Below are 46725 nucleotides of genomic sequence, written 5' to 3'. Positions count from 1 at the left end.
ACCACCCCTTCCCATCCCGAACAGGACCGTGAAACGACTTTGCGCCGATGATAGTGCGGACTACCCGTGTGAAAGTAGGTCATCGCCAGGCTCTTATACCCAGAACCCCCAGCCCCATAAAGGCTGGGGGTTTTGCTTTTGCGGCGACGATTTCGTTCGCGCCGCGAAGCCCTCGTCATTTCAGCGTCGTATCGCTGTTGTATTCAGGGTACCGGAGTATTCCGGCGCGGATTTCGTTCTGTTATGTTTCCTACAAGCGCCGGGTCTAGGCGCGAAGCAGCGACGAGAAATTGGGTTTAGGGGGTTACATGGCGGCCACGAAGTTATGGCCCGCGCTTGCCAGCATGGCAGGCGTGTTGTTGTTGGCGGGATGTGCATCGAGCGGGGGAAATCCTCCCTTCGATCCGACGAAAATGGTCCCAGTGGCCGAAGTGGATTGCAAGACATTCGCGGCTAAAGCCGGCATGAAGTCGGCTGTTCACGTCGATGCGCTGGAGGCGGCGAATATCGCGACCGTGCTGGCCACGCAGCGGAATGCCGATGCTGAGGCTGGCGGCGACCCCGATGGCGAGGGCGAAGGCAGTGCTGCCGCGCCCGTGGCATTGCCCGAACTTCCTCCATTTTCAGCGTCCGCGTCGCTCGCCAATCTTCCTGCGGGCTGGCAGCCGTGGACGATCAACCGCAACAAGACCCCCACACGCTACACGCTGACCGAAGTGGATCAGCGCCTGGTGCTGCATGCCCAGGCCGACAGTTCCGCATCGGGGCTCTATGTGCCACTGACGCAGCGCGACCCCGGCATGCTTCGCTGGATGTGGAAGACGCGCGACGTGATCCGTAGCGCCGACAACGCGATGGGCCAGCGGGAAGACGCGCCTTTGCGCATCTTCGTCGCCTTTGATGGCGATACGGCCAAGCTGCCGCTGCGCGACCAGCTCATGTACGAAATGGCCCGCATCACCACGGGCCGTGAGATGCCTTACGCCACGCTGATGTACATCTGGGGCGGTCGCCGTCCCGCMGGCGCGGTGTTGAACAACCCCCATACGGATCGCGTCCGCATGATCGTGGTCGATTCGGGCACGCGCCACGCCAATAGCTGGCGCTGCCATGAGCGCGATCTGCGCGCGGACTACCGCAAGGCGTTCGGGACCGATCCCGGCAAGGTCATCGCCGTGGGGCTGATGACCGATACCGACAATACCAAGAGCCGCGCGGAGTCCTGGTACGGGGACATCGTCCTCGATTGACCGGGGGCTAGTCCTGGTCGATTGAGCAAGCGGAGGCCTGGCTTGGCGCCGTGTCCTCGAGCGCGAGCAGGGCGAACGTCGCCAGCCAATGGGTGGCGACGTAGTGGCCGCCCACCGCCTGCGGCAGTGACGCCTCGAGGTGATCGGACCACGCCCGCACAGCCAGCGGCTGGAGCGTCGGGGGCAGGGCGGGCCCCAGCAGCCGCCAGCACCATGCACGGGACAGGTTCAGGCCGTCCAGGTGCGACATCTTCGGGTCCGTGCGATCCGCCACCGTCACCGGCGTCAGCCAGGTCGCCAACTCGGCCTGCCCTGGCGAGAACATCTCCCACCAGTCCCCGAACGAGCAGTCGTCGTCGGTCACCTGCTGCATCAGGACCGCTTCGATCAATCCACCTGACAGGAACTCGTCGCCGCCCGGCTCGTAGCGGGCGGGATACCGTTGATCATGTCCGAACCAGCGGTGCGCGCGCCGGACAATGGCCTTGCGCAGCGCAAGGTGCTGCGTGCTCCGCGCGAAATGCAGCGCCATCACCAGCGCAAACGCGCTGTTGAAATGGGTGCCGGTCCGCACCGGGAAATCGGCGATTTCGATGGATTCGATCAGACGCAGCGCGAGGTGGTCGGCCAGGGGCGCACAAGCTGCTGCCCATTGCGCTGCCTGTGGGTCGTCTGCGCCCAGCAGCGTCAATTCCGACTGAAGCCGCAGCACCCACGCCCAGCCGTACGGGCGCTCGAACGTGCGCGAGCCCGGACGCTCGAAGTACGCCAACTCCGTCGCCAATGCCTCAGGSCGWAGTTGCGCGTCGAGCGTCTGCCGGATCTGCGGYGCGATCGGCAGGTCCGGGCGCGTCGCCAGCAGTCGCACCAGCAGCCAATGCATATGGACCGACGAATGCCAGTCGTAGCTGCCATAGAAGACCGGATGCGCCACCGCCGGCTCGGTGAGATCGCCGGCACGCGCCATCAGGTGGTCGAGCTTGTACGGATAGGGACGGACGATGTTGTCCAGCGCCACCCGGGCGAAGCCTTCCGCCGTGTTGTCGTCCAACAGCGTATGCGTCATCKCCGGCCTTTCCTATGAGCGGATTCTGAAAAGCTGCCCGCAATCAACGCCAAACTTAGGCGGCAGCGAGCCACTTCTCCACGAGTTTCACGAAGAACGTCGAGCCCACCGGCAGCAGYTCGTCRTTGAAGTCGTAGCTGGGGTTGTGCAGCATGCACGGTCCCATGCCGTGGCCGGCCTCGCGGTGCGTGCCCTCGCCATTGCCGATGAACAGGTAGCAGCCCGGCTTTTCCTGGAGCATGAACGAGAAGTCCTCGGCGCCCATGGTCGGCTCGACGTTGCCGTCCACATGGTCCGCGCCCACCACCTCGCTGGCCACGCCCACCGCGAACTCCGCCTCGGCGGCGCTGTTGATCGTCGGCGGGTAGTTGCGGCGGAATTCGAATTCGATGGTGCAGTCGAACGCCGACGCCACCGCGCGCGACACCTCTTCCATGCGCCGCTCGATCAGGTCGAGCACCGGCACCGTGAACGTCCGCACCGTGCCGCCGATCCATGCCTGATCCGGCACGATGTTGGTGGCATCGCCGGCGTGGAACTGGGTCACGGAGATCACGGCCGTGTCGATCGGCCGCTTGTTGCGCGTGATGATGCCCTGCAGCGCCGAGACGATCTGCGTGCCGGTGAAGACTGGGTCGAAGCCGTTGTGCGGCATGGCCGCGTGGGCGCCCTTGCCCTTCACGACGATGCGGAATTCATTGCTCGATGCCATCAGCGGCCCGGCCGTGGTGCCGAACGAGCCCACCGGCATGCCCGGCCAGTTGTGCATGCCGAAGACGGCATCGCACGGAAAACGCTTGAACAGCCCGTCCTTGATCATCTCGCGCGCGCCGCCGCCGCCCTCTTCGGCCGGCTGGAAGATCAGGTTGACGGTACCGTCGAAATTACGGTGCTCGGCGAGGTAGCGCGCCGCGCCAAGCAGCATCGCCGTATGGCCGTCATGGCCGCAGGCGTGCATCTTGCCGTCGTGCTGCGAGCGATGGCCGAAGGTATTGGCTTCCTGCAGTGGCAGTGCGTCCATGTCGGCACGCAGGCCAATCGAACGGCCGCTGTTGCCGTTGCGGATCACGCCGACGAGCCCCGTCGTGCCAAGCCCGCGATGGACCTCGATGCCCCACGATTCCAAGCTTTTTGCGACCAGATCAGCGGTGCGCTGTTCTTCGAAGCAGAGTTCGGGATGGGCGTGGATGTCGCGGCGGAGGGTGCGGATTTCGGCTTGCGCCTGGAGGATTTCTGGGATGAGCTTCATGGTGCCGTACCGGGCAGTGGGATACCCCGATCATACCTGTCTGCCTGCAAAGCGCCAAAGACGGACCTTGGCGCCCCGACTTGGCGCACTGCAGCACAGCACCTCGCGCGCCCGCGCACCCCTCGCCGGGTGGGTTTCCCCGCATGGCGCTGCCRTTCCACTGCTGGAACAGTTCATGCTTGAAGTGCCTGGCCGGTCGCGCCCGGATCCGCGATGCAGAATGGACCGCACCAAAATGCGGCGATTTCTTATTGCGCAGGCGACGACTGCTCCTTATTGTCATTTCAGACTTCCCACAGGGAGAAACGCGCGATGTCCCTTCGCACTGTCAACAAGGTCAAGATCGCCATGAGCAAGAGGGTCGGCAATACCGCCGCCGCCGTGCTGCTGGCGAGCGCCCTCGGCCTCGGCCTGGCCGCGCCCGCCCAGGCGGTCGACCTGAAGATCGCCATGAGTTCGCCGCCGACCTCGATGGATCCGCATTTCTATAACCTGTTCTCGAACATCAACGTGTCCGAACACGTGTTCGACTCCCTGGTGAAGCTCGACCCGGACAGCCGCATCATTCCGGGCCTGGCCGAGTCCTGGAAGCTCGTGAACAACCTCACGTGGGAATTCAAGATCCGCAAGGGCGTGAAGTGGCATGACGGCACCGAGCTGACGACCGAGGACGTGGTCTGGTCGCTCGACCGCCCCGCCACGATCCTGAACAGCCCGGGCAAGTTCGACGTCTATACCAAGGCGATCATCAACAAGAAGGTGATCGACAAGTACACGCTCCAGCTGACCACCAACCAGCCGTATCCGTTGATGYTGAACGACCTGACGTCGATCTTCATGGTGCAGAAGAAGGCCACGCAGGGCCTGACGTCCGACGACTTCGCGCAGGGCAAGGGCATGGTCGGCACCGGGCCGTTCAAGTTCGTGAGCTACGCCCGCGACGACCGGGTCGAACTGGTCAAGAACCCCGACTACTGGGGCCCGAAGCCGGCCTGGGACAAGGTCACGCTGCGCTTCATCCCGAACCCGGCCACGCGCCTCGCCGCGCTGCTGTCCGGTGACGTGCAGGCCATCGAGAACGTGCCGACGCCGGACCTGCCCAAGGTGCGCCAGGACCCGAAGCTGTCGTTCTTCAGCAAGATCTCGCACCGCGTGATCTACCTGTTTTTCGATGCCAAGCGCGACAAGTCGCCGTACGTCACCACCAAGGACGGCCAGCCGATGGATAAGAATCCGCTCAAGGATGCGCGCGTGCGGAACGCCATCAGCATGGCCATCAACCGGCAGGGCATCAAGGACCGGCTGATGGAAGGGCTTTCCGAGCCGACCAACAACCTCGTGCCGCCCACGCTGTTCGGCTACAACCCGGCCCTGAAGACGGTGAAATACGATCCCGAAGGCGCCAAGAAGCTGCTCGCGGAGGCGGGCTACCCCAACGGCTTCGGCGTCACGCTGCACACGCCGAACAACCGTTACGTGAACGATGAGAAGATTGCCCAGACCATCGCCCAGAACCTGACGCGGATTGGCATCGCCACCAAGGTGGAAGGCATGCCGATGGCCACCTATTCGTCGAAGGGTATCAAGCACGAGTGGTCGTTCGGCCTGCTCGGATGGGGCGCCCAGACCGGCGAGGTCAGCTCGCCGCTGCGTGCGCTGCTCGCCTGCGAGGACTCGAAGAAGGGCTTCGGCACGACCAACTGGGGCGAGTACTGCAATCCAAAAATGGACGTCGTACTAGAGAAGGCGCTGGCCACGGTGGAAGACGCTGAACGGTCGAAGCTGCTGCAGGAAGCCACGGCCATCGCCATCAACGACGGCGGCATCATCCCGATCCACCAGCAAGTCACCACGTGGGCCACGCAGAAGGGCATCACCTACGTGCCGCGTACCGACGAGCGCACTTATGCGCATAACTTCAAGCCGCAATAAGTCGGCTGGGGTCAATCGGCTGCACTAAGCTAGCAGCGGATGCCGTCGTGCAACGGTCCCTGACCTGGGGACCGTTGCCGGCGAAAGGATAGTGTCTCCACCATGCTGGTTTTCATCATCCGGCGCCTGATGCAGAGCGTGGTCGTGCTCCTCGTCATGTCGCTGCTCGTCTTTCTTGGCGTTTTTGCGATCGGCAACCCGGTCGACATCCTCATCAGTCCGCAGGCGGACCAGGAGGACATCAAGCGCACCATCGCCGCGCTCGGGCTGGACAAGCCGCTCTGGGAACAGTACTGGATCTTTCTGCAGAACGCSCTGCACGGCAACCTCGGCATGTCGTTCGCGCATGGCACGCCCGCACTGAAGCTGATCTTCGAGCGCATGCCGGCGACCATGGAACTGGCCGTCACGGCCATCCTGCTGGCCATCGTTCTCGGCATTCCGCTAGGTCTCTGGGCTGGGCTCCGGCCCACCGGCGTGGCCGGCAAGTCGATCATGACGATATCGATCCTGGGCTTCTCGCTGCCCACGTTCTGGGTCGGCCTGATGCTGATCATGGTGTTCGCGGTGCAGCTTGGCTGGCTGCCGTCGAATGGCCGGGGCGAGACCGTGCGGGTGCTGGGCATCCCGCTCAGCTTCCTGACCGTGGACGGCATCCGCCACCTGATCCTGCCGGCGGTCACGCTGTCGCTGCTGAACATCGCCATGGTGATCCGGCTCACGCGCGCCGGCACGCAGGAGGCCATGCTGCAGGACTACGTGAAGTTCGCCCGGGCCAAGGGCTTGTCGAACTCCCGCATCGTCGGGGTGCACGTTCTTAAGAATATTCTGATCCCGATCGTGACCGTGATCGCGCTCCAGTTCGGCTCGATCATCGCGTTCGCCATCGTGACCGAGTCGATCTTCGCCTGGCCCGGCATGGGCAAGCTCATCATCGACTCGATCCAGTTGCTGGACCGCCCGGTGATCGTGGCCTACCTGATGGTGATCGTGACGCTGTTCATCCTGATCAACCTCGTGGTGGACATCGTCTACAGCATGCTCGATCCGCGCGTGCGCATTGCCGACAACAAGGGCTGAGCCATGAGCGCGAGCACCGTACCGAACCCAACCAAGGAAGTCGCGATCCCGGCCGTGCCGGCGAAGGAGCAGACGCCGTTCCGCCGCTTCGCCCGGCAGTTCCTGGAGAGCAAGCTGGCCGTGCTGGGGCTGGTGACGCTCGGCCTCATCATCCTGATTGCGATCTTCGCGCCATGGCTGGCGCCGCAGAATCCGTACGACCTGGCCACGCTGGACGTGCTCGACGCACGGATGGCCCCGGGCGAACAGGCCGGCAGCGGCCTGACCTTCCTGCTGGGCTCGGACGAGCAGGGGCGCGACATCCTCTCCGCCGTAATGTACGGCCTGCGCATCAGCATCGGCGTGGGGGTGCTCAGCACGGTGATCGCGCTGCTGCTGGGGGCGACGCTCGGCCTGCTGGCCGGCTTCCTCGGTGGCCGCATCGAGGCGCTGATCATGCGCGTGGCCGATCTCCAGCTCTCGTTTCCGCCGATTCTGCTGGCGCTGATCCTGCTGGCCTTCCTGCGGCCGGGCCTCGGCAACATCGTTATCGCCCTGGTGGCGGTGCAATGGGCCTACTACGCGCGCACCACCCGCAGCGCGGCGCTGGTGGAGCGGCGCAAGGAGTACATCGAGGCCGCCACCTGCCTGGGCCTGCCGCCGGGGCGCATCATGTTCCGCCACCTGCTGCCGAACTGCCTGCCGCCGCTGATCGTGATCGCCGCGCTGCAGGTGGCATCGGCCATCACGCTGGAGGCCACGCTGTCGTTCCTCGGGCTCGGCGTGCCGGTCACGGAGCCGTCGCTCGGCTCGCTGATTTCGAACGGCCAGCAGTACATGCTGTCCGGCAAGTAYTGGATCAGCTTCTTCCCGGGGATCGCGCTGGTGGTGACCATCGTGTCGATGAACCTCGTGGCCGACCAGTTGCGCGACGTGCTGAACCCGCGCCTGCAAACGCAATGACCGCCCAGGAGCGCGCATGAGCCAACCTACCCTGGTGGTCGAACACCTGAAAACGCAGTTTTTCACGCGCGCCGGCGTGGCCAAGGCCGTGGACGACGTGTCGTTCTCGGTCAACCGCGGCGAGATCATGGGCCTGGTCGGGGAGTCCGGCTCGGGCAAGTCGATGACCGGCTATTCGATCATGGGCCTGATCGATGCGCCCGGCAAAGTCGTCGACGGCCGGATCGCGCTGACCAGCCGCGACGGCGTGACGCGCGACCTCCGCGCGCTCACCCCCGCCCAGCAGCGCGACGTGCGCGGTAACCGCATCGCAATGATTTTCCAGGACCCGATGATGACGCTGAACCCGGTCCTGCGCATCGACACCCAGATGATCGAGGCCGTGCGCGCGCACGACAACGTCAGCAAGCCGGCCGCCCGCGAGCGGGCGCGCAACGCGCTGGCCCGGGTCGGCATTCCCTCGCCGGACGAGCGCCTGACCGCCTACCCGCACCAGTTCTCGGGCGGCATGCGCCAGCGCGTGGCGATTGCCATCGCGCTGCTCAACAAGCCGGACCTGATCATTGCCGATGAGCCGACCACGGCGCTGGACGTGACCATCCAGGGCCAGATCCTCTATGAGATGCAGACGCTGTGCCGGGAATCGGGCACCGCGCTGATCTGGATCACGCACGACCTGTCCGTGGTGGCCGGGCTCGCGGACAAGGTCTGCGTGATGTACGCCGGCAAGATCGTGGAATCGGGCGATGTGCGCCAGGTGCTGGAGCATCCCGAGCACCCGTACACGCACGGGCTGATCGGCTCGGCGCCGTCGCGCAACCCGCGCGGCACGCCGCTGCGGCAGATTCCGGGGATGACGCCATCGCTGCTGAATCTGCCCGGCGGCTGCTCGTTCCGCGAGCGCTGCCCCTACGCGACCGACATCTGCAAGACCGAACCGCCGCTCGGCACCTCGCCAGACGGCCGGGAGCTGCGCTGCTTCCACCCGGTACTTGCCCAGCAGGAGGCCGCATGAGCCAGTCCGTGATCGATACTCCGGCGAGTGCCGCCAACATCACRCAGACCGAGCCCGCGACGCCTCCCGCGCCGCTGCTGGAGTTGCGCGCGGTGTCCAAGCGCTTCGTCAAGACGCTCGACGTGGCGGCCAAAATCGCCAATGTCTTCGGCGCGAAGCAGCGCGTGGAGGTGGTGCATGCCGTAGATCGCGTGGACCTGGCGATCCGCGCGGGCGAGGTGGTCGGGCTGGTGGGCGAGTCGGGCTGCGGCAAGTCCACGCTGGGCCGGATGGCCGTGGGGCTCCATACGCTGACCGAGGGCGAACGGTTCTGGCGCGGCGTGGATCTGGACCGCCTGCCGCCGGACAAGCGCCGCGAGAAGCAGCTCGCCATCCAGATGATCTTCCAGGACCCGTACGCGTCCCTGAACCCCCGGCTGCGCGTGCTCGATATCGTCGGCGAGGCACCCGTGGTGCACGGCATGGTCGAGAAGGGCGCCCAGAAGACCTATGTGGAAGACATGCTCGTACGCGTGGGCATGGATCCCACCGTGCTGCGCCGCTTCCCGCACCAGTTCTCGGGCGGACAGCGGGCGCGCATCGGCATCGCCCGGGCCTTGGCCGTGAAGCCGGAATTCCTGGTCTGCGACGAATCGGTGGCGGCGCTCGATGTCTCGATCCAGGCCCAGGTCCTGAACCTGTTCATGCGCCTGCGGGAAGACCTGAACCTGACCTACCTGTTCATCAGCCATGACCTGGGCGTGGTCAAGCACATCAGCGACCGCGTGGTGATCATGTATCTGGGGAGGGTGGTGGAGTCGGCGCCCACCGAGGACGTGTTCGCGGCGCCGAACCACCCGTACACGCAGGCGCTGCTGGCCGAGGCGCCCAAGCTGGAAGTGGGCAAGAAGACCTATGTGGCGATCCGGGGCGAGATCCCGTCGCCGCTGAACCCGCCGCTGGGCTGCCACTTCCACCCGCGCTGCCCGCACGCGATGCCGCGCTGCCGGGAGGAACAGCCGATGCTGAAGGAGATCGCGCCGCTACGCTTCTCGGCGTGCCATCTGAACGATATGGCTTGAAAGGGGCCCCTCCGCCCCAGGAGGGGCGCCCCAGGTGCGGTCAGCGAATCACCACGCCGCGCGAGTTGATGATCGTCATTTCGACGAATTTCGATCCCACGTGGTTCTCTGGCCCGTACTGGACGATGAAGCCGCCCAGATCCACGTTGCGCATGCTTTCCACGGCGGTGATGAACTTCTCGCGCGTGACCTCGCGCCCGGTGCGGCGCAGCCCTTCCACGAACGCCTTGGCGGCGATGAAGCCCTCGATACTGGCGTAGTCGAAGTCGTTCTGCTTGCCGGACGCCTGCAGCAGGCGCAGGTACTCGCGCACCACCGGCAGCGTGGCGTTGCCCGGGTGCGGCATCACCTGCGAGATGATCACGCCGCTGCCCAGCGGGCCCACTTCCTTGGCCAGCGCCTGGGTGCCGACGAAGGACACGTTGTAGAACTGGCCGCTGTAGCCGCGCCGCAGGGCTTCCTTCACGAACGCGCCCACGGTGCGGTAGGCGCTGATCAGCACGATGGCGTCCGGGCTGGCCTTCATGGCGCCCTGCATCGCGTCGCCGATCTCCACCGTGTTGCGGATCACCGACTCCTGGGCGACCAGCTTCACGCCGCTGTCGGCCGGGAGCGACTTGATCGCCTGCTCCACCCCGGCGATGCCGGCCTTGCCGTAGGCGTCGTCGTTATAGACCACGGCCACGCGCTTCAGGCCCGTGGTGCGGATCTGGCGCACGATGGCGGAAGTTTCCTCGTCGTAGCCGGCGCGCACGTGGAAGACGTAGCGGCTGCGCGGGTCGCGCAGCGACTGGGCGCCCGTGAACGGGGCGAAGAACGGCACGCGCGCCTGGTTGGCCAGTGGCACGGCGGCCTGGCTGGTCGGCGTGCCCACGTAGCCGAACAGCGCGAAGACGCGGTCTTCCTCGATCAGCTTTTTGGTGTTCTTGATGGCATCGTCCGGCTCGTAGGCATCGTCCAGCGCCTTGAGTTCGATCTTGCGGCCGAACACGCCGCCTTGCTGGTTGATGTAGTCGAAATACAGCCGCGCGCCCGAGTTCATCTGCTTGCCGAGCACCGCGGTGGAGCCGGTCAGCGCGGCGGACTGGCCGAGCAGGATGGTGTCGGCCGTAACGCCGGTCTCGGCGGCCGTAGTGTTGGCCGCGCTTGCCGCGCCGGATGCGACGACGGCGCACGCCGCCAGCAGGCCGGCAAAGCGCCGGCGCGTGACCCCAGAATGCAAAACCATGTGAATCCCCGTCAAAAAATCCAAAGTGTTCTTGTGCTTCTGTACCCCGCGGCCCCCGCCCGGTCTGTTGCCTGTGAGGGGGTTCCGGCACGGTGGCCGGACTGTCGGGCGGTTTGCCCGGCAGCGCCGGAACATCATAATCGAATACAATCGGAGCCAAACAATTTCTCCCGGTTCGGGACCCTCCGGCGAGGCGCTTGCGCCACAGTCATGCCCCCAGACATGACGGCCGCCTGGCCCGCTCCGTCGCCAGAAATCCATCGCCCCAGGCCCCAAGGCCCCCCAGCCGCCCCACGTCCGACATCACCATGGCCACCCGTATCGTCCGCGCCGCCTGCCCCCACGATTGCCCCGACACCTGTGCGCTGCTCGTCACCGTCGAGGACGGCCGGGCCATCAAGGTGGCCGGCGACCCCGACCACCCGGCCACCCAGGGCGTGCTGTGCACCAAGGTTTCCCGCTATACGGAACGCACCTACCACCCTGACCGGCTGCTGACGCCGCTGCGCCGCGTCGGCAAGAAGGGGGAGGGCAAGTTCGAGCCGATTTCCTGGGACGAGGCGCTCGACGAGGTGGCCCGCCGCCTCGGCGCCATTGCCGCGCGCGACCCGCAGGCCATCATCCCTTACAGCTACGCCGGCACCATGGGACTGGTGCAGGGCGAAAGCATGGCCGCGCGTTTCTTCCACAAGCTCGGGGCTTCGCTGCTGGACCGGACGATCTGCGCCAGCGCGGGCGCCACGGCGCTGCGCTATACCTATGGCGCCAGCGTGGGCATGGACATGGAATACGTGGCCGATGCCAAGCTGGTGATCATCTGGGGCGGCAACCCGATCGCCTCGAACCTCCATTTCTGGACCCGCGCGCAGGAAGCCAAGCGCCGTGGCGCCACGCTGGTCGCCATCGACCCGTATCGCTCCCTGACGGCCGAGAAGTGCCACCGCCACATCGCGCCGATGCCCGGCACCGACGGCGCGCTGGCGCTGGCGATCATGCACGTGCTGATCCGCGACGATTTGCTCGATCACGACTACATCGAACGGCACACGGTCGGCTTTGCCGCGCTGCGCGAGCGGGCGATGGAATTCTCGCCGGCCCGCGCCGCCGAGATCTGCGGCGTGCCGGTGGAAGACATCGAATGGATCGCCGGCCTCTACGGCCAACTCGCGGTGCGTGAGCGCCAGCCAGTGGCCATCCGCCTGAACTACGGCATGCAGCGCGCCCACGGCGGCGGCCAGGCCGTGCGCGCGGTGGCGAGCCTGCCGTCGCTGGTCGGCGCCTGGCGTCACCCGGCGGGCGGCTTGCAGCTATCGACCTCGGGTTTCTTCCCGATCGACCACGCGGCGCTCCAGCGGCCCGACCTGCTGCCAGACTGGCCGCAGGTGCCGCGCACCGTGAACATGAGCACGATTGGCGACGCGCTGCTCGACGACGGCACCGGCGCCCAGGGCCCGAAGATCGAAGCCGTGGTGGTCTACAACAGCAACCCGGTGGCCGTGGCGCCGGAATCGGCCAAGGTGGCGGCCGGCTTCGCGCGCGAGGATTTGTTTACCGTGGTGCTCGAGCATTTCCGCACCGATACGGCCGACTACGCCGATATCGTCCTGCCGGCCACGACCCAGCTCGAGCATGTGGACGTCCACAARGCCTACGGCCACACCTACTTCCTGGCCAACAACCAGGCCGTGGCGCCGATGGGCCAGGCGCTGCCGAATACCGAGATTTTCCGCCGGCTGGCCGCGCGCATGGGCTTCACCGAGCCGTGTTTTGCCGATAGCGACGAGGCCATCGCCGCGCAGGCCATCCTGCGCGAGGACAAGCGGGCCGAGGGCATCAGCTGGGATTCGCTGCGCGAGCAGGGCTGGCAGAAGCTGAACCTGCCGGCTGCGCCGTTCGCCGAGGGCGGCTTCCCCACGGCATCGGGCAAATGCGAGTTTTACTCCGAGGCGATGGCCCGCGACGGCCTCGATCCGGTGCCGGCCTATGTCCCGCCTTACGAGGCGCCGGCCTCGGCGCCCGAGCTGGCGGCCCGCTATCCGCTGGCGATGATCTCSCCGCCGGCTCGCAATTTCCTCAATAGCTCSTTCGTCAACGTGGACAGCCTGCGCGCCACGGAGGGCGAGCCGCACCTGGACATCCATCCGCTGGACGCYGCCGCGCGCGGCATCGTCCACGGCRCCATGGTCCGTGCCTTCAACGACCGGGGCAGCATGCTGGCCCGCGCCCGCGTGACGGACCGCGCGCGGCAGGGCCTGGTGGTGGGTTTGTCGATCTGGTGGAAGAAGCTGGCGTCGGACGGCAAGAACGCCAACGAACTGACCAGCCAGCGCCTGACCGACCTGGGCCGCGCGCCGGTCTTCTACGACTGTCTGGTCGAGGTGGCGCCCGCGCCGGCCGAGGTGGAGAGGGAGGCCGTGGCGTCATGATGCGCTGGCCGGCCCGCTGGCGCGTGGCGGGCACCCTGGTGGTGCTGGCYGTCGCGGCGCTGGCGGCCGGCTGCGACACRCTCGGCTATTACTATCAGTCGGTCGGCGGCCATCTGGGCGTGATGGCCAAGGCGGAGTCGCTCGACGACGCCATCGACGCCGCCCGCAACGCCAACGACACCCGCCTGGCCCAGCGCCTCACGCTGGCGCGGCAGATGCGCGACTACGCCTCGCGCGAGCTGAAGCTGCCGGACAACGGCAGTTATCGCCGCTACGCCAACCTGCATCGGCCCTACGTGGTGTGGAGTGTGTTCGCCACGCCGGAATTGTCGATGGAGCTGCGCAAGTGGTGCTTCCCCATCGTCGGCTGCATCACGTATCGCGGTTATTACGATCCCCAGGACGCCGAGCAGTACGCCAAGGATCTGCGCCGGGAAGGCTTCGAGGCCTACGTGGCCGGGATCCCGGCCTATTCGACGCTCGGATATTTCGACGATCCGCTACTCAACACCTTCGTCTACCAGCCCGAGGGCGAACTGGCCCGGCTGATCTTCCACGAACTGGCCCACCAGGTGGTCTACGTGCGCAACGACACCGCGTTCAACGAGTCGTTCGCCACCGCCGTGGAGACGGCCGGGGTGGAGCAATGGCTGGCGCACGCTGCCTCAGCGGACGCCCGCGCCAGCTACCAGATCTACGACAGCCGCCGGCGCGACTTCCGCGCCATGCTGCTGCGCACGCGCGACAAGCTCGTGGCGCTGTACCGCGCCCCGCTGGACGATGAGGCCAAGCGCCAGGGCAAGGCGCGGATCTTCACGGAACTGCGCGAAGACTATGCACACAAGCGCGCCGAATGGGGCAACTACAGTGGCTACGACCGCTGGTTCGACCAGCCCCTGACCAATGCCCACCTGGCCGCCGTGGCCACCTACCAGCAATGGGTGCCCGCGTTCACCGCGCTGCTGGCCAAGTCGGGCGGCGACTGGACCCGCTTCTACGCCGAGGCGCGCCGCCTGGGCGACCTTCCGCCGGCCGAGCGCGACGCCGCGCTGCGCCGGCTGGCGCCGCCGGCCACGGAGGTCACGCCACCGTCGCCGCCGCAGCCTCCGCCACCCAAGCCCCTGTCGGCACAATCCCCAGACAAAGGCGATACCGGCCGGTAGAACCCGACGCCTTCCCGCCCAATCCGTCAAGCCGCGTGTTTCCCGATGGTGGAGCGCGCGCCGCATGAGAAAATTGCCCTATGCCACCCCCCTCCAGGAAAACCGGCGCCGTGCCGCGCGCCGATGAAGCCGCCACGCTGGCCGACGACGGTCCGGCGCGCTCGCACGTTGCCGAGCGCCAGGAAGCACGCCGCCGCCAGATCCTGGATGCCGCCGCCCAGCTCTTCTATACGAAGGGCTACCCCGGCATGACCATGAACGACCTGTGCCGGGCGCTCGGCGTCACCAAGCCGGCGGTCTATTACTACTTCGCCGACAAGTACGAGATCTTCGACATCCTGTGCCGCGAGTCGGCCCAGACCTGCCTGCCGGTGATCCGCGAGACGGCCGACCCGGCGCTGCCCGTGCGCGAGCGCCTGCACGCCTGCCTGCTGGAGATGGCGCGGCGCTGCGTGCGCTGCCACGTGGCGGCGGCGCTGAGCTTCCGCGACAACCAGTACCTGAAGCCGGACACCGTGGCGTGGCTCAACACCATGGCGCGCGACTTCTATCGCGACCTCTACGTGCTGCTCGAGGAAGGGCGCGCCACCGGCGTGTTTGCCTTCGGGGATGCCCGCGTGACCGCGCATTCCATGGGCGGCGTGATCGGCTTCATGTACACCTGGCACGAGCCCGGGCGCATGGACGAGGAAACCCTCGCCCAGGAACTGGCGTCCAACATGATGAAGCTGGTGCTGCCGAGCTGAGGCCAGGCGGGGAGCTAGGGGTATTCCCTCGCCGCCACCCCTGAGTGGCGCATAATTCACGATTTCACGATTCCGGTGGGTGGAGGACTTCGTCTAACGTGTTGTCTGGCGAGGCGTGCACGTTTAGCATTCCCAAAAAATCGAACGACCATTCAGAAATTCAGGAGACGGTATGGAAAAGCTGTGGCTGAAACATTATCCGGCGGGCGTACCGGCAGAGATCGACGCCAGTCAGTTCCGTTCGCTGGCCCAGTTGCTCGAGGAATCGTTCCGTACCTACGCCGACCGTCGCGCCTTCATCTGCATGGACCGCGCCATTACCTATGGCGAGCTGGACCAGCTGTCCGCGCACTTCGCGGCGTGGCTCCAGTCACGCGGCCTGCGCCCCGGCGCACGCGTGGCCATCATGATGCCGAACGTGCTTCAGTACCCGGTGGTGCTGGCCGCCGTGCTGCGCGCCGGCTACGTGGTGGTCAACGTCAACCCGCTCTACACGCCGCGTGAACTGGAACACCAGTTGAAGGACAGCGGCGCCGAGGCCATCGTCATCCTCGAAAACTTTGCCGCCACGCTCCAGGCCGTGCTGCCGGCCACGCCGGTCAAGCACGTGGTGGTGGCCAGCATGGGCGATATGCTCGGCACCGTGAAGGGCGCCGTGGTCAATTTCGTCGTGCGCAACGTCAAGAAGATGGTGCCGGCCTGGGAGCTGCCGCACTGCGTGCGCTTCAACGACGTGCTGGCCGAGGGCGCCAAAATGACGCTCAAGCCGGTGGACACTGGCCCGGACGACATCGCCTTCCTGCAATACACGGGCGGCACCACGGGGATCTCGAAGGGCGCCACGCTGCTGCACCGGAACATTGTGTCGAACGTGTTGCAATCTGAAGCCTGGATGCAGCCCGCGCTGGCCAAGGGCGCGCCCATCGACCAGGTCATCACGATCACCGCGCTGCCGCTGTATCACATCTTCGCGCTGACGGTCTGCTGCCTGCTGGGCATGCGCAGCGGCGGCCTGAGCATCCTGATTCCGAATCCGCGTGACATCCCCGGCTTCGTCAAGGAACTCCAGAAGTACAAGTTCAACATGTTCCCGGCGGTGAACACGCTCTACAACGCGCTGCTGAACAATCCGGACATCGGCAAGGTCGATTTCTCGGGCCTGCGCGTGGCCAACGGCGGTGGCATGGCKGTGCAGGAGGCGGTGGCCAAGAACTGGCTGGCCAAGACCGGCTGCCCGGTCATCGAGGGCTACGGGCTGTCGGAGACCTCGCCGTCGGCCACCTGCAACCCCACGGACACGGAYACCTTCTCGGGCACCATCGGCCTGCCGCTGCCTTCCACCGAGGTCTCGATCCGCGACGACGACGGCAACGAACTGCCGCTCGGCCAGCCGGGCGAGATCTGCCTGCGCGGCCCGCAGGTGATGGCCGGCTACTGGAATCGCCCGGACGAGACGGCCAAGGTCATGACGCCGGACGGCTTCTTCAAGACCGGCGACATCGGCATCATGGACGAGCGCGGCTACACCAAGATCGTCGATCGCAAGAAGGACATGATCCTGGTGTCGGGCTTCAACGTGTATCCGAACGAGGTGGAAGGCGTGGTCGCGGAGTGCCCGGGCGTGYTGGAAGTGGCMGCYGTCGGCGTGCCGGACCAGCATTCGGGCGAGGTGGTGAAGCTGTTCGTGGTGAAGAAGGACCCGGCGCTGTCCGAGGCCGATGTCATCGCGTTCTGCAAGGAGCGGCTGACCGGCTACAAGCGGCCAAAGTATGTCGAGTTCCGCACCGAGCTGCCCAAGACCAACGTCGGCAAGATCCTGCGCCGCGAACTGCGCGACAGCCGCAAGGCGGCCTAAGCCGCGTCGCAATCCGCTGCGATCAGCCGGGCGCCCTCAGCACTCGTTCGAGGGCGCGATCAGCGGCTGGGGCGCGCCGTCCGGATAGATCACCCGCGCGCAGGCGCCCGGGTCCAGCCCGGCCAGCGCCGGCGCGTTGACGTTCACCACGGTCCCGTCCGCGGCCTGCACCTTGTACAGGAACAGGTCGATCTGCTGCGGCGGCCGGCGGTTGAACAGCTGCGTCAGGTCGATCGAAAATCCCACCCCCACGGCGCTGCCGCCGCGCCCGCCGCCTCCACCCACGCCAGCCGCCCCCACGCCCACGCCATAGCCCGGGTAGCTGCCCCCATCGGGCACCTCCACRCGGGTCAGGTACGTTCGCTCGATCACGCGGCCCAGCTTGACCGTGGCATTCATCGGCGCCACCTGCGGGGCGGCTGGCGGCGTCKGGGCACAGCCAGACAGGCCAGCCATCACAGCGGCCGTGGCGAGGGTCAGGATCGGGCGGAACAGGGTTTTCATGGCATCTCAGCCGGCAAGGCTGGTCTTKAGCCGGCCCAGCAGGCGGAACAGCGCGCGGCGGTCCGTCTCGGCCAGTCCGGAAAACAGGTGTTCCACCCAGCTCTCGTGCGCGCGGGCCATGCGCGAGAATGCCTCGCGGCCGGCGGGGGTCAGGCGGATCAGGTAGGCGCGGCGGTCCGTGGGCAACGCCTCGCGCGTGACCAGGCCCTCTTGCTGGAGCTGGTCGGTGATGCCGGTAACGTTGCCGCCGGTCACCATCATCCGGCGGGACAACTCGCCCATCTTGAGGCCCTCGGGGTGGCGGTCGAGCTGGGACATCAGGTCGAAGCGCGGCAGCGTCACCGCGAACTCCTGGCGCAACCGCGAGCGGATGTCGCCCTCCACGAGGTTGGTGCAGGTCAGCAGGCGCAGCCAGAGGCGCAAGGCCTCGTGGCTGGTCTCGCCGACGCGGGTCTCGAGATCTACCGGCGCAAGGTCGGCACTCGGGGGCGCCGCGTTGGCTGTGGGCGAAGTGGGCATTGCGATACCAGGGCAGGCAAAACGTTTGATACCTCAAGTATATGCGCTGGTCCGGTGCAATGCCCCGGAGATCCGCGTTCTGGATCGACGTCCTTAATCGACCTTGGCGCCCGAGTCCTTCACCACCTTCGCCCATTTGGCCGTCTCGGCCCGGATGAACGCCGCGAACTGCTCCGGCGTGTTGCCGACCGGATCGGCGCCCTGGGCCAGCATGCGCTCCCGCACGGCCGGCGTGGCCAGGCTCTTGGCCACTTCCTGCTGAATGCGATGGACGRTGTCGGTCGGCGTGCCCGCCGGCGCCAGCAGGCCAAACCACGAGCTGGCCTCGAAGTTCGGCAGCTTGGCGGCGGCCGCCACGGTCGGCAGGTCGGGCAGGGCCGGCGAGGGCTTGGCGCTGGTCACCGCCAGTGCCTTCAGCTTGCCGCTCTTGATCAGTTGCATCGACGAAGGCAGGTTATCGAACATCAGCTGCATGGTGCCGCCGGACAGGTCGGTCAGCGCCGGGCCGCTGCCCCGGTACGGGAAGTGGACCATGAACGTCTTGGTCTGGGTCTTGAACAGCTCGCCGGCCAGGTGGATGGACGTGCCGTTGCCGCTCGACGCCATGTTCAGCTTGCCCGGATTGGCGCGCGCATAGCCGATCAGGTCATTGACGCTGTTGATCTTGTTCTGCTGCGCGAAGGCCGGGTTCACCACCAGCACGTTCGGCACCGACGCCACCTCGGTGATCGGCACGAAATCCTTGATCGGATCGAACGGCAGCTTGGCGTAGAGCGACTGGTTGATGCCGTGCGTGCCGACGGTGCCCATCAGCAGGGTGTAGCCGTCCGGGGCGGACTTGGCGACGATGTCCGTGCCGATATTGCCGCCCGCGCCCGGTTTGTTGTCCACCACCACGTTCCAGCCGGGCAGCTTCGACAGCTCGGCGGCCACGGCGCGCGCGAGGATGTCGGTGGTGCCGCCGGCCGGGAAGGGCACCACGAGCCGGATCGGCTTGTTCGGGTACGGATCGGCGGCAAAGGCGGTGGACGCGGGCAGGGCGAGGGAAGCCAGGGCGGTGGACAGCAGCAGCGCAAGGGCGCGCCGGCGGGGGTGGTGCATGAGGGTCTCCTGTTGGCGGCCGGCTGTCTGGTCTTCCGGTCTCGGGGCCATTCTAGTCTCGCCAGCGCCACTTCGCGGATGAGGTGAAGCCCTTACCGACTGTGCCCGGGCGTGTCACGGAAACGAAAAAAGGCGCCCGMAGGCGCCTTTCTCCCAACCGGATGGCTTCAGGTCAGAACTTGTGGCGGATACCGAGTGCCACGCCGATCTGGCTGTTCTTGCCCTGTTGCATGAAGTAGCCGTTGGCGAAGCTCACGGCCGAGGTGTCGAAGTTCAGGCCCGAGTTCTTGGCGTAGCCGGCCGTCAGGTAGACGTCGGTGCGCTTCGAGAAGTTGTAGTCGGCGAYGAAGCTGACCTGCCACGGGTTGGCCGGGTTGTCCTGGACGAATGCCGACGAGGCGCGCAGCGTCTTCAGATCGTCGTAGAAGTACGCAAGCGTCAGACCCAGCGGGGCAGTGACCTGGTAGTTCAGGCCAGCCCAGAAGTAGTCGTCGCGCTGGAGCGTGTTGCCGGCGTTGTCCTCGATCATGCCGTAGCGGTAGCCCACCATCGCCTTGAACGGGCCGAATGTGTAGCTGCCGGCCGTGCCGATCTTGCGCGACTTGCCCGCCGWGCCGATCGTGGTGGCCGGACGCCATTCGTCATAGGCCACCGTCAGGCCGAACGGGCCCGAGAGGTACAGCAGGCCGGCGCCGCCGCCCGCGTTGTTGTTGAAGTTGCCGGGGGCTTCGCCAGCCCCTGCGTTGGCCAGCGGCACGGGGCCGATGGCGGCCACGCCGGTGCCGAAGCTCCAGTGCGCTTCAGCSGTGACCGGGCCGAGCACGGCGGTGTACTTGACCGTGTTGTCCGAACGGAAGTTGGTACCCAGCTGGGCCACCACCGGTTCGTAGATCGTGGCATAGCCGGTCGGCGAGAAGTTCGCGAACATGTCGAACATCGTCGTGTACTGGCGGCCGAAGGTCAGGCGGCCGAGCTTGTCGCTCTGCATACCCACGTAGGCTTGACGACCGAACAGGCGGCCGCCTTGCTGCGAGCGGCCATCGTCGAGGCCAAAACCGGATTCCAGCACGAACAGCGCCTTCAGGCCGCCACCGAGGTCTTCGGTGCCACGCAGGCCCCAACGCGAGCCGGACAGGCCGCCGCCGGTCTGCAGGCCGACGCGGCTGCCGCCACCGGGCAGTGACGGCGGGCGGCCATTCGGGCCCCACGTCGCCGGATTGGTATTGAAGCCCGGTGCCAGGTGGTTGTTATATTCGATCGGCACGTCCACGACGCCGTACAGCGTCACGCTCGTCTGGGCGTTTGCCGCGCTGGCAAACGCGCCCATCGCGGCAAGCGCGATTAGCGACTTTTTCATGCTGGGTTATCTCCACTTAAGAATTATTAGATGAAGCGCCGAAGAACCTCCTGAGCCCTCTCTCCACTCTTCTGCGCTTAACTTCCATGGAAGCTGTCGGTCACTCTAGCAAAAGCGCGCATTTTGTTGACCCTGAGGTAAACGTCTTGTCTTGTTTTCACAACTCAGGGTTTCTGGGTACGGAAAACCAGTCCAGGCGCAGCGTTCCGGGCTGCTCGCGGCTTGCCGCCGGGGGCGTGCGGATGGGCGCCGGGTACAATGCGGGGAAATCCCGAGGCGCTGCCGGCCCCGGCCTCCCCCGTTGGTGGGGGATCGGATCGGCCGCGTGAAATGCCGCTCAAACGGGTGCTTGAAGCTTGACGCATCACTGATTGACCGAAATCGACAAGACATCGCAGACATGGATACGCTGATCCGAGAATTCGACGTGGCGCTGCGCGCCATCGCGGGCGCGACCCGGGCCGGCCGGCCGAACCCGGCTGACCGCCTGGCGCCGGAGACGGATGAACTGAGCGCGGATGCACGCCGCCATGTGGCSGGGCTGATGCGCATCAACCATGTCGGCGAGGTCTGCGCCCAGGCGCTGTACCAGGCGCAGAAGATCACGGCGCGCACCGCGCCGGTGCGGGCGCAGATGGATGCCGCCGCGCGCGAGGAGGAAGACCACCTCGCCTGGTGTGCCGAGCGACTGCGCGAACTCGGCTCGCGGCCGAGCCTGCTGAACCCGGTCTGGTACGCGGGCGCGTTCGCCATCGGCTTCCTGGCCGGCCGCGCCGGTGACCGCGTGAGCCTGGGCTTCGTCGCCGAGACCGAGCGCCAGGTCGAGCATCACCTGACCGGCCACCTCGACCAGCTGCCGCCCGCCGATGGCCGCAGCCGCGCCATCCTCGAACAGATGCGCGACGACGAGATCCGCCACGGCGATGCCGCGCGCGACGCCGGCGGCCTGCCGCTGCCCGCCCCGGTACGCGCGCTGATGCGTGCCGCCTCGCGCGTGATGACCACCACCGCCTACCGCATCTGATTCCCACCGGCGGCCAGCCGGATCGGCTGCCCGCCCGACCTGTGGAAAAGTCCCGTGAGCCCTTGTGCAATCGGGGCTCGCGGCAAAACGTTGTATCCTTCGCGACAACGCGGAACGGAATTCGCCCAGCGTTGTCGGCCGTCCCTCCCTCGGCAGTTCTCAGGTGGTTTCTCTGCTTTGCTCCCTAAGATCTTCATTTCATTAAGGATTCACTTTCGTGGTGCGTGAAGTCAACGCGCTAAGTCTTTGTTCTGATTCAAAAAACACCGTTTTTCGCCCGATGGCGAGCCTTGACCCGCTATACCGCTTCCTCTAAAGTGGGAAATAGTGTGAGGAAGTGTATTTTTGTGTGATAAAGCGGCCTGCGTCTGCGATGATTTGAACAGACCGGACAGGATGGTTCGACCTGCCGCACGGCGCGTAAGCCGTCGGCAACCGGGGGGCATAGCTTGTTTCAGGGAGCATCGGCGCTGTCGCTCGATGCCAAGGGTCGGATGTCGATTCCGGCCAGGCACCGCGAAGCGCTGCAACAGCAGGCCGAAGGCCGGGTGACGCTGACCAAGCACCCGGATGGATGCCTGTTGCTCTTTCCCCGCCCCGAGTGGGAGACCTTCCGTAGCCGTATCGCGGCGCTGCCGATGGATGCGCACTGGTGGAAGCGGATCTTCCTGGGCAACGCCGCCGACGTGGAAATGGATGGCGCGGGCCGCGTGCTGATTGCACCGGAGCTGCGCAGTGCCGCCATGCTCGACAAGGAAGTCATGCTGCTCGGTATGGGCAGCCATTTCGAAGTCTGGGACGCCGCCACCTACGCCGCGAAGGAATCGCAGGCGATGGCACAAGGCATGCCGGACGCATTGAAGAATTTCTCTTTCTGAAGAGGTCATGAGCCCTACCGGAACGCCGGGGTCCACCACCCTGCGCCATCGCACCGTGTTGCTGGACGAGGCCGTCGAGGCGCTCGTCTGGCGGCCCGACGGCGCCTACGTGGACGGCACGTTCGGCAGGGGCGGGCACAGCCGGGCGATCCTGGCCCGGCTGGGGCCAGCCGGCACCCTCGTCGCGTTCGACAAGGATCCGGCAGCAATCGCAGAAGCGGGCACCATCGGGGATGCCCGCTTCTCCATTGAGCACGCGAGCTTTGGCGACATGGCCGGGCGGCTGGCCGACCGTGGTCCGCTGGCTGGCGTGCTGCTCGACCTGGGAATCAGCTCGCCCCAGATCGACGAGGCGGCGAGGGGGTTTTCCTTTCGTTTCGAGGGCCCGCTGGACATGCGCATGGACACCACGCGCGGCATGACTGCCGCCGAGTGGCTTGCACAGGCGGACGAGCAAGACATTGCCAGGGTGATACGAGACTATGGGGAAGAACGGTTTGCTGTACAGATTGCAAAGGCGATTGTTGCTCGCCGGAGCGAACCCGGCGATGGCGGAGCACTCGCCACTACTTCAGACCTTGCCGCGCTCGTGGCGAAAGCCGTCAAAACACGCGAGAAGGGTCAGGACCCTGCGACCCGCACCTTTCAAGCTCTACGGATTCACATCAATCAAGAGCTTGCGGACCTCGAGGCCGGGCTGAAGGCGGCTTACGAGCTGTTGCAGGTGGGGGGCCGCCTCGTGGTRATCAGTTTCCATTCGCTCGAGGACCGCATCGTCAAGCGGTTCATGCAGGCGCACGCGCGTCCGCAGCAGGACGCTGATCCCGCGCTGCGCCGCGCGCCGCTGCGCGCCGCCGACCTGCCGCAGCCTACGCTCAAGCTGCTGGGCCGCTTCAAGCCCGGCGCCGATGAGGTGGCCGAGAACCCGCGCGCCCGCTCCGCCGTGATGCGCGTGGCCGAAAAGCTGCCGGAGGCCCGCCCGGCATGAATCGCCTCACCTTCTTCCTCCTGGCTGCCCTCCTGCTCTGCGCGCTGTCCCTGGTCAGCGCGCAGCACCAGGCACGCACGCTGTTCGTGGCGCTGGAGCGCGCGCAGTCCGAGGAGAAGCAGCTCGATATCGACTGGTCGCGCCTGCAGTACCAGCAGAGCGCGCTCGGCAAGAGCGCGCGCATTGCCGATGCCGCGCGCACCCAGCTCAAGATGGCGCCGGCGCTGGCCGGCCGTACCCAATACCTGCAGGGCGTGGTGCTACCCAACACGCCGCCGGATGCCGAGCAACCGGCCGAAAAACCCGCCGCCGGGGGAGCCGCCAAATGAGCATGGCCCGCCCCTCGCTAAACCGCGCCCGCACTGGCCGCCAGGCGGCTGGTGGCGCCGCACGCCCGCGTACCGGCCAGTTCTCGGCCAGCCCGGTGCTGGGCCTGCGCCTGCCGATGTGGCGCTCCAAGCTGGTGGTGTTCCTGATGTTCGCGGCGTTCGCCGCGCTGGCCGCCCGCGCGCTGTGGATCCAGGGCCCCGGCAACCAGTTCTATGAGGCCGAGGGCAAGAAGCGCTTCCAGCGCACGCTCGAGCTGCCCGCCACGCGCGGCAAGATCCTGGACCGCAACGGGCTGGTGCTGGCCACCAGCCTGCCGGTCAAGGCGATCTGGGCTGTGCCCGAGGACGTCTCCAGCGACATCGAGCCGCAGCGCATCCGCCAGCTGGCGAAGCTGCTGGAGATGTCCGAGAAGGAACTCAAGGCCAAGCTGTCCGAGGACAAGAGCTTCGTCTACCTGAAGCGGCAGGTGCTGCCCGACGCCGCCGACAAGATCGCCGCGCTCAAGATCGAGGGCGTGCACCAGACGCGCGAGTACAAGCGGTTCTACCCGGAAGGCGAGGCGATGGCGCACATCGTCGGCTTCACCAACGTCGAGGACAAGGGCCAGGAAGGCGTGGAACTGGCGCGCGAAGGCGTGCTGGCCGGCCGCTCGGGCGCGCGCCAGGTCATCAAGGACCGGCTCGGCCGGGTGGTGGAGGACGTCGGCATCCTSAAGACCCCGCGCGACGGCGAGGACATGCAGTTGTCCATCGACGCCAAGATCCAGTACCTGGCCTACAACGAGGTCAAGGCCGTGGCCGAGCGCAGCAAGGCCAAGGCGGCCAGCGCCGTGGTGCTGGACGCCCAGACCGGCGAGGTGCTGGCGCTGGCCAACTGGCCCACCTACAACCCGAACGACCGCACCCGCCTCTCCGGCGAGCAGCTGCGCAACCGGGTGCTGACCGATACCTTCGAGCCCGGCTCGATGATGAAGCCGATCTCGATCGGGCTGGCGCTGCAGCTGGGCCGCGTCACGCCGTCCACGGTGGTGACCACCACGGGCAAGTACCAGTTCGAGGGCGCCACGATYAGCGACACCCACAACTACGGCGCGCTGACGGTGTCGGGCGTGATCCAGAAGTCGAGCAACATCGGCACGACCAAGATCGCGATGCTGATGAAGCCGCAGGAAATGTGGGATATGTATACCAGCCTCGGCCTGGGGCAGGCGCCGAAGATCGGCTTCCCGGGCGCCGTGGCCGGCCGCGTGCGGCCCTGGAAGAGCTGGCGCCCGATCGAACAGGCGACGATGTCGTACGGCTACGGCCTGTCGGTGTCGCTGTTCCAGGTGGCGCACGCCTACACGATCTTCGCCCATGACGGCGAGCTGATCCCGGTATCGATCTTCAAGACCAACGGCCCGGCGACCGGCGAGCGCATCCTCAAGCCGCAGGTGGCGCGCGACGTGCGCGGCATGCTGGAAACCGTGACCGCGCCGGGCGGCACCGCGCCCGAAGCCCAGGTGATGGGCTATCGCGTGGGCGGCAAGACCGGCACGGCATACAAGCACGTGGGCCGCGGCTACGACCGCAGCAAGTACCGCGCGTCGTTCATCGGCCTGGCGCCGATGTCCAACCCGCGCGTGATCGTGGCGGTCAGCGTGGACGAGCCGACCGTCGGCAGCCACTACGGCGGCGCGGTGGCCGGTCCGGTCTTCGCGGCGATCACCGGCGGGGCATTGCGGGCGCTGAACGTGCAGCCCGATTCGCCGATCCGCCAGCTAATGGTGACGGACAAGGTGCAGGAGAGCGAGCCATGGGCCACGACGCCATGACGGCCAAGCCGCTGCTCCCCCTCGAAGTCTCCGCCCAGGCCAGCAACGCGCTGGCCTGGCTGCGTACGCACGCACCCGCCACGGCCCGCCTCACCGGCGATACGCGCCGCCTGCAGCCCGGCGATGTGTTCTTCGCCTACGTGCTCGGTAACGAACGGCTGGCCACGGATGGCCGGCCCCATATCGACAAGGCTATCGCCGCCGGCGCGTCGGCCATCGTCTATGAAGCCGATGGCTACGCCTGGACGCATGGCGATGCCGTGCCGCATCTGGCCGTCTCCCAATTGCACGAACTGGCCGGCCCGATTGCCGCCGGCTGGCATGGCGTGGCCGCGCGCGGCCTGACCGTGACCGGCATCACCGGGACCAACGGCAAAACCTCGTGTGCGCAATGGCTGGCCCGCCTGCTGCAGGCCACTGGCACGCGTTGCGCGACCATCGGCACGCTCGGCACTGGCTTCCCCGATGCCCTGCAGGCCACCGGCTTCACCACGCCGGACGCCGTCCAGCTTCAGGCCAGCCTGGCCGACCTCCACGACGCCGGCGCGCGCGCCATCGCCATGGAGGTGTCGTCGCACGGCCTGGAACAGGGCCGCGTGGCCGGCACCGGGTTTGCCGTGGCCGTGCTGACCAACCTGACGCAGGACCACCTGGACTACCACGGCACCATGGCCGAGTACGAGGCCGCCAAGGCGAGCCTGTTCCAGTGGGAGGGCCTGCGCGCCGCCGTGATCAACCGCGATGACGCGATGGGCCGCCGCCTGCTGGCCAGCAACGCCGCYGCCGTGGCCGCGCCGCAGGTGATCGAATATGGGATCGACGGCGCCGCCGGCGCCTCGGCCGCCCGTGGCCAGTGGCTGCGCGCCACCGGCGTGCGCGCCACGGCCAGCGGCACCGCCTTCCACGTCGACGGCAGCTTCGGCAGCGCCGACGTGACCACGCCGATGATCGGCAATTTCAATGTCAGCAACCTGCTGGCCGTGCTCGGTGCCGCGCTGGCGCAGGGCGTGGCGTGGGATGCCGCGCTCGCCGCGCTGCGCAGCCTGACGCCGGTGGATGGCCGCATGGAGCTGTTCGGCGGGCAGGACGCCCCGCTGGCCGTGGTCGACTACGCCCACACGCCGGACGCGCTCGCGCAGACACTGGCCGCGCTGCGCCCGGTGGCGCAGGCCCGTCAGGGCCGGCTCTGGTGCGTATTCGGCTGCGGTGGCGACCGCGATGCCACCAAGCGCCCGCTGATGGGCGGCGTGGCCGAGCGTCTTGCCGACGACATCATCCTGACCAGCGACAACCCGCGCAGCGAAGATCCGCGCGACATCCTCGAAGCCATCGCCGACGGCATGCAGGACCGTGCCCGCGCCCGGCTGGTCGAGGATCGCGCCGCCGCCATCCTCTATGCCATCAAGCACGCGGCAACGGCCGATGTGGTGCTGGTGGCCGGCAAGGGCCACGAGGCCACGCAGGAGATCCAGGGCAAGAAGCGCCCGTTCTCCGATCGCGAGCACGTACGCCTGACGCTGGGCACGCGGGGGGTGTCGGCATGAACCAGACCACGATGACCAATTTGCAGCAAGCCGCCGGCTGGATGGCCGGCGCCCGCGTGGTGGGTGATGCCTCGCGCACGTTCACGCGCGTGCATACCGACAGCCGTACCGTGGCGCCCGGCGACCTGTTCGTCGCGCTCCAGGGCGAGCGCTTCGACGCCCATGATTTCCTGGCCGATGTGGTCGCGCGTGGCGCGGCTGCCGTGCTGGTGAGCCGCGAGACCGGCCTCGATGTGCCGGCCATCGTGGTCCCGGACACGCGCATCGGCCTGGGTGAACTCGGCGCCGGCTGGCGCCGCCAGTTCACGCTGCCCACGGTGGCCGTGACCGGCAGCAACGGCAAGACCACGGTCAAGGAAATGATCGCGGCGATCTTCGCCGCCGCCGTGGGCGAGCCGGACCGGCTGGCCACGGGGGGCAATCTGAACAACGACATCGGCCTGCCGCTGACGGTGTTGCGCCTGCGCGCKYACCACAAGCTGGCGGTGCTGGAACTCGGCATGAACCATCCGGGCGAGACGGTCTATCTGGCCGGTATCGCCCAGCCGACCGTGGCCGTCATCACCAACGCCCAGCGCGAGCACCAGGAGTTCATGGTCAGCGTGGAGGCGGTGGCGCACGAGCACGCCAGCGCGCTGGCCGCGCTGCCGGCCGATGGCGTGGCCGTGTTCCCGGTGGATGCCGAGAGCGGCGGGGCGCATGCGCAGATCTGGCGCCAGGCGGCTGCCGGACGGCGCGTGATGGCGTTCGGGACCGATGCGTCGGCCGACGTGCGCGCCACGGTGTCGCTCGATGACGGCGTGCAGGTGCTCCATGTGACCGCGCCCGGCCAGACGTTCGACCTGCGCCTGCAACTGCTGGGCGCCCATAACGTGCGCAACGCGCTGGCCGCCACGGCCTGCGCGCTGGCGGCGGGCGTGGACGTGGCCGCCATCCAGGCTGGCATCGCCGGTTTCACGGCCGTGAAGGGCCGCCTGCAGGTCAAGCACACGGCGGCCGGCACGGTCCTGATCGACGACACCTACAACGCCAATCCGGACTCCATGCGCGCCGCCATCGACGTGCTGGCCGGGTTTGCCGCGCCGCGCCTGCTGGTGCTGGGCGACATGGGCGAAGTCGGCAACCAGGGCCCGGCGTTCCATACCGAARTTGGCGACTACGCGCGCACGCGCGGCATCGAGGCGCTCTGGGCCACGGGCCAGCTGGCGACGCACGCGGTGCAGGCCTACGGGCCGGCGGGCCGCCATTTCGACAAGGCGGAAGACCTGGCGCAGGCGCTGGGCGAAGACAAGGAGGGCACGGTAGCCGGGACATCGGCCGTGCTGGTGAAGGGATCGCGCTTCATGCGCATGGAACGGATGGTCGATGCGCTGGTCGCAACACCTTCCGCTCACTAACTGAAGACACACGATGTTATTGGCTCTGGCCCAGTGGCTGCAAAACGATTACAGCTTCCTGCGGGTCGTCAACTACCTGACTTTCCGCGCGGTGGCGGCCAACCTCACCGCGCTGGTGATCGGCCTCGGCTTCGGGCCGTGGGTAATCCGTCGCCTGACCGAACTGAAGATCGGCCAGGCCGTGCGCACGATCGGCCCGCAGACCCACCTCGTGAAGTCGGGCACGCCGACCATGGGCGGGGTGCTGGTGCTGCTCTCGATCGGCATTTCCACGCTGCTCTGGTGCGACTGGGGCAACCGCTTCATCTGGGTGGTGCTGCTGGTAACGGTGGGCTACGGCGCCATCGGCTGGGTCGATGACTACCGCAAGGTGGTGTATCGCGACCCGCGCGGCATGTCCAGCCGCGAGAAGTTCTTCTGGCAGACGCTGATCGGGCTGGTGGCGGCGGTCTACCTGGCGTTCTCGGTTTCCGAGGCCAGCAATGTGCGCGTGTGGAGCCTGTTCCTGAGCTGGATCGAGGGTGGCATGTGGGCCGATGTGCCGTACAAGACCAACCTGATCGTGCCCTTCTTCAAGGAAGTGAGCTACCCGCTGGGCGTGATGGGCTTCATCGTGCTGACCTACCTCGTGATCGTCGGCTCGAGCAACGCCGTGAACCTGACCGATGGCCTCGACGGCCTGGTGATCATGCCGGTGGTGCTGGTGGGCGGTGGCCTGGGCGTGTTTGCCTACGTGATGGGTAACACGGTCTACAGCAAGTACCTGCTGTTCCCGCACATCCCGGGCGCCGGCGAGCTGCTGATCTTCTGCTCGGCGATGGCCGGGGCGGGGCTGGCGTTCCTCTGGTTCAACGCGCATCCGGCCAAGGTGTTCATGGGCGACGTGGGCGCGCTGGCGCTGGGCGGCGCGCTCGGCACCATCGCCGTGATCGTGCGGCAGGAAATCGTGCTGTTCGTGATGGGCGGCATCTTCGTGGTGGAAACGGTGTCGGTGATGCTCCAGGTGACCTGGTTCAAGTTCACCAAGCGCCGMTACGGCGAGGGCCGGCGGCTGTTCCGCATGGCGCCGCTGCACCACCATTTCGAGCTGAGCGGCTGGAAGGAAACGCAGGTCACCGTGCGGTTCTGGATTATCACGATGCTGCTGGTGCTGATCGGGCTGTCGACGCTGAAGCTGCGTTGACCGGATCCACTCTCTAATTAGTAAGGCGGGAAATCGAAGTGTTTGGCGTGTTGCAGAAACCTCATGTGCTGGTACTGGGCCTCGGCGAGTCGGGGCTGGCCATGTCACGCTGGTGCGGYCTGAACGGCTGCCGCGTGCGYGTGGCCGACACACGCGAGGCGCCCGCCAACCTGGCCTTCCTGCAGGCCGAGCTGACCACGGCCGAATTTGTTGCCGGTCCGTTTGCCGCGAACGTGGATGGCCTGCTGGACGACATCGGCCTCGTGGCGATCAGCCCGGGCCTGTCGCCGCTGGAAGCGGGCACGAAGGCCGTGCTCGACGCCGCCGCCGCGCGYGGCATCCCAGTCTGGGGCGAGATCGAATTGTTCGCCCAGGCGCTCGGCTATCTGGAAGGCGTGTCCGGCTACGCGCCGCGCGTGCTGGCCATCACCGGCACGAACGGCAAGACCACCACCACGGCGCTGACCGGAAGGTTGGTCGAGCGCGCCGGCAAGACCGTGGCCGTGGCGGGCAATATCAGCCCGTCCGCGCTGGACAAGCTGTCGGCCTGCATCGCCAGCGCCATGCTGCCGGACGTCTGGGTGCTCGAACTGTCGAGCTTCCAGCTGGAAACCACCCACACGCTGGCGCCGCACGCGGCCACCGTGCTCAACATCTCGCAAGACCACCTCGACTGGCACGGCAGCATGGAAGCTTATGCCGCATCCAAGGCGCGCATCTTCGGGCCGGCCGACAAGGCGTGCGTGCAGGTGTTGAACCGCAATGACCCCATGACGATGGCCATGGCGCGCGCCGGTACGGCGCTCGTCACTTCGGGTGCGCCGCTGGTCACCTTCGGCACCGATCTGCCCGAGACGGCTGGCAGCTACGGCGTGCTGCGCGAGGGCGGCATGCCCTGGCTGGTGCTGGCCGAGCCGGACACCGAGGCCGACGCCGAGCCGAAGCCGCGCCGCCGCAAGGGGGCGCAGGTCGTCGAGGAAGCCGTGCCGGTGCGCCACAAGCGCCTGATGCCGGCCGACGCGCTGCACATCCGCGGCATGCACAACGCCACCAACGCCATGGCCGCGCTGGCGCTGTGCCGTGCCATCGACCTGCCGATGAACGCGCTGCTGCACGGCCTGCGCGAGTATCGCGGCGAGCCGCACCGCGTGGAATGGGTGGCGACGATCGACGAGGTCGAGTATTTCGACGACAGCAAGGGCACCAACGTGGGCGCCACGGTGGCCGCGCTGTCCGGGCTGGACAAGCGCGTGGTCCTGATCGCCGGCGGCGAAGGCAAGGGCCAGGATTTCTCGCCGCTGGCGCAGCCGGTGGCGCAGTACGCGCGCGCCGTGGTGCTGATCGGCAAGGACGCCGGCGAGCTGCGCGCCGCGCTGGCTGACACCGGCACGCAGCTGGTGGACGCCGCCACGCTCGAGGAAGCGGTCGAGAAATCGTCCCATCTGGCCGAGAACGGCGACGTGGTGCTGCTCTCGCCSGCGTGCGCSAGYCTCGACATGTTCCGCAACTACGTGCATCGCGCCGAGGTGTTCCGTGGCGCGGTGGAAGAACTGGCCCTGTCCCGGGGGATCCTGCCATGAGCGACTCGCAGGTCAAGCGCAGCGGTTTCATCGGCGCCACCATCGGCAATGCCTGGGGTGGGCTGCGCGACGCCGTGTCCGGCGTCAAGCCCACGCGCTCCCGCATGATGGAGTACGACCAGCCGCTGCTCTGGGTGGCCATCGTGCTGCTGACGCTCGGGCTGGTGATGGTCTACTCGGCGTCCATCGCGCTGCCTGACTCGCCGCGCTACGCCAACTACCGCGAGAGCCACTTCCTGGTGCGCCACGCGTTCGCGCTGTTCATCGGGCTGTCGGCGGGGCTGGTGGCGTTCCAGATACCGGTCAAGGTCTGGGATAAATACGCGCCCAAGCTGTTCATCATCGCGCTGGTGCTGCTGGTGCTCGTGCTGGTGCCGTTCGTCGGCAAGGGCGTGAACGGCGCGCGGCGCTGGATTCCGCTCGGCGTGATGAATTTCCAGCCGTCGGAGCTGATGAAGCTGGCCGTGGTGCTGTACGCSGCCAACTACACGGTGCGCAAGCAGGAATGGATGCAGACCGTGTCCAAGGGCTTCCTGCCGATGGGCGTGGCCGTGGTGCTGGTGGGCATGCTGCTGCTGCTCGAGCCGGACATGGGCGCGTTCCTGGTGATCGCGGCCGTGGCGATGGGCATCCTGTTCCTCGGCGGCATCAACGGCAAGCTGTTCGCCGGGCTGGTCGGGGTGGCGATCGGCGCGTTCGCGCTGCTGATCACGGCCTCGCCATGGCGCCGCGAGCGGATTTTTGCCTATCTGAGCCCGTGGGAAGAGAGCAACGCGCTGGGCAAGGCGTACCAGCTCACGCACTCGCTGATCGCGTTCGGCCGGGGCGAGTGGACCGGGGTGGGCCTGGGCGGCAGCATCGAGAAGCTGCACTACCTGCCCGAAGCGCATACCGACTTCATCCTGGCCGTGATCGGCGAGGAATTCGGCTTTATCGGCGTGCTGGTGATGATCGTGCTGTTCTACTGGCTCGTGCGCCGCGCCTTCGACATCGGCCGCACGGCGCTCCAGCTCGACCGGACCTTCGCCGGGCTGGTCGCCAAGGGCATCGGCGTGTGGCTCGGCTGGCAGACCTTCATCAACATGGGCGTGAACCTGGGCCTGCTGCCGACCAAGGGGCTGACGCTGCCGCTGGTCAGCTATGGCGGCTCGGGCATCCTGATGAACTGCATCGGGCTGGCGATCGTGTTGCGGATCGACTACGAAAATCGGGTCTTGATGCGCGGAGGGAAGGTATGAGCGATCCGCGCACGCTGCTCGTGATGGCTGGCGGCACCGGGGGCCACGTGTTCCCGGGGCTGGCGGTCGCGCACGCGCTGCGCGACGCCGGCTGGCGCGTGGTCTGGCTCGGCAACCGTACCGGCATGGAAGCCACGCTGGTGCCGAAGCACGATATCCCGATGGAATTCATCCAGTTCGGCGGGCTGCGCGGCAAGGGGCTGATCACCAAGCTGCTGCTGCCGCTGAACCTGCTGCGCGCGTTCTGGCAGAGCATCGGCGCGTTGCGCCGGGTGCGCCCGGACGTGGTGCTGGGCATGGGTGGCTACATCACCTTCCCGGCCGGGATGATGGCATCGCTGCTGGGCCGCCCGCTGGTGCTGCACGAGCAGAACTCGATTGCCGGCCTGACCAACAAGGTGCTGGCCAAGGTGGCCGACCGGGTGCTCTGCGCGTTCCCGGACGCGCTGCCGAACAGCGAGTGGACCGGCAACCCGGTGCGCGAGGAACTGGCGAGCCTGCCGGCGCCCGAGGCGCGCTACGACCATCGCACCGGCCCGCTGCGGGTGCTGGTGGTGGGCGGCAGCCTGGGCGCGGCGGCGCTGAACGACGTGGTGCCGAAGGCCATCGCGCTGCTGCCCGAGGGCCAGCGCCCGGTGGTGCGGCATCAGGCCGGCGCCAAGCAGATCGACAYATTGCGCGCCAACTACGCCGCAGCCGGCGTGGCGGGCGACACCGTGCCGTTCATCGACGACATGGCGGCGGCCTATGCCGACGCCGATCTGGTCATCTGCCGCGCGGGCGCGATGACGGTTTCCGAAGTGGCCGCCGCCGGTGTGGCGGCCCTGTTCGTGCCGTTTCCGCACGCGGTGGACGACCACCAGACCACCAACGCGAAGTTCCTGTCGAAGCAGGGCGCCGCGTTGCTGGTGCAACAGAACGCATTGACCGCGGAGGGGCTGGCGCAGACGCTGGCCAGCCTGTCGCGGCCACAACTGAAAGACATGGCGCGCCTGGCGCGCGGCCTGGCCAAACCTGAGGCAACCCGGCGCGTCGCCGAGATTTGCCAAGAGATGGCGGGCCACTGACCTATACGAATCAATGAAGCACATCGTTAAAAACATCCACTTCGTAGGCATCGGGGGCGCCGGCATGAGCGGCATCGCCGAGGTCCTGCTGAACCTGGGCTACAAGGTCTCGGGCTCGGACGTGGGCAGCAACGCCGCCACGCGGCGGCTGGCCACGCTGGGCGCGCGCGTCTTCCATGGCCACGACGCCGGCCATGTGGAAGGCGCCAATGCCGTCGTGGTCTCSACGGCGGTCACCAATGACAACCCCGAGGTGCTGGCCGCCCGGGCGCGCCGCATCCCCGTGGTGCCGCGCGCGATCATGTTGGCCGAACTGATGCGCCTGAAGCAGGGCATCGCCATTGCCGGCACGCACGGCAAGACCACCACCACGAGCCTCGTGGCGTCGGTGCTGGCCGAGGGCGGGCTCGACCCGACCTTCGTGATCGGCGGCCGGCTGAACTCGGCSGGGGCCAACGCGCGGCTGGGCACGGGCGATTTCATCGTGGCCGAGGCGGACGAGTCGGACGCCTCGTTCCTGAACCTGTTCCCGGTGATGGAAGTCATCACCAACATCGACGCGGACCACATGGACACCTACGGGCACGATTTCGCCCGGCTCAAGCAGGCGTTCGTGGAGTTCACCCAGCGGCTGCCGTTCTACGGCATCGCGGTGCTGTGCGTCGATGACCCGAATGTGCGCGAGATCCTGCCGTTCGTCTCGAAGCCGGTGGTGCGCTACGGCTTTGCCGAAGACGCCCAGATCCGCGCGGTCAACGCCCGCCCGGTGGACGGCCAGATGCATTTCACGGTCCATCGGCAGCTCAACGGCCATGCCGAGCCGCCGCTCGACGTGGTGCTGAACCTSCCCGGCCTGCACAACGTGCAGAACGCGCTGGCCGCCATCGCCATCGCCACCGAGCTGGAGGTGCCGGACGCCGCCATCGTCAAGGCGCTGCGCGAGTTCCACGGCGTGGGCCGCCGCTTYCAGCGCTATGGCGAGGTGGCGACGGCCGACGGGCAGGGCACCTTCACGCTGGTGGACGACTACGGTCACCACCCGGTGGAGATGGCCGCCACGCTGGCCGCCGCGCGCGGGGCCTTCCCGGGCCGCCGCCTTGTGCTGGCGTTCCAGCCGCACCGCTTCACGCGGACGCGCGACTGTTTCGAAGATTTCGTGAAGGTGCTCGGCACCGTGGACGCGCTGCTGCTGGCCGAGGTCTACGCCGCCGGCGAGTCGCCCATCGTGGCTGCCGACGGCCGGGCGATGACCCGCGCGCTGCGCGTGGCCAACAAGGTGGAGCCGGTCTTCGTCGAGCAGATCGAGGACATGCCGCAGGCCATCCTGACCGCCGTCCAGCCGGGCGACGTGGTCGTGACCATGGGCGCCGGCACGATCGGCACGGTGCCCGGCCAGCTCGTATCGCAACAAGTTACCCAAGTTAGTCCGGCAGGAGGCCAGGCATGAGCTTCGTCGCCCATCCCAATATCGACCCGAAATCGCTGGGCAAGGTTGGCGTGCTGCTGGGCGGCCGTTCGGCCGAACGCGAGGTGTCGCTGATGTCCGGCAACGGCGTGCTGGCGGCGCTGCGCGCGCGCGGCGTGGATGCCCACCCGTTCGACCCGGCCCTGCAACCGGTGGCCGAACTGGCTGCCGCCGGCTTCGACCGCGTCTTTATCGCGCTGCATGGCCGCTACGGCGAGGACGGCACGATTCAGGGCATGCTCGAGATGCTGGGCATTCCGTACACCGGCAGTGGCGTGCTGGCGTCCGCGCTGGCCATGGACAAGCCGGCTACCAAGCGGCTCTGGATGTCCCACGGCCTGCCCACGCCGCGCTTTGCGGTGCTGCGCCCCGATACCGATTTCAACGCCGTGGTGGCGGATCTCGGCCTGCCGCTGATCGTCAAGCCGGCCCGCGAAGGGTCGTCGATCGGCCTGACCAAGGTCACGGATACYAGCCAGATGCGCGAGGCTTTCGAGAAGGCGGCGGTGCTGGATGACGACGTGCTGGCCGAGAGTTTTATCGACGGCGCGGAGTTGACTTGCCCCATCGTGGGCGAGGGCGCGACCGCCGAAGCGCTGCCGGTCATCAAGATTGTTGCGCCCGAGTCGAACTACGACTATCAAAATAAGTACTTTACTGACGTTACCCAATATCTGTGCCCCTCGACCTTGCCTGAGGCGCTCGAGAACGAGGTGCGCGCCCTGGCCGTGGAAGCGTTCCGTGTGCTCGGCTGCCGTGGCTGGGCCCGCGCCGACGTAATGCTGACCCGCGACGGCAAGCCCTACCTGCTGGAAATGAACACGTCCCCCGGCATGACCGGCCACTCGCTGGTGCCGATGGCGGCGCGCGCGGTGGGCATCAGCTATGAGGACTTCGTGATCCAGGTGGTGGCGCAGGCCACGCTGGACCTGCATCCGAACGAGCACTGGAAGCCCTGATAACCGTAATTCGACGAAAACACAGCTCCTGAACCCGACCCATGTGGCATAACGCGCGCCTCCTCAACCTGATTGCCTCCGTGCTCTACGCACTGGTGGCGCTGATGGCGCTCGGGGCGGGCCTGCTGTGGCTGGCCCAGCGGCCGGTGTTCGCCATCACCCATGTGGAGCTGCACGCGATGGACGGCCAGGCGCTGCGCCACGTGAATGGGCCGAGCGTGCGCGCCAACGCGCTGGGCAAGCTGTCTGGCAATTTCTTTACGTTGGACCTGAACACGGCGCGTCAGGCGTTCGAATCGGTGCCCTGGGTGCGGCACGCGAGCGTCCGCCGCGAATGGCCGAACGGGCTGGCGGTGGAGGTGGAGGAGCACGAGGCGCTGGGTACCTGGGGCAGCCCGGAAAGCGGCCGGCTCCTCAATACCTATGGCGAGGTGTTCGTCGCCAACACCGCCGAGGCCGAGGAAGATGCCCAGCTGCTGGCGCTCGACGGGCCGCCGGACAGCGAGGCCGAKGTGGTCGAGAAGCTGGAAGTCATGCGGCAATGGTTCAAGCCGCTGAAGGCCGAGCCCCTGTCGGTGGCGCTGTCGTCGCGCTATGCGTGGCGGACGCGGCTGTCGAACGGCATGGTGATCGAGCTGGGTCGTGAGCAGACCGATGAGGATCGGGCAGCCATGGAGGCGCGGGTCAAGCGCTTCGTGGCCGCCTGGCCGCAGGTGAYCGAGCAGGTGGGCAAGCAGGTGGACTACGCCGACCTGCGCTACCCCAACGGCTTCGCGATCCGCGCGGCCAACGTCAGGTTCCTGACCGACGCCCAGGCTGCCRCGGCAGCCAAGGCGGCGGCCAAGGCCTCCGCAGGACCGGCCCCGGCAACGGTGCCGGCAGGCAATCCCAATAACAATCCGACGCGACTCAAGAGCAAGAACGCGGAGAAAACCCGATGAGCAAGGAATACAAGGACTTACTGGTCGGTCTCGACATCGGCACCTCGAAGGTGGCGGCGGTGGTCGCGGAACTGCGCCCCGACGGCAGCTACGAAGTGATCGGGATGGGCCAGTCCGAGTCCAAGGGTCTGAAGAAGGGGGTCGTGGTCAATATCGAGGCCACCGTGCAGTCGATCCAGCGCGCGCTGGAGGAGGCCGAGCTGATGGCCGACTGCAAGATCGCCGAGGTCTTCACCGGCATTGCCGGCAGCCATATCCGCAGCTTCAATTCGAGCGGGATGGTGGCCATCAAGGACAAGGAGGTCACGCAGACGGACGTGGCCCGGGTGATCGAGACCGCCAAGGCGGTCAACATCCCGACCGATCAGCAGATCCTGCACATCCTGACGCAGGAATTCATCATCGACGGCCAGGAGGACGTGCGCGAGCCCATCGGCATGAGCGGCATCCGCCTGGAGGTCAAGGTCCATATCGTCACGGGCGCGGTCAGCGCGGCGCAGAACATCGTCAAGTGCGTGCGCCGCTGCGGGCTGGAAGTGCATGACCTGATCCTGCAGCCGCTGGCGTCGAGCCTGGCCGTGCTGACGGAGGACGAGAAGGAACTGGGCGTGGTGCTGGTCGACATTGGCGGCGGCACCACGGACATCGCCATCTTCAGCGAGGGCGCGATCCGGCATACGGCCGTGATCCCGATCGCCGGGGACCAGATCACCAACGATATTGCGATGGCGCTGCGCACGCCGACGCCGGACGCCGAGGACATCAAGATCCAGTACGGCATTGCCAAGCAGGCGATTGCCGACCCGGACGACATGATCGAGGTGCCGGGCGTGGGCGACCGAGGCACGCGCACGCTGAGCCGTCAGGCGCTGGCGGCCGTGATCGAGCCGCGCATCGAGGAACTGTATTCGCTGGTGCACCAGGTGGTGCGCGAGTCCGGCTACGAGGAACTGCTGTCGTCCGGCGTGGTGATCACCGGCGGCACGGCGATGATGCCGGGCATGGTGGAACTGGGCGAGGACATCTTCCTGAAGCCGGTGCGTGTGGGTGTGCCCGAGTATCGCGGCAACCTGCACGAGGTGGTGAAGAGCCCGCGCTACTCCACGGTGATGGGCCTGCTGCTGGAAGGCCGGGTGCAGCGCATGCGTGGCCGCAAGGTGGCCGTGCAGAGCGGCTCGGTGAAGCAGGTGTGGACGCGCATGAAGGAATGGTTTGTCGGCAACTTCTGACGCTGGACGTGGTCAGGTTGTTTTAGGGATTTTTTTAGACGTTTTACGAGTCAGCCATGCGTCGCGGTCATCGAATCGCGCGATGGCACGTTGAGCAGGTTTTCTTCTTCTATTTTGGTTTCTTGTTCAGGAACCAAGGGCTGCGGCGGGGAGGCTGCAGCGTTTGGGGACTGATTTTTCACGGAGGCAGTGATGGACTTTGACATGATCGAATCGGAGATGCAGGACGGCACCATCATCAAGGTGGTGGGTGTGGGCGGTGCGGGCGGCAACGCCGTGCAGCACATGATCAGCCGTGGCGTGCAGGGCGTGGAATTCATCTGCATGAACACCGATGCCCAGGCGCTCAAGCGCTCCACGGCGTCGCGCGTGCTGCAACTCGGTAATACGGGTCTGGGCGCCGGCGCCAAGCCGGAGGTGGGTCGCAACTGCGCCGAACAGGCGCGCGAGCAGATCGCCGATTCCCTGCGCGGTGCGCACATGGTCTTCATCACTGCCGGCATGGGCGGTGGCACCGGTACCGGCGCCGCCCCGATCGTGGCGCAGGTGGCCAAGGAAATGGGCATCCTGACCGTGGGTGTGGTCAGCAAGCCGTTCGACTTCGAAGGCGCACGTCGCGCCAAGGTGGCCGAACATGGCTCGGGCGAACTGGAGTCGTCGGTGGACTCGCTGATCGTGGTGCTCAACGAGAAGCTGTTCGAGGTGATGGGCGACGACGCCGAGATGGACAAGTGCTTCCAGTGCGCCGACGACGTGCTGCACAACGCGGTGGCCGGCATTGCCGAGATCATCAACGTTGACGGCCTCGTGAAYGTCGACTTCGAAGACGTGAAGACGGTGATGGGCGAGCAGGGCAAGGCCATGATGGGCACGGCRACCGTGTCCGGCGTGGACCGCGCCCGCCTGGCTGCCGAGCAGGCCGTCGCCAGCCCGCTGTTGGAAGGCGTGGACCTGTCCGGCGCGCGCGGCGTGCTGGTCAACATCACGGCCAGCCGCTCGCTGAAGCTGTCGGAAACCAAGGAAGTCATGAACACCATCCGCAGCTACGCCGCGGAAGATGCCACGGTGATCTTCGGTACGGTGTACGACGATTCGATGGGCGACGCACTGCGCGTGACCGTGGTGGCCACGGGCCTGGGCCGTTCGGCCAAGAAGCAGCAGCCGATGACGCTGCTGAAGACCGGCACGGACAACATCCCGATGCAGATGATGGGCGGCATGACCGCTGCCCCGGCGCATGCCTCGCCGGACTACAGCGGCCTGGATACGCCGGCCGTGTGGCGCAGCTCGCGTGAGTCGGCATCGGCTCACGTGGCGGCGCTGCAGGAAAAGGGTGTGGACACGTACGACATCCCGGCCTTCCTGCGCAAGCAGGCGGACTGAGTTGGCTACCGGCAGGGCGGCGGCTGCGGCCGTGCGCCTGGCGGGTTGCACGTGGTCTGATCCGCGAAGCCTGAGCGCTCCCTATCCGCTCGGCATTCGCCAGGACTGACGTAGCCCGTCAGCGCGCCCGGCTGCGCCGCGCCCGCGTCGGCACTGTCTCCGCCCGCATCCCGTTGCCGGGACAGGCGTGCCTTCGGCCGCCTCCCCGGACTGTTCCCGCCTTCCCGCGGCGGGATGCCTCGTCGTCCGCGCGGCGTGCCGAACCGGTGCGCCGCGCAGTCGTTTTTGTGGCCTATGATTGCAGTCAGGGTTTTCACCAGCCCGGACTTTCGTCTTTTTCGGCCTTTAGGAAATCGCCCCCATGATCAGTGTTGGCCAGCGCGTCCCCGACGCCACCCTGTACGAATTCTTCGAAACCGAGACCGGCGGTTGCGCGCTCGGACCCAATGCCTTCCCGGTGGCCGACCTGGTCAAGGGCCGCCGCATTGTCGTGTTCGGCCTGCCCGGCGCGTTCACGCCGACCTGCTCCGCCAAGCACGTGCCCGGTTTCGTCGAGCAAGCCGACCAGTTCCGGGCGGCCGGTGTGGACGAGATCTGGTGCCACGCGGTCAACGACGCCTTCGTGATGGGCGCCTGGGGCCGTGAGCAGCAGACCGGCGGCAAAGTCCGCATGATGGCCGACGGCGCTGCACAATGGGCCAAGGCCCTCGGGCTGGACCAGGACCTGAGCCAGCGCGGCCTGGGCGTGCGCGCCAAGCGCTACGCGATGGTGCTGGACGACGGCGTGGTCACCCACCTGTTCGTGGAAGCCCCCGGCGAATTCAAGGTCAGCAGCGCCGAAGCCGTTCTTGAGGCGTTGCGCGCCTGACACGGATTGGCTCGGCCGGAGTGATGTCTGGCCGACTTTGGTAACACTGGTTAACAACCCGACACAAAGTGGTGCGGCGCAATACACCAAGCGGTGGTAGTATGGCGTTATTAAAATTTGCGCCCAATAGCTTTTTATAATGTGGGCCACCTAAGAGATTGAGGCTGTCATGCTCAAACAGCGCACCATCAAATCCCTGGTGAAGACGGTTGGCATCGGTTTGCACTCGGGTCGCAAAGTGACGCTGACCCTGCGACCGGCCCCCGTCGATGCAGGCATCGTATTCACCCGTGTCGATCTGCCGGAACCGGTGGAAATTCCCGTGGCCGCCAGCGCCATCGGCGACACGCGCCTGGCGTCCGTGCTCCAGAAGAACGGCGCGCGCGTCTCGACGGTGGAACACCTGATGTCGGCCTGCGCTGGCCTGGGCATCGACAATCTCTATGTCGACGTGGATGCCGAGGAAATCCCGATCATGGACGGCAGCGCCGCGTCGTTCGTGTTCCTGCTGCAGTCGGCGGGGATCGAGGAGCAGTCGGCCGCCAAGCGTTTCATCCGCGTGAAGAAGGCCGTGGAAGTGCGCGAGGGCGACAAGCTGGCCCGGCTGGAGCCGTACTTCGGCTTCAAGCTCTCGTTCACGATCGACTTCCGCCATCCGGCCGTCGACAAGACCGGCCAGGCGTTCTCGATCGATTTCGCCGACACGAGCTACGTGCGCGAGATCGCCCGGGCCCGCACCTTCGGCTTCGCCCACGAGGTAGAAGCGCTGCGCGAAATGGGCCTGGCCCGTGGCGGCAGCCTGGACAACGCCATCGTGCTGGACGAGCACCGCATGCTGAACAATGAGGAACTGCGCTACGGCGACGAGTTCGTGCGCCACAAGATCCTCGATGCGATTGGCGACCTCTACGTGGTCGGCCATCCGCTGATTGGCGCCTACGTGGCCAACAAGTCCGGCCACGGCCTGAACAACCAGCTGCTGCGCGCGCTGCTGGCGGACCAGGAAGCGTACGAAATCGTGACCTTCGACAAGCTGGAAGAAGCGCCCGCCGCCTTCCTGCCGCAGGTGCAGCCGGCGTTTGCCTGAGCACCGCGCCCCCGGCGCAAACGACAACGGCCTCCCTTGGGAGGCCGTTTCTATTTAGTACGGCGGCGTCAGCGGTTGCGATGCCGCGCCAGCAACGCCTCCACCGCTTCCTTCAGCGGCGAGGATTCCAGGCTCTGCGCCAGTTGATCCATGCTGGTCAGCCCCACCGGCGGCAGGTTGGCCGTGCGGGGCTGGCGCGTGACCGGACCGGTGTCCCAATCCCCCCGCCCGACCTCCGGTTGTACCCGTACCCGGATTGCGGTAACCTGCGAGCCCCGCTGTTGCAGCCGGGTAAGCAGGGTCGGCACCACTTGCCGCACCCGCGCAGCCGCCGCGCCATGCGCGGCCAGCAACAGCAATGTCGCTTCCGCCTGCGGGCCCCGGTTGTCATGTTTGACACCGGCCACGGCGATCCCGTCCTGCAGGCCGCGGGGCAGGAGCGACAGGACTTCCGCTTCCAGTGACGCCAGTTCGCGCGCCGTCTGCATGAGCGCCGAAACCGGCCCGGACTTGTTCAGCCAATCGTTGAGTGGCTTGGCAACCGGCGTCTGGAGAGCGTGGTGAGTGAACATGCGCATGCGCGCATTCTAGCGCGCAATCCTGGCCACCGAGAGCCGGGATGCCCCGCCCGCATGCGCGACGAGGCCGGTCGGCCTCTTTTTTGTCGGCGAAGGGGGTAGGTCATGCAAATCATCGTGCTGCATCCGCGTGCGCCGCGGGTGTTCCGTCTTCAGCTCACGCCGTTGCGCGCCGGGCTACTTGCCATCGTGCTGTGCCTGCTCGTGGCCGCCGCATCTTCCGCTATCACCTGGTATGTCGCCCGTGCCCAGCCGGGCGCCGAGGCCTCCGGGCAGGCGCGCGACAACGCCTACCTGCGCGCCAACCTCGCCGTGCTGGCTGCCCGCGTCGGCGAACTCCAGGCCCAGATGGTCCGGCTCGATGCGCTCGGCGAGCGCGTGTCCGGCCTGGCCGGCATCGCGCCGCAGGACTTCGACTTCCGCCATCGCCCGGCCCGGGGCGGCCCCGCCGCGGTCGAGCGATCCACCGCGCTGACCCTACCCGACCTGCGCGACGAACTGGCCCGGCTCGGCAAGCAGGCCGACCATCGCGTCGATTTCTTCGATGTGATCGAAGGGGCACTAATCGACCGCCAACTGCGCGAGCGCCGCACGCCGAGCGTGATGCCGGTGGCGGTGGGCTACGATGGCTCGAGCTTCGGCGCCCGCATCGATCCGTTCTCGGGCCGGCGCACCCGGCACGATGGTGTGGATTTCGTCGCCCCGATTGGTACGCCGATCGTCGCGGCGGCCGGCGGGGTGGTCGTGGCGGCCGAGTGGCACCCCGAGTACGGCAACATGATCGACATCGACCATGGCAACGGGCTCAAGACCCGCTATGCGCATGCGTCGAAGTCGCTGGTGAAGGTGGGCGATCTGGTCCGCGCGGGGCAGGAAGTGGCGCGCGTGGGCAGCACGGGCCGGTCCACCGGCGCGCACCTGCACTTCGAGGTTCACGTCAACGGCGTGCCGCGTAACCCGATCGGGTTCCTGACCGCCGCCGCGCCGAACCCGGCCCCGGCACCGGCCATTGCCACGGCGCCCGTGCCGACCGATCGCACTGCCATCCGCTAACTGCGCGGAACATTGAAGGCGGCGGGAGAGTCCCAACCTGTCGAAGGTGGTCTGGCGGCTGTTGCGCCAGCGCAGAAGGAGCCTGTTTGGGTCCCGGCCACGACACCGCCACATGATAAACTCGGCGTTTTGCGCCAATCCACCCATTCCTCGCCGTCGTCCAAGCTGTATCCGGGCCGCGCGCGCAGGGGAAAGCACTCGATGATCACGGGCCTTCTCAAGAAAGTCTTCGGCAGCCGCAACGAACGGCTGATCAAACAATATCGCGGCATGGTCGTGAAGATCAACGCGCTGGAGCCGAAATTCGAACAGCTTTCGGACGACGACCTGCGCGGCATGACCGAGACCTTCCGCCAGCGCCACGCGGGCGGCGAATCGATTGACGCGCTGTTGCCGGAGGCGTTTGCCGTCTGCCGCGAGGCCAGCAAGCGCGTCATGAAGATGCGCCACTTCGACGTGCAGCTGATCGGCGGCATGGTCCTGAACGACAACAAGATCGCCGAAATGCGGACCGGCGAAGGCAAGACGCTGACCGCCACGCTGGCCGTGTACCTCAATGCCATTACCGGCAAGGGCGTGCACGTGGTGACCGTGAACGACTACCTGGCCCARCGCGATGCCGAGTGGATGGGCCGCCTGTACAACTTCCTGGGGCTGTCGGTGGGGGTCAACCTCTCGCAGATGCCTCATGAYGAGAAGCAGCGCGCCTATAACTCGGACATCACCTACGGCACGAACAACGAGTTCGGCTTCGACTACCTGCGCGACAACATGGTCTACGACCCGTCGCAGCGCGTGCAGCGCCCGCTGCACTACGCGATCGTCGACGAAGTGGACTCGATCCTGATCGATGAGGCGCGTACGCCGCTGATCATCTCGGGTCAGGCCGAGAACCAGACCGACCTGTACCAGCGCATGAACGGCATTCCCAAGCTGCTCGTGCGCCAGATCGGCGAGGAAAAGGCCGACGGCACCGGCGTGGAGACGCCCGGCGACTACTACGTCGACGAGAAGGGCCATCAGGTCTACCTGACCGAGGCCGGCCACGAGAAGGCGGAAGAGATCCTGAACCAGCAGGGCCTGATCGGCGAGGGCGAATCGCTCTACGCGCCGCAGAACATCACGCTGATGCACCACCTGTACGCCGCCCTGCGCGCGCACAGCCTGTTCCACCGCGACCAGCACTACGTGGTGCAGAACGACGAAGTGGTGATCGTCGATGAATTCACGGGCCGCCTGATGACGGGCCGCCGCTGGTCCGACGGCCTGCACCAGGCCGTGGAAGCCAAGGAAGGCGTGACGGTCCAGCAGGAAAACCAGACGCTGGCGACCATCACCTTCCAGAACTACTTCCGCATGTACGAGAAGCTGGCCGGCATGACCGGTACGGCGGACACGGAAGCGTACGAATTCCAGGAAATCTACGGCCTCGAGGTCGTGGTGATCCCRACCAACCGCCAGGCCCAGCGCAAGGACCTGCAGGACCAGATCTACAAGACGTCGAAGGAACGCTACGACGCTGTGGTGCGCGACATCCGCGACTGTTTCGAGCGCGGCCAGCCGGTGCTGGTGGGCACGACGTCGATCGAGACGTCCGAGTACCTGTCGGACCTGCTGAACAAGGAAAARCTGCCCCACCAGGTGCTGAACGCCAAGCAGCACGAGCGCGAAGCCGAGATCGTGGCCCAGGCGGGCCGCCCCAAGATGATCACGATCGCCACGAACATGGCCGGTCGCGGTACCGACATCGTGCTGGGCGGCAACGTGGAGAAGCAGGCCGGCTTCATCGAGATCGACGCAAGCCTGTCGGACGCCGACAAGGCCGCCCGCATCGCCCAGCTCAAGGACGAATGGCAGTCTCTGCACGATCAGGTCAAGGCCGCCGGCGGCCTGCATATCGTCGGCACCGAGCGCCATGAGTCGCGCCGGATCGACAACCAGCTGCGTGGCCGTGCCGGCCGCCAGGGTGACCCGGGTTCGTCGCGCTTCTACCTGTCGCTGGACGACCAGCTGCTGCGCATCTTCGCCGGCGACCGCGTGCGCGCGATCATGGAACGGCTGAAGATGCCCGAAGGCGAGCCGATCGAGGCTGGCATCGTCACGCGCTCGATCGAATCGGCACAGCGCAAGGTGGAAGGCCGCAACTTCGACATCCGCAAGCAGCTGCTCCAGTACGACGACGTGGCCAACGACCAGCGCAAGGAGATCTACAAGCTCCGCAACGACGTGCTGGAATCGAACGACGTCGGCGAGATGGTGGGCAACCTGCGCGAGAGCGTGCTGGTGGAGCTGTTCCGCGCCCACGTGCCTGCCGAGACCATGGAAGAGCAGTGGGACATCGCCAGCCTGGAAACGCGCCTGCGCGACGACTGGGGCCTGGACGTGCCGCTGGCCAAGACCATCGAGGGCGCCCAGAGCATCGAGGATGAAGAACTGCTGAATCTGGTGATGACCACGGCGCGCGAAACCTACGACGCCAAGGTCAACCAGGTGGGCCGGGAGTCGTTCGCAGGCTTCGAGCGCTCGGTCATGCTCCAGAGCATCGACACGCACTGGCGCGAGCATCTGGCCGCGCTGGACCACCTGCGCCAGGGTATCCACCTGCGCGGCTATGCSCAGAAGGACCCGAAGCAGGAGTACAAGCGCGAGTCGTTCGAACTGTTCGCGCGCCTGCTGGACGTGATCAAGAGCGAAGTCACCCGCGTGATCTTCAATGTGCAGATCCAGTCGCCGGAGCAGCTCGAGCAGGCTTCGGAGCAGATTGAGGAAGGGCTGGCGCACCTGGAGAACGTGCAGTACAAGCACGACGAGTTTGCCGAACGCGCCGAGCCGGTGGAAGACGCCTCGCTGGCGCGCCGTGGCACCGCGCAGGCGGCCATGGCCGCGATGGGCGCGGACATGGCGGTGGCCGGCATGCCGAAGGTTGGCCGTAACGATCCGTGCCCGTGCGGATCGGGCAAGAAGTTCAAGCAGTGCCACGGCAAGCTTAGCTGAGCCGGGGACCCTCTCCCTCTCCCGCGACATCGTCCGGGAGAGGGGAGTCACAGACCGCACAATGCCCGCGCAAGCGGGCATATTTGTCAGATGCAACCAAGGAGCCGCACATGCCCGTGAACCTGCCGCTGCCCCAGGCAGAGAATTTGAAATCCGTTGCCGGCGTGGAGCTGGGTTGGGCCGAGGCGGGCATCCGCAAGGCCAATCGCAAGGATGTGCTCGTGGTCCGCGTGGCCGAAGGCAGCACCGTGGCCGGCGTGTTCACGCAGAACCGCTTCTGCGCCGCGCCGGTGCAGGTTTGCCGCGAGCACCTCGCCACGGGCCCGGGCATCCGCGCGCTGGTGGTCAACACCGGCAATGCCAACGCCGGCACCGGCGAACCGGGCCTGAAGGCCGCGCGCGCCACGTGCGACGCCCTGGCCGCCCAGCTTGGCATCGCCGCCAACCAGGTGCTGCCGTTCTCGACTGGCGTGATCCTGGAGCAGCTTCCGGTCGATCGCCTGACCGCCGCGCTGCCGGCTGCCATCGCCAATGCGCGCGCYGACAACTGGCTGGCCGCCGCCGAGTCGATCATGACCACCGACACGCAGCCCAAGGCCGCGTCGCGCACGGTGCAGATCGACGGCAAGACG

Annotated in this window: 40 protein-coding genes and 1 rRNA gene (1 of these 41 only partly in view); 32 read left to right on the top strand and 9 right to left on the bottom strand. The window is 67.0% G+C overall.

From position 1 onward, the window contains the following. Both rrf and AB4Z27_RS03955 read left to right on the top strand, forming a co-directional pair. Nucleotides 1-91 (top strand): 5S ribosomal RNA (gene rrf, locus AB4Z27_RS03960); the annotation flags it as partial. A gap of 217 nt (nucleotides 92-308) precedes the next feature. Continuing rightward, the gene (locus AB4Z27_RS03955) at nucleotides 309-1250 is read left to right on the top strand and encodes a DUF3047 domain-containing protein (RefSeq protein WP_441643932.1); all 942 of its coding nucleotides are present in this window, start codon (nucleotides 309-311) and stop codon (nucleotides 1248-1250) included. Between the two features lie 7 nt (nucleotides 1251-1257). Here AB4Z27_RS03955 and AB4Z27_RS03950 read toward each other — a convergent pair whose 3' ends face one another. Together AB4Z27_RS03950 and AB4Z27_RS03945 are read right to left on the bottom strand one after the other, a co-directional pair. Then, nucleotides 1258-2316: a DUF2891 domain-containing protein gene (locus tag AB4Z27_RS03950; RefSeq protein WP_441592181.1), complete on the bottom strand. Its 1059-nt coding sequence runs from the start codon at nucleotides 2314-2316 to the stop codon at nucleotides 1258-1260. 55 nt (nucleotides 2317-2371) lie between these two features. Further along, on the bottom strand, nucleotides 2372-3565 hold the full coding sequence (locus AB4Z27_RS03945; RefSeq protein WP_092298490.1) for a M20 aminoacylase family protein: 1194 nt from the start codon (nucleotides 3563-3565) through the stop codon (nucleotides 2372-2374). A gap of 348 nt (nucleotides 3566-3913) precedes the next feature. On the opposite strand from AB4Z27_RS03945, the gene AB4Z27_RS03940 reads away from it, so the two are divergent. The 5 genes from AB4Z27_RS03940 (at nucleotide 3914) to AB4Z27_RS03920 (ending at nucleotide 9595) form a co-directional block, all read left to right on the top strand. Further along, on the top strand, nucleotides 3914-5497 hold the full coding sequence (locus AB4Z27_RS03940) for an ABC transporter substrate-binding protein (RefSeq protein WP_092298966.1): 1584 nt from the start codon (nucleotides 3914-3916) through the stop codon (nucleotides 5495-5497). Nucleotides 5498-5599: 102 nt separating this feature from the next. Next, a complete protein-coding gene (locus AB4Z27_RS03935; protein WP_092298493.1) occupies nucleotides 5600-6577 on the top strand; it encodes an ABC transporter permease in 978 nt (325 codons plus the stop codon). A 3-nt stretch (nucleotides 6578-6580) separates the two neighbouring features. Further along, nucleotides 6581-7519, top strand: coding sequence for an ABC transporter permease (locus AB4Z27_RS03930; RefSeq protein ID WP_092298496.1), 939 nt, complete (start codon nucleotides 6581-6583; stop codon nucleotides 7517-7519). A gap of 16 nt (nucleotides 7520-7535) precedes the next feature. Then, nucleotides 7536-8534 (top strand): ABC transporter ATP-binding protein, encoded by a 999-nt coding sequence (locus AB4Z27_RS03925; protein WP_092298499.1) that lies wholly within the window; start codon nucleotides 7536-7538, stop codon nucleotides 8532-8534. Continuing rightward, nucleotides 8531-9595 carry an ABC transporter ATP-binding protein gene (locus AB4Z27_RS03920; RefSeq protein ID WP_441643931.1) on the top strand — a complete coding sequence of 355 codons (1065 nt, stop codon included), beginning with the start codon at nucleotides 8531-8533 and terminating at the stop codon, nucleotides 9593-9595. Before AB4Z27_RS03925 ends, AB4Z27_RS03920 begins: the two co-directional genes overlap by 4 nt. A 40-nt stretch (nucleotides 9596-9635) precedes the next feature. Here the strand turns inward: AB4Z27_RS03920 and AB4Z27_RS03915 are convergent, their stop codons facing one another. Beyond that, complete coding sequence (locus AB4Z27_RS03915) at nucleotides 9636-10823, bottom strand: ABC transporter substrate-binding protein (protein WP_092298504.1); 1188 nt, start codon at nucleotides 10821-10823, stop codon at nucleotides 9636-9638. Nucleotides 10824-11131: 308 nt separating this feature from the next. Between AB4Z27_RS03915 and AB4Z27_RS03910 the strand changes: the two genes are divergently transcribed. From AB4Z27_RS03910 to AB4Z27_RS03895, 4 genes are all read left to right on the top strand, one after another. Then, nucleotides 11132-13249, top strand: a complete 2118-nt coding sequence (locus tag AB4Z27_RS03910) for a molybdopterin-containing oxidoreductase family protein (protein WP_441643930.1) — start codon at nucleotides 11132-11134, stop codon at nucleotides 13247-13249. Next, a complete protein-coding gene (locus AB4Z27_RS03905) occupies nucleotides 13246-14412 on the top strand; it encodes an aminopeptidase (protein ID WP_092298510.1) in 1167 nt (388 codons plus the stop codon). The genes AB4Z27_RS03910 and AB4Z27_RS03905 overlap by 4 nt, the downstream gene beginning before the upstream one ends. An 80-nt stretch (nucleotides 14413-14492) precedes the next feature. Further along, nucleotides 14493-15158 carry a TetR/AcrR family transcriptional regulator gene (locus AB4Z27_RS03900; RefSeq protein WP_092298513.1) on the top strand — a complete coding sequence of 222 codons (666 nt, stop codon included), beginning with the start codon at nucleotides 14493-14495 and terminating at the stop codon, nucleotides 15156-15158. A gap of 172 nt (nucleotides 15159-15330) precedes the next feature. Beyond that, a complete protein-coding gene (locus AB4Z27_RS03895; protein WP_092298515.1) occupies nucleotides 15331-17013 on the top strand; it encodes a long-chain fatty acid--CoA ligase in 1683 nt (560 codons plus the stop codon). A gap of 36 nt (nucleotides 17014-17049) precedes the next feature. Here AB4Z27_RS03895 and AB4Z27_RS03890 read toward each other — a convergent pair whose 3' ends face one another. From AB4Z27_RS03890 to AB4Z27_RS03875, 4 genes are all read right to left on the bottom strand, one after another. Further along, nucleotides 17050-17517: a hypothetical protein gene (locus AB4Z27_RS03890; protein WP_441643929.1), complete on the bottom strand. Its 468-nt coding sequence runs from the start codon at nucleotides 17515-17517 to the stop codon at nucleotides 17050-17052. Between the two features lie 6 nt (nucleotides 17518-17523). After that, a complete protein-coding gene (locus AB4Z27_RS03885; protein WP_092298520.1) occupies nucleotides 17524-18036 on the bottom strand; it encodes a MarR family winged helix-turn-helix transcriptional regulator in 513 nt (170 codons plus the stop codon). Between the two features lie 93 nt (nucleotides 18037-18129). Then, a complete protein-coding gene (locus AB4Z27_RS03880) occupies nucleotides 18130-19137 on the bottom strand; it encodes a tripartite tricarboxylate transporter substrate binding protein (protein WP_441643928.1) in 1008 nt (335 codons plus the stop codon). A gap of 172 nt (nucleotides 19138-19309) precedes the next feature. Next, entirely contained in the window at nucleotides 19310-20494 is a 1185-nt protein-coding gene (locus AB4Z27_RS03875) for a porin (protein ID WP_441643927.1), read from the bottom strand. Between the two features lie 400 nt (nucleotides 20495-20894). Here AB4Z27_RS03875 and coq7 point away from each other — a divergent pair, with 400 nt between their 5' ends. From coq7 to ftsA, 15 genes are all read left to right on the top strand, one after another. Next, nucleotides 20895-21518 (top strand): 2-polyprenyl-3-methyl-6-methoxy-1,4-benzoquinone monooxygenase, encoded by a 624-nt coding sequence (gene coq7, locus AB4Z27_RS03870; protein WP_092298526.1) that lies wholly within the window; start codon nucleotides 20895-20897, stop codon nucleotides 21516-21518. A gap of 449 nt (nucleotides 21519-21967) precedes the next feature. Then, nucleotides 21968-22396, top strand: a complete 429-nt coding sequence (gene mraZ / locus AB4Z27_RS03865; RefSeq protein WP_092298529.1) for a division/cell wall cluster transcriptional repressor MraZ — start codon at nucleotides 21968-21970, stop codon at nucleotides 22394-22396. 7 nt (nucleotides 22397-22403) lie between these two features. Further along, nucleotides 22404-23384, top strand: a complete 981-nt coding sequence (rsmH, locus tag AB4Z27_RS03860) for a 16S rRNA (cytosine(1402)-N(4))-methyltransferase RsmH (RefSeq protein WP_092298532.1) — start codon at nucleotides 22404-22406, stop codon at nucleotides 23382-23384. Continuing rightward, the gene (gene ftsL / locus AB4Z27_RS03855; protein ID WP_092298535.1) at nucleotides 23381-23713 is read left to right on the top strand and encodes a cell division protein FtsL; all 333 of its coding nucleotides are present in this window, start codon (nucleotides 23381-23383) and stop codon (nucleotides 23711-23713) included. Before rsmH ends, ftsL begins: the two co-directional genes overlap by 4 nt. Then, nucleotides 23710-25527, top strand: a complete 1818-nt coding sequence (locus tag AB4Z27_RS03850) for a peptidoglycan D,D-transpeptidase FtsI family protein (protein WP_092298538.1) — start codon at nucleotides 23710-23712, stop codon at nucleotides 25525-25527. The genes ftsL and AB4Z27_RS03850 overlap by 4 nt, the downstream gene beginning before the upstream one ends. Continuing rightward, nucleotides 25524-27071, top strand: a complete 1548-nt coding sequence (locus tag AB4Z27_RS03845) for a UDP-N-acetylmuramoyl-L-alanyl-D-glutamate--2,6-diaminopimelate ligase (protein WP_441643935.1) — start codon at nucleotides 25524-25526, stop codon at nucleotides 27069-27071. Before AB4Z27_RS03850 ends, AB4Z27_RS03845 begins: the two co-directional genes overlap by 4 nt. Then, nucleotides 27068-28468, top strand: a complete 1401-nt coding sequence (locus AB4Z27_RS03840; protein ID WP_441643926.1) for a UDP-N-acetylmuramoyl-tripeptide--D-alanyl-D-alanine ligase — start codon at nucleotides 27068-27070, stop codon at nucleotides 28466-28468. The genes AB4Z27_RS03845 and AB4Z27_RS03840 overlap by 4 nt, the downstream gene beginning before the upstream one ends. 13 nt (nucleotides 28469-28481) lie before the next feature. Further along, the gene (gene mraY, locus AB4Z27_RS03835; RefSeq protein WP_092298544.1) at nucleotides 28482-29651 is read left to right on the top strand and encodes a phospho-N-acetylmuramoyl-pentapeptide-transferase; all 1170 of its coding nucleotides are present in this window, start codon (nucleotides 28482-28484) and stop codon (nucleotides 29649-29651) included. Between the two features lie 38 nt (nucleotides 29652-29689). Next, nucleotides 29690-31231, top strand: a complete 1542-nt coding sequence (gene murD / locus AB4Z27_RS03830; protein WP_441643925.1) for a UDP-N-acetylmuramoyl-L-alanine--D-glutamate ligase — start codon at nucleotides 29690-29692, stop codon at nucleotides 31229-31231. Then, complete coding sequence (gene ftsW, locus AB4Z27_RS03825) at nucleotides 31228-32469, top strand: putative lipid II flippase FtsW (protein ID WP_092298550.1); 1242 nt, start codon at nucleotides 31228-31230, stop codon at nucleotides 32467-32469. The genes murD and ftsW overlap by 4 nt, the downstream gene beginning before the upstream one ends. Then, nucleotides 32466-33536, top strand: coding sequence for an undecaprenyldiphospho-muramoylpentapeptide beta-N-acetylglucosaminyltransferase (gene murG / locus AB4Z27_RS03820; protein ID WP_441643924.1), 1071 nt, complete (start codon nucleotides 32466-32468; stop codon nucleotides 33534-33536). The genes ftsW and murG overlap by 4 nt, the downstream gene beginning before the upstream one ends. Before the next feature lie 13 nt (nucleotides 33537-33549). Continuing rightward, nucleotides 33550-34983 carry a UDP-N-acetylmuramate--L-alanine ligase gene (gene murC / locus AB4Z27_RS03815; RefSeq protein WP_092298556.1) on the top strand — a complete coding sequence of 478 codons (1434 nt, stop codon included), beginning with the start codon at nucleotides 33550-33552 and terminating at the stop codon, nucleotides 34981-34983. Continuing rightward, nucleotides 34980-35960, top strand: coding sequence for a D-alanine--D-alanine ligase (locus AB4Z27_RS03810; RefSeq protein ID WP_092298559.1), 981 nt, complete (start codon nucleotides 34980-34982; stop codon nucleotides 35958-35960). Before murC ends, AB4Z27_RS03810 begins: the two co-directional genes overlap by 4 nt. A 41-nt stretch (nucleotides 35961-36001) precedes the next feature. Next, nucleotides 36002-36901, top strand: a complete 900-nt coding sequence (locus AB4Z27_RS03805) for a cell division protein FtsQ/DivIB (protein ID WP_441643923.1) — start codon at nucleotides 36002-36004, stop codon at nucleotides 36899-36901. After that, nucleotides 36898-38130, top strand: coding sequence for a cell division protein FtsA (gene ftsA / locus AB4Z27_RS03800; RefSeq protein WP_092298565.1), 1233 nt, complete (start codon nucleotides 36898-36900; stop codon nucleotides 38128-38130). The genes AB4Z27_RS03805 and ftsA overlap by 4 nt, the downstream gene beginning before the upstream one ends. A gap of 50 nt (nucleotides 38131-38180) precedes the next feature. On the opposite strand, the gene AB4Z27_RS03795 is transcribed toward ftsA, so the two are convergent. Further along, nucleotides 38181-38336, bottom strand: a complete 156-nt coding sequence (locus AB4Z27_RS03795) for a hypothetical protein (RefSeq protein ID WP_177219980.1) — start codon at nucleotides 38334-38336, stop codon at nucleotides 38181-38183. On the opposite strand from AB4Z27_RS03795, the gene ftsZ reads away from it, so the two are divergent. The 3 genes from ftsZ to lpxC all read left to right on the top strand — a co-directional run bounded on the left by ftsZ (nucleotide 38323) and on the right by lpxC (nucleotide 41468). Beyond that, nucleotides 38323-39513, top strand: coding sequence for a cell division protein FtsZ (ftsZ, locus tag AB4Z27_RS03790; protein WP_092298568.1), 1191 nt, complete (start codon nucleotides 38323-38325; stop codon nucleotides 39511-39513). The genes AB4Z27_RS03795 and ftsZ overlap by 14 nt on opposite strands. 361 nt (nucleotides 39514-39874) lie before the next feature. Further along, nucleotides 39875-40381 (top strand): peroxiredoxin, encoded by a 507-nt coding sequence (locus AB4Z27_RS03785; protein WP_092298571.1) that lies wholly within the window; start codon nucleotides 39875-39877, stop codon nucleotides 40379-40381. Nucleotides 40382-40550: 169 nt separating this feature from the next. Continuing rightward, nucleotides 40551-41468: a UDP-3-O-acyl-N-acetylglucosamine deacetylase gene (gene lpxC / locus AB4Z27_RS03780; RefSeq protein ID WP_092298574.1), complete on the top strand. Its 918-nt coding sequence runs from the start codon at nucleotides 40551-40553 to the stop codon at nucleotides 41466-41468. 68 nt (nucleotides 41469-41536) lie between these two features. Here lpxC and AB4Z27_RS03775 read toward each other — a convergent pair whose 3' ends face one another. After that, nucleotides 41537-42046, bottom strand: a complete 510-nt coding sequence (locus AB4Z27_RS03775; RefSeq protein WP_092298577.1) for a DciA family protein — start codon at nucleotides 42044-42046, stop codon at nucleotides 41537-41539. A gap of 105 nt (nucleotides 42047-42151) precedes the next feature. Here AB4Z27_RS03775 and AB4Z27_RS03770 point away from each other — a divergent pair, with 105 nt between their 5' ends. The 3 genes from AB4Z27_RS03770 to argJ form a co-directional block, all read left to right on the top strand. Continuing rightward, on the top strand, nucleotides 42152-43099 hold the full coding sequence (locus tag AB4Z27_RS03770) for a M23 family metallopeptidase (RefSeq protein ID WP_092298580.1): 948 nt from the start codon (nucleotides 42152-42154) through the stop codon (nucleotides 43097-43099). 201 nt (nucleotides 43100-43300) lie between these two features. Continuing rightward, entirely contained in the window at nucleotides 43301-46093 is a 2793-nt protein-coding gene (gene secA / locus AB4Z27_RS03765; RefSeq protein ID WP_441643922.1) for a preprotein translocase subunit SecA, read from the top strand. A 110-nt stretch (nucleotides 46094-46203) separates the two neighbouring features. After that, on the top strand, nucleotides 46204-46725 hold the start of the coding sequence (argJ, locus tag AB4Z27_RS03760; protein ID WP_092298587.1) for a bifunctional glutamate N-acetyltransferase/amino-acid acetyltransferase ArgJ. 705 nt of this gene lie beyond the right edge of the window; only the first 522 of its 1227 coding nucleotides appear in the window; it begins with the start codon at nucleotides 46204-46206; the stop codon falls past the right edge of the window.

The sequence above is a fragment of the Cupriavidus sp. KB_39 genome (assembly GCF_052114485.1).
Lineage (GTDB): Bacteria > Pseudomonadota > Gammaproteobacteria > Burkholderiales > Burkholderiaceae > Cupriavidus.
The sequence above is the reverse complement of the archived record's forward strand: the minus strand, read 5'-3'. Positions and strand labels throughout refer to the sequence as shown.

What these genes read in the sequence shown, in the direction of transcription:
- AB4Z27_RS03925 (WP_092298499.1), top strand. Translation starts at nt 7,536, where the DNA reads ATGAGCCAACCTACCCTGGTGGTCGAACACCTGAAAACGCAGTTTTTC.
- AB4Z27_RS03915 (WP_092298504.1), bottom strand. Translation starts at nt 10,823, where the DNA reads ATGGTTTTGCATTCTGGGGTCACGCGCCGGCGCTTTGCCGGCCTGCTG.
- AB4Z27_RS03900 (WP_092298513.1), top strand. Translation starts at nt 14,493, where the DNA reads ATGCCACCCCCCTCCAGGAAAACCGGCGCCGTGCCGCGCGCCGATGAA.
- ftsL (WP_092298535.1), top strand. Translation starts at nt 23,381, where the DNA reads ATGAATCGCCTCACCTTCTTCCTCCTGGCTGCCCTCCTGCTCTGCGCG.
- ftsA (WP_092298565.1), top strand. Translation starts at nt 36,898, where the DNA reads ATGAGCAAGGAATACAAGGACTTACTGGTCGGTCTCGACATCGGCACC.
- AB4Z27_RS03795 (WP_177219980.1), bottom strand. Translation starts at nt 38,336, where the DNA reads ATGTCAAAGTCCATCACTGCCTCCGTGAAAAATCAGTCCCCAAACGCT.
- AB4Z27_RS03785 (WP_092298571.1), top strand. Translation starts at nt 39,875, where the DNA reads ATGATCAGTGTTGGCCAGCGCGTCCCCGACGCCACCCTGTACGAATTC.
- lpxC (WP_092298574.1), top strand. Translation starts at nt 40,551, where the DNA reads ATGCTCAAACAGCGCACCATCAAATCCCTGGTGAAGACGGTTGGCATC.
- AB4Z27_RS03775 (WP_092298577.1), bottom strand. Translation starts at nt 42,046, where the DNA reads ATGCGCATGTTCACTCACCACGCTCTCCAGACGCCGGTTGCCAAGCCA.
- AB4Z27_RS03770 (WP_092298580.1), top strand. Translation starts at nt 42,152, where the DNA reads ATGCAAATCATCGTGCTGCATCCGCGTGCGCCGCGGGTGTTCCGTCTT.